Origin of the sequence: Neisseria sp. (assembly GCF_030523955.1) — a bacterium.
Lineage (GTDB): Bacteria > Pseudomonadota > Gammaproteobacteria > Burkholderiales > Neisseriaceae > Neisseria.
In genome coordinates this window covers 1-43,867 of record NZ_JAUNHL010000021.1, presented here as the reverse complement: position 1 = coordinate 43,867, position 43,867 = coordinate 1, and the positions used below count along the sequence as shown (strand labels likewise).

The following is a 43,867-nucleotide window of genomic DNA, read 5'->3' as shown; positions in this document are numbered from 1 at the left end:
GGCGTAGTCGGCTCTTCCGATGTAGTCGGTTCATCAGGCGTAGTCGGCTGAGGAGTATTGGGTGCTGTGAGGGCATTTGGCTCCGTTTCTGTTTCGTCTACCGCTGTATTTGCAGTATCAGTCACCCTGCCCTCATTGCCTTTCGAACCAGAATTGGTCATAGCAAGCCCTAATCCGCCCAGTACCAAAGCACCTATCCCTAATGCCTTTTTGCCGGCGTTATGATACTTATCTGACCCATCGCCGTTTAACTCACCAGCCTCAACATAATCCATTACAGCCGCATCGGAGGCTATAGCACCGCTGCCAAACGAATCTGTATATTCGGCATACATCCGACTATAATCTTGCGGAGTCATTATAATAGAAGAAAAATGATCGTTGGCCTCGGCCCATTCCTCAGTCAAGTCCGAATGAATTTCTTCCCAAGCCTGATCCCACTGCTCCTTCCAACTGCCTGCATCATTTTGCAACCAATTTTCCGTATCATTTCGTAAACCTAATTTTGTTTTTGTTAAACCCAAAGCCTCTTCACTATTTCTCATAACCATACACCTAACTCAATATTAATTTAAATCACTCAATAAAATCATATATAAGACATCATTCATCTTACATAAACATCATGAACAATTATGATGAAAATGGCCTTAAAAAGTTCTGATAGCGATTTATTTCAACCTAATTAACAATCCACAGTGTAATATTTCCAATAATAAAGCAATCCATATAAAAACCGTTTAGAATATTTTCACCACCATTTGTATGCTTACCTATTCATTCATCCTTCATAAAAACAAAAAAAATTAATATTTAACAAACAATAAATAATAAAAATTTACAAAATCAAATAAAGATTGCATCCAAATATCAATAGAAATCCAAATGCTTGAAACCTAGGTGCTGTTGACCATCAACCGGCGAAGTGTTTTTTGAGGCAAAAAGATGCCCGGGTCAATCCCGGGCATAGCGCAGAAATTTTGAAATGGTGCCAACTGGATTCTCACCAAGTCCTCTGTTTATTGGCATAACAACATGTAAAAAAACCTGTCTTTCCAACACCTTCAGGTATTCTTCTGAATAAACTCAATCTTATAACCATCCGGATCTTCCACAAACGCAATCACGGTGGTGCCGTGCTTCATCGGGCCGGCTTCGCGGGTAACCTTGCCGCCCTTGGCTTTTACCGCCTCGCAAGCGGCATAAGCGTCATCAACTTCCAGCGCAATGTGGCCGAACGCATTGCCCAAATCATAACGTTCGGTATCCCAGTTGTGGGTGAGTTCCAAAACGGTGTGGTCAGACTCATCACCATAGCCGACAAAAGCCAAGGTAAAACGACCTTCCGGATAATCGTTTTTACGCAGCAATTTCATACCCAAAACTTCTTGATAAAAAGCTAATGATTTATCAAGATTGCCAACACGCAGCATCGTATGCAAGATTCGCATCATGGTTCCTTTCGTTGAAAATATTATATTTTTTGCTATTTTAGCATATCGGTTTTTTTCAGGCAGGTACTGTTGCATATCAAACAAACCGTTAATAAAAAGCTTCGTTGAGGTTGTCTTCGCTGCCAAAATTCGTTATAAACATAATCCTAAATTAGCATTTTTAAAGCCAGATACAACAAATAACATCCGTTTCACGTCCCATTAAATTCACCTTCATAAACAAAAGGAATCAAGAGATGAAAATTGGTATACCAATGGAATCCTTGCCCGGCGAAACCCGCGTCGCCGCTACGCCTGCTACCGTTAGCCAGTTGCAAAAACTGGGGTTCGAAGTAGCAGTGGAAAGCGGCGCAGGCATCGCAGCAGGATTACTGGATACGGCCTATGAAGCAGCCGGCGCCGCTATTGCCACCCGCGATGAAATCTGGGCCTGCCCGTTGATTTACAAAGTAAACGCTCCTTCCGACCTGGAAGTAGCCGCCTTAAAAGCCGGCCAAACGCTGGTGAGCTTTTTGTGGCCGGCGCAAAACCCCGAGCTCGTGCAAAAACTTGCCGATAAAAAAGTGAATGTGTTGGCGATGGATATGGTGCCGCGCATTTCGCGTGCGCAGGCTTTGGATGCGCTCTCTTCTATGGCCAACATCAGCGGCTACCGCGCCGTGATTGAAGCGGCCAACGCGTTCGGCCGTTTCTTTACCGGCCAGATTACCGCCGCGGGCAAAGTGCCGCCCGCACAAGTGCTGATTATCGGCGCGGGTGTGGCCGGTTTGGCGGCCATCGGCACGGCAAACTCTTTGGGCGCCGTTGTAAAAGCGTTCGATACGCGCTTGGAAGTGGCCGAGCAGATCGAATCGATGGGCGGTCAGTTCTTAAAACTCGATTTCCCGCAGGAAGCGGGCGGCAGCGGCGACGGCTACGCCAAAGTGATGAGCGAAGAATTCATCGCCGCCGAAATGAAGCTGTTTGCCGAGCAGGCCAAAGAGGTGGACATTATCATCACCACTGCCGCCATTCCCGGCAAACCCGCGCCCAAGCTGATTACCAAAGAAATGGTGGAAAGCATGAAGGCCGGCAGCGTGATTGTGGATTTGGCCGCAGCCACCGGCGGCAACTGCGAGCTGACCCGCCCGGGCGAATTGTTCATCACTGACAACGGCGTGAAAATCATTGGTTACACCGATATGGCCAACCGCCTGGCGGGGCAGTCTTCCCAGCTTTACGCCACCAATCTGGTCAATTTAACCAAGCTGTTAAGCCCCAATAAAGACGGTGAAATCGCGCTGGATTTCGAAGACGTGATTATCCGCAACATGACCGTTACCCGCGAGGGCGAAATCACGTTCCCGCCGCCCGCCATCCAGGTTTCCGCCGCACCGCAGCAAACGCCGTCTGAAAAAGCCGCACCCGCAGCCAAACCCGAGCCGAAACCCGTTCCCGCTTGGAAAAAACTGGCGCCTGCCGTAATCGGCGCAGTGTTGGTTTTATGGGTCGGCGCGGTGGCACCGGCCGCCTTTCTGAACCACTTTATCGTGTTCGTGCTCGCCTGCGTGATTGGCTATTACGTGGTGTGGAACGTGAGCCACTCGCTGCATACGCCGCTGATGTCGGTAACCAATGCGATTTCGGGCATCATCGTGGTCGGCGCGCTTTTGCAAATCGGCCAGGGCAACGGTTTTGTGTCGCTTCTCGCCTTTATCGCGGTGCTGATTGCCAGCGTGAATATCTTCGGCGGTTTTTATGTTACCCGCCGTATGTTGAATATGTTTAGAAAGGGGTAATGTGATGTCTCAAGGATTGGTAACCGCGGCATACATCGTTGCCGCCATTCTGTTTATTTTCTCGCTGGCGGGGCTTTCCAAACAGGAAACCGCCAAAAACGGCTGCTATTACGGCATCGTCGGTATGGTGATTGCGCTGTTCGCCACGATTTTCAGCGAAAGCACCTCCGGCTTGGGTTGGATTATCATCGCTATGGTTATCGGTGCGGCTGCGGGTATTTATAAAGCGCAAAAAGTCGAAATGACCGAAATGCCGGAGCTGATTGCGCTGTTGCACAGTTTCGTCGGCCTGGCCGCCGTGCTGGTGGGCTTCAACAGCTTTATCGAAGCGGGCAACGTTGATCCGGAAATGCACACCATCCACTTGATTGAAGTGTTTTTAGGCGTATTTATCGGCGCGGTAACGTTTACCGGCTCGATTGTGGCCTTCGGAAAACTCAACGGCAAAATCAGCAGCAAACCGCTGCAACTGCCGCACAAACACAAGCTGAACCTGGCGGCTTTGGTAGTATCATTTTTGCTGCTACTTGGCTTTGTCGGCGCAGACGGCAGCTGGTTCGCCCTGATTCTGATGACCCTAATCGCGCTGGCATTCGGCTGGCATTTGGTGGCTTCTATCGGCGGCGCCGATATGCCGGTGGTGGTGTCCATGCTCAACTCTTATTCGGGTTGGGCGGCCGCTGCGGCGGGCTTTATGCTCGGCAACGATTTGCTGATTGTTACTGGTGCACTGGTTGGTTCGAGCGGCGCGATTTTGTCGTATATTATGTGTAAGGCCATGAACCGCTCGTTTATTTCGGTGATTGCTGGCGGCTTCGGCACCGACGGCACCTCCGCCGCCGCAGGCAGCGAAGAAGTGGGCGAATACCGCGAAGCCAAGCCCGCCGAAGTGGCCGAAATGCTGAAAAACGCCCACAGCGTCATCATCACCCCGGGTTACGGCATGGCGGTGGCGCAGGCGCAATATCCGGTGGCCGAAATCACCGAGCTTTTGCGTAAAAACGGCACCGAGGTGCGCTTCGGCATCCACCCCGTCGCCGGCCGCCTGCCCGGCCATATGAACGTGTTGCTGGCCGAGGCCAAAGTGCCTTACGACATCGTATTGGAGATGGACGAAATCAACGACGATTTCCCCGAAACCGACGTGGTGCTGGTAATCGGCGCCAACGATACGGTCAACCCCGCCGCACAAACCGACCCCAACTCGCCGATTGCCGGCATGCCGGTGTTGGAAGTGTGGAAAGCCAAAGAAGTGGTGGTGTTCAAACGCTCGATGAACACCGGCTACGCAGGCGTGCAAAACCCGCTCTTTTTCAACGAAAACAGCGTGATGTGCTTCGGCGATGCCAAAGCCACGGTAGATGAGATTCTGGCCGAATTGAAGAAATAAAGGCCGTCTGCAAAGCAGCAATGCCTGTCTGAAAAATATTTCAGACAGGCATTTTTGTAGTTAACCGGTGCAAAACAATATAGCGGATTCACACATTTTCGACTATGGCTTGCCGTCTTAATGACAAAAATAAGTTTCCGCCCAAGTTAACTCCTGATGAAAAATGCCTGTCTGGAACGTTTCAGACAGGCATTTATGTTTCTAAACCACACCCATCAAAGGCAACAAAATAGGAACCAATATTGCGGTAAGAATACCGTTGAAAATCAAGCCCAAGCTCGCATAGGCGGCGAATTTCCGCCCTTTTTCCAAAGAAGCGGCGATGCCCATTGCATGAGATGCTGTGCCCATCGATATACCTTGCGACATCGGCCGGTTAACCGTACTGGCGCGCATCATGCGGTAACCCGCCATTTGTCCACTCATACCGGCGATGATCACAGTAGCGGCGGTAATCGCCGGAATACCGCCCATGCTGTTGGTAATCTCAATGGCTATCGGATTGGTTACCGACTTGGAAGCCAGGCTCAGCAAGACTTCGCGCTCCGCTCCCATCAGTTTGGCGATATACACCCCGCTAACGATACCGGCCACGCTTCCGGCACCTTGTGAAACAAGAATCGGCAACCATTGTTTGCGTATTTTTTCCCAGTTCAGATACAACGGCAACGCCAATCCGACCACAGCCGGTTTCAACCAGAAATCAATAAACTGGCCTGCTTCGTGATAGCGCTCGTAAGAAATACCGAATATTTTCAGATAGGCAATCAGGCTGGCGGTGCTTAGCAACACCGGATTGAACCACACGCTGCCGGTGCGGGCGCGCAAAGTGTTGGCCAGCCAATACACGCTAACGGTCAACCACAACAAAACCATAGGATGTTGCAACATTTCCATCAGCGCCTCCTCATCCACTCATGGCTTTTACCGGTCACAAACAACACGATAAACGTACTGATTAAAGTGGAAAGCATAATCGACCAAAAATCACGCGCGATTAAATCCAAATAACTCATCACCGCCACACAAGGCGGCACCAGCAGCAATGATAAATTGGCCATCATCACATCCACCACTTTTTGCAGCTGCGCCGGCTTCACCCAGCCGGCCTTAAGCGCGATAAACAAACAAGCCATGCCGATTACGCTGCCGGGCAGTTTGATGCCGCTGAAATGAACCACCGCCTCGCCCACCGCCAGGCAGCCAAAAATGATGCTCAAAGCCAAAATCATGGTTTACCCGTTTCTTTAATGAAACCGAACAATAATGCCTGTCTGAAAAACCGCCGAAGGTTTTCAGACAGGCATAGTATGCTGTTTTCTGCCGATAATATGCAAGATAAAACGCTTGGTGACTCCGACAGTACAACTGTCACAGCCGTTGCCAAGCCGGATTACTTGCGGTAAGGATTCTCCAAACCCTCGATTAATTTGACCAGATAATCACGCAATTGTGCTTCGCCGCAACCCATCAGCAGCGCATCTTCAAAAGCATCCTGCGCCACACTGTACAGCTCGTTCATGTTTTCGCTCATCACTTTGACTTTTTCGGTGCAGGAGATAATCGAACCGTCATCCGCATACCACTTCGGAATATCGGGCATACTCATTTTTCATTCCCTCAATTTAAAAACTGCGAAGGATCGTTTTTCTTCACCCGTCGCGCAGTAATATAACGGCGGCTCCAGTATTTATTGCTCAAACTCGTGATTTCGATATTTTTACCGGTACGCGGTGCATGGATAAAACGGTCGTTGCCGATATAAAGCCCAACGTGCGAGATACGGCGGCCGGAAGTATTGAAAAACACCATATCGCCCGCCTGCAAAGCGCTGCGGCTAACCTGCACACCCATCTGCGCCTGTTCCGCCGCCGTTCTCGGCAGGCTGACCTGCATGGTACGGCGGAAAATATATTGCATAAAGCCGCTACAATCCATACCGGTAGTAGGCGAAGTACCACCGAAGCGGTAAGCCACACCCAATAAACTCATGGCACTGCCGATTAGCTGGTCAGCCTCGCGCTGGTTGAGCTGGCGGCCGGTCGGCATCGGTTCGTAGATCTCGCCAGCGTTCAAACGGATAAACTGCTCCAAATCATCGGCGCGCACTTGCTGTACATGAAACAAAAACACCACCAACAAAGCCGGTAGCCATATCCCTATTTTTTTCCAATACTTCATTCCAACATTCCATCCCATTTCTCCCGACCACAGATAAAACCGATTACGCAACGTTGCCGGTACCAGCAAAATGCGTATACTTTTTTCTACCCCATCTTAACCAGTATTTGCACTTTTTTTCAGCAGCAAAGACAAACCGCCACCGCTGTTGCAGCCGGTTTTTCCATGTCTATTGTAGCGTTTCCTGCAGCTTGATTTGTGTAAAGCCGAGAGAGGTGCGGGCAGAGTCATCAGCCCGCTGTATTTCGAATTCCAGATAATTCTCTGTAAATATAGACTTTTTCTGACAACACAACAAAAAAGCATTTTTCTCAAAACGCTTTATGCTATGCTATGTTCGCTGCCAGAATCCGTAAGATACCGCAAATCCTATGATGATACCAACTTTACTTGCCATGCGTGATTTTTCCCGTCTGCGGGAAATTATGGCTATCTTAACCAAATACGGCTTAGGAGAGTTTGTTCAGCGCATCAAGTTATCCGGCCAAACATTAAACGAAATCGAAGCCAAACCGGAAAGCCGCTACATGAGCACGCCCCGCCGTTTCAGGCTGGCTTTCGAAGAACTCGGCCCTACTTTTGTGAAACTGGGCCAAATTCTCTCCACCCGCGTCGACATCTTTAACGCCGAATGGATAGAAGAATTCGAGCAACTGCAAAGCGATGTCGCACCCATTCCGGTTACCGATATCCAAGCCTTGGTAGCATCTAGCTTGGGTCAGCCTTTCCATAATTTTTTCAGCAGCATCGACCCCAAACCCATCGGCAGCGCTTCGATTGCCCAAGTGCACAAAGCGGTTTTGCTAAGCGGCGAAGTGGTGGCGGTGAAAATCAAACGGCCGGATATTGAAAAAGTCGTCAACGCCGATTTACGCATCCTCACCCATCTGGCCCAGCTGATTGAGTCGGAAATTCCCGAAGCGCGCCGCTACCAACCGGTACAAATGGTGCAGTATTTTGCCCGCAGCCTGGCCAAAGAAACCGATTTATCAGTAGAGCTGCGCTACATGCAGCGTTTCGGCCAAACCTTTAATGGTCACGGCTACATTCACATTCCCAAGGTATACAGCGATTATTCCAACCGGCAGATTCTGGTGCAGGAATATATCGGCGACACCCTTTTGCGCAATCTGCCGCTTGATACCCTTACGCAGGAAATCCGCAGCCAACTGGCCCACCGTATCACTGAAGCGCTGTTTACCATGATTTTAAAACAGGGCTTTTTCCACGCCGACCCTCATCCGGGCAACATCTTCATCAACGATCAGGGCACCATTACCCTGATCGATTTCGGCTTGGTCGGCCATCTTTCCACAACCCGCCGCCGAGAAATCATCGACCTGATTAACGCACTGACCCGGCGCGACCAGTTCACCATGCAATATGTATTGAGCAACTGGGCACAAGGCGAATTGCCCGATGAAAATCTGTTGGGCGCAGACGTACTGGAAATGCTGCTCAACTACGAACACACCGCCATGCGCGACTTGCGCATCAGCCAGGTTATCAACGACATTACCCAGATTATGCGCCAGCACGGCCTTACCCTGCCCGGCGATTTGGTGATGTTGTTTAAAACCCTGATTACGCTGGAAGGTGTGGTCAAACAGCTCGACGGCAGCGCCGAAATGCTGGATAAAGCCAAGCCGATTGTCGAAGAAGTCATCAAAGAGCGCTTTTCCAGCGACCATATCGTGCAGAAAAGCAAAATGCACAGCCTCACCTTGTTGCAAGCCTTGGACGAACTGCCGCAAAACATCATCCGCCTGTCACGCCGCATTCAAAAAGGCCAGCTTAACCTGAATTTGGATGTCAAACGTCTTGAGCAGTTAAGCCACCAGCTCGACCGCGCCACCAACCGCCTGACCATGGGCATCGTTACCGGCGCATTGATTGTTGGCTCCTCCATTGTAATGAGCATCGAAACCGGTCCGAAATTCATCGGTTTTCTCGGCTACTTACTGGCCTTTGCCAACAGCATTTGGTTGATTTGGTCGATTTGGCGTTCAGGCAAACATTAACGGTATTTCCGAAAAGCCAGGCGCTCGTCTTTTCGCCTGCCAGTTTCAAAACACCATGAAAAAAAACGCCCTCCGCTTCTGGCTGGCCGCCGCCCGCCTGCGTACCCTGCCCTTAGCCGCCGCTTCGATACTGTGCGGCGGTTATGTTGCACAGGTACAAGACGGCTTACGCCCGCTTATTCTGCTGTTATGTCTGGCTACCGCACTTACCCTGCAAATTTTCAGCAATTTGGCCAACGACTACGGCGACGCACAAAACGGCGCCGACCACAGCGGTCGACAAGGCCCGGCACGCATGGTCGCATCCGGACGCTTGTCTGCCGCCGCCATGCAGCGTGCACTCATCGGTATGACCATACTTTGCTGCCTGCTCGGTATTCTGTTACTCAGCGTCGCACTGAACACTGCTACCGCCGGCGGCTGGCTGTTCTGGCTGGCTGCCGGTACTGCCTGTATCACAGCTGCCTACCGCTATACGGCCGGCAGCCGCCCTTACGGTTACGCCGGCTGGGGTGACGCGGCAGTCTGCTTATTTTTCGGCTGGGCCGGTGTATTGGGCTCGGCCTATCTGCAAACCGGCAACTTCGAAGCAGCCGCACTGCTGCCCGCCACCGCCTTAGGTTTATGGTGCAGCATGGTGCTCAACCTCAATAATATGCGCGACATCCGCAGCGATCTGGCCGCGGGCAAACTCACCATCGCCGCCCGTCTGGGCTTGCCGTTGGCCAAACATTATCATCACTTCTTGGCATTAACAGCCGCCCTACTGTGGAGCATCTGGCTTTTGGTTTTACCGGATACGCCGGTTTGGCTGCTACTGGTTTTGTGCTTGTTTACCGGCTCTCACCTAGCTGCAGTAGGCCGTGTAACCGGTTATGCTTTCGACCCACTTCTGCCCCGTTGGAGCCTGACGGTTTTGCTATGGACTATTTTGCTTTGGCTATCGGTTTGAACCGCTTATCCGAAACAGTAGCCATCTGCAAAAAATTTTATCGAAAACACTTGAATTTCATTGAAAAGTTCCAATTTGCTGTTACAATCAAACGCTACCCAATACCCTATATAACATCAATCGAAACACAAAAAAGGAAACACCATGCAAAATGAGATCTACGACGGCTATTCCGCTTCCGGTGCCGTATCGCAAAACACCGTATTGCGCAAAACCTATACCCTGCTCGGCATTTCGTTTATCCCCGCAGTTATCGGCGCGGTTGCCAGCACTCAAATGGGTTTCAACATTTTCGCGCTGTTCGGCAGCCCTTGGGTTGCCCTGCTCGTATTCTTCGCGTTTATGTACGGCATGATTTTCATGATTGAGAAAAACCGCTACAACAACACCGGTGTGGCCTTGCTGATGGTGTTCACCTTCGGCGTCGGCATCCTGATTTCACCGCTGCTGCAACGCACGCTGGGCTACAGCAACGGCGGCGAATTAATCGGTATCGCTGCTGCCATGACTGCCGGCGTATTCCTCACCATGTCTACCCTGGCGCGCAAAGCCAACATCAACACCAGCAAACTGGCCGGCTTCCTCACCGTCGGCGCCGTAGTATTGATTATCGGCATGATCGCCAGCTGGTTCCTCGCCATTCCGGCATTAACCTTAACCGTTTCCGCCGGCTTTGCGATTTTCAGCTCACTGGTTATTATGTGGCAAGTACGTACCATTATCGAAGGCGGCGAAACCAGCCACATCAGCGCCGCGCTGACCATCTTTATTTCCATCTACAACATCTTCAGCAGCCTGCTGCAACTGTTGGGTATTTTCAACGGCGAAGACTAAGCCGCAAGCCAATCAAATGCCTGTCTGAAAACTTTTTCAGACAGGCATTTGTTTTGACATTTGCAAGCAAATTGTCTATGCTGCTTTTTCTTTAAATTGTTATCAACCCACTGCGCCATGACCCAAGCCCTACGCCGCGCCGTTTACGCCGGCAGCTTCGACCCGCCGACCAACGGCCATCTCTGGATGATTTGCGAAGCGCAAAAAATGTTTGATGAAGTGTTTGTCGCCATCGGCGTGAATGCCGATAAAAAAAGCACCTATTCAATACCCGAGCGCCAAGCCATGCTCGAAGCGATTACCAGCGAGTTTCCGAATGTACGGATCAGCTCTTTCGAGAAACAGTTTCTGGTCAATTACGCCCATAGTGTCGATGCCAAATTCATTATCCGCGGCATCCGCACCCCATCCGATTATGAATACGAGCGTTCCATTCGCTACATCAATGCCGATCTACACCCGGAAATCACCACCGTTTTCCTGATGCCGCCGCGCGAATACGCCGAAGTTTCCTCCACCATGGTCAAAGGCATGGTCGGCCCGCAAGGCTGGCGGCAGATGATACGCCGCTATGTTCCCGATGCGGTGTACGACAAAATTTTAAAAGACCACGAAAATCAGGCCTAAACGCTCTCGGTCAGTACAACAATGCCTGTCTGAAACAGTTTCAGACAGGCATTTTTTCTGCCACACGGCAGCAAACTATAGTGGCTTAAATTCAGAGTAGGACAAGGCGCCGAGCCGAAGACAGTACAGATAGTACGGCAAGGCGAGGCAACGCCGTACTATTCTGAATTTAAGTCACTATAATTAAAACTGCTCGCCCACTTTCACACCGCCGGCCACGTCTTTCGGCGTCGCCAATTCTGCGGTTAGCTGCTGCGCCTCACGAAAATCCCCACGCTGCATCATTTCGCTTGCCTCCTGCGCGCTCAAAGTATTGGCCATATATTGCCAGCGCGCCGCCAGCGCCGGATTTTCCGGCATCTCAAAATCTGCGCGCAATTCGTCTACCAAATCCGGCCGGTTGCATACCAGCACAATATCGCAACCGGCGGCAAACGCCAGCCGCGCACGCTCGCGGATACCGCCGGCGCTTACCGCCCCCTCCATGGTTAAATCATCGGAAAAAATCACGCCGTCAAAACCGATGTCTTGGCGCAGAACCTGCTTCAACCATTTGGCGGAAAAGCCTGCCGGCAAGCCGTCGACTTGCGGATACACCACATGCGCCGGCATCACCGCCGCCATACCAGCGGCGCTTAATTGCTCAAACGGCAAAATATCCGCCGCCTGCAATTGGGCAAGCGTACGGTCGTCTTGCGGCAGCGTGTGGTGGCTGTCACCCTCTACAAAACCGTGGCCGGGGAAGTGTTTGCCGCAGGATTTCATGCCGCCCTTGTTCAAACCGCGCTGCAATGCCAAGGCCAATTCGGTTACCACCGCGGCATCGCAATGAAAACTGCGGTTGCCGATGACCGCGCACTGCCCCCAATTTAAATCCAGCACCGGCGTAAACGACAAATCCACACCGCAGGCGCTCAACTCGGCGGCCAACACCCAGCCTACCTGTTCGGCACGCTGTTTGGCCGCTTGCGCTCCCTGCTCATCCCAAATTTCGCCCAACACCGCCATCGCCGGCAGACGGGTAAATCCTTCGATAAAACGCTGCACACGGCCGCCTTCATGATCGACCGCCACCAATAGTTCGGGCGTACGCAAGGCCTTGATATCGGCTACCAATGCTTTAAGCTGCGCCACATTTTCGAAATTGCGACGGAATAAAATCACCCCGCCGACGGCCGGGTCGCACAAGCGCTGTTTTTCTTCTTCAGTCAATACAAAAGCATTCACATCGGCCATTACCGGGCCGCGCGGTATTGCAATTGCAGTCATTTATTTAATCTTTCCTTCATAAGTTTCAGACAGGCATATGCCTGTCTGAAAGATAACAGCATCCGTGTATCCCGACACTTGGATTACTGGATACTGATCGCCAAAAACAACGTACTGCCCTGGCGTTCAACCAACAGCGGGATATTCTTACCGGCGGCTTCCAGCGCTGCACGCAGGCTGGCTTCGTCGGTAATGCTTGCTTGGCCGACTGACAAAATACGGTCGCCCACACGCAAGCCGGCATTATGCGCCGGGCCGTTTACCGCGGCTACCACCAACTCTTTCTGCCCTTGCTTATCTATCTCACGCATGGTCAGGCCCAGATTCTCAATGGCAAACTGTTTGCTCTCGGTACTTTGCGGCTCAACCGCACCAAGCTCCACTTCATTGCCTTTCTGGCCGTCACTAGCCGAACCCAGAATAACTTTCTGCTCAATCTGCTGGCCTTTTCGCCAAATACCCAGGGTGACTTCTTTGCCTGGCACCAAATTACCCACCATCACCGGCAATTCGGTAGACGTACGCACTTCCTCGCCGTTCACGCTGCGCACAATATCACCTACCTGCAAACCGGCTTTAGCAGCCGGACCATCCGGCAATACTTTGGCAATCAGCGCGCCGGTAGGTTTATCAAGTCCGAACGATTTGGCCAAGCCGTACGATACTTCTTGAATGATCACGCCCAGCTGGCCACGCTGTACCTTGCCGCTATTTTTCAGTTGCTCGGCCACATTCATCGCCACATCAATCGGAATGGCGAAGGAAATACCCATAAAGCCGCCGCTGCGGCTGTAAATCTGCGAATTGATGCCGACTACCTGTCCTTTCAGGTTAAACAGCGGGCCGCCCGAGTTACCCGGGTTAATCGCCACGTCGGTTTGGATAAACGGCGTGTAATTCTCGCCCGGCAAACTGCGTCCTTTGGCCGATACGATGCCGGCGGTAACGCTGTTGTCAAAACCGAACGGCGCACCGATGGCGGCTACCCATTCGCCGGGTTTCAAATCTTTGGCATTGCCGATTTTTACGGCCGGTAAATCGCTGGCATCAATTTTCAACAGCGCGATATCGGTTTGCGGATCGGAGCCGATTAACTTGGCCTGAAACTCGCGTTTGTCGTTCAGGGTTACTTTGATACCGTCCAAGCCGCCGACCACGTGGGTATTGGTGAGGATATAGCCGTCCGGGCTGATTAAAAAACCGGAACCAAAGTTTTGATCTTCCTCATCTTCCTGCTGCGGCACTTCAGGCGTGCTGGGCACCAGACGTTTGAAAAAATCATAGAAGGGGTCGTTGTCCGGCAGTTGGTTCAAATCCATGCCGCCGTTATCGGGCTTGCTGCCGGCCGAAGTATTTTTGTAGGCTTGGATATTGACCACGGTAGCGCCCTCCTGCTCCACCAGTTTGGCAAAATCGGGCACCAGCATATTGATTTCGTCTTTGGTCTGAACTTTTTGCGTTTCTTCCACCGGTTTTTTATTATCGTTCTGTGCGCTCTCTTTACAACCGTTTAAAGCAAAAACAGCTGCTACCAGCAAGGCCAGATATTTGTGTGTTGTTTTCACTACGTTTCCTTCTCTGATTGTTTGGGAAAAACCGTGTTGAATTGTAAACAAAAACAGCCTGTCTGAACAGGCTTAAGCTTTGTTAAATCGGGATTTTTACGCTATATCACTCGCCTTATCGGGTACTCACCGTTTTGGCAGGATACTCGCACAAATCCAGAATAACGCAACGTTCGCATTGCGGTTTTTGCGCTTTGCAAGTATAGCGGCCGAGCAGAATCAGCCAGTGGTGCGCATCCAGTAAAAATTCTTTAGGAATGAAACGCATCAGCTTATCTTCCACCTCGCGGACATTCTTGCCCGGTGCGATGCGGGTACGGTTGCTGACGCGGAAAATATGAGTGTCCACCGCCATCGTCGGTTGGCCGAACGCCGTATTGAGTACCACGTTGGCGGTTTTCCGCCCCACTCCGGGCAAGGCTTCCAATTCCTCGCGGGTTTGCGGCACTTCGCCGTTGTGTTTTTCCAGCAGTAGGCGGCAGGTTTCCATAATGTGTTTGGACTTGGTTTGATAAAGGCCGATGGTACGCGTGTATTCCATCACCTGCTCCAAGCCCAAATCCAGCATCGCTTGCGGCGTATTGGCGGCAGCAAACAGTTTGGCAGTGGCTTTGTTTACGCCCGCATCGGTGGCTTGCGCCGACAATAACACGGCAATCAGAAGCTCGAACGGGCTGGAATAATTCAATTCGGTAGTCGGATGCGGATTGTCCGCGCGCAACCGCTCGAAAATTTCGCGGCGTTTTTGTTGGTTCATTAAAGCACTCGTAAGGTTGCAAATTGTTTTCAGACAGGCATTCTATAATAAAAAGCGGTTTAAATTTAAACACCCGAAAAAGTCTTTTCCGTCCAGACAGCAAAATGCCTGTCTGAAAAATTTTACGCTTTCAGACAGGCATTCGCACTATTCATCCGAAGCCGCTTCTTGTCGGCTCTGCTTGCGGAACTCCCAAGGCGCCTGCACCTGATAGGCACGCCACAAACCGCTGCGGTTTTGTTTCGCCTGCCGTTGCGCCGCCGCATAAGCGGCATAATCATCCGCGGTTTGCCGGCGTTTGGCATAACTTTCATAATGCCAAGCATGTCCCTGCTGTAACTGCTGCAAACTGATGTCGCGCCCGTTCAGGCTCACTTTTGCCAACTCGCGCCGATAGCGGTCATGCCCGAATACGCTTACTTCCACTTTCTTACCCAAAAGATGCTGCAACGCTTGCCGGCTGGCCTCGCCGTGTGCCTGCTGCAATTCCGGCGCATCAATATAAGCGAGTCGCAATTTGTGTTTCAGGCCGTTCCGGTCGAGCACATGCAGCGTATCCCCGTCGCTGATGCGGCTGACCGTAGCCGGATAAAGCTCGGCCTGCTTGTGTTGCGCTTGCACGCTTTTGCCGCGCACATCTTGCTGCGACTCTATCGGCACAAAAAAACAGCCGCCCAATAATAAAACAGCCGGCAACCAAGCCCACGCGGGAGATGTTTTCATATCATTCGCCATTCAGAACAGTCATACACAAAACAAGGCCGGTTTCACCGTTACCGCTTTACGGCAAAACCGCCCTGTCATCTACATTTTATGAGGTCGCCGCCTTTATTGCACCAAGGCGTATTTCCTTTAACCTACCGTGAAGACTTCCACGCCTTTTTGCGTACCCAACACCAACACATCTGCCGGATGGCGGGCAAACAAGCCGTTTTCCACCACGCCCGGAATCTTGTTCAGTTCCTCTTCCATGGTTAAAGGTTTGGACAAATCCAGATTGCGCACGTCTACGATTTGGTGGCCGGAAGCAGTGGTGCAGTTCAAACGCAACTCGGGATCACCGCCCAACGCCACCAAGCGCCGCGACACCAGCGAACGCGACAAAGGAATCACTTCAATCGGCAGCGGGAATTTACCCAGGCGGGAAACATATTTACTCTCGTCCGCCACGCAAACAAAGCGGTCGGCAGCACTGGCTACGATTTTTTCCGCCAACAGCGCCGCGCCGCCGCCTTTAATCATCTGCAAAGTGTGGTTGATTTCATCGGCACCGTCTACATACACCGCCAGCTTCGATACCTCGCTCAATTGCACTTCGGGAATGCCGAATTGCGCCATCAATTCCGAGGTTTTCTTCGAAGTAGCCACCGCACCCTTGATCTTCTTACCGCTTTTGCCCAAAGCTTCCACAAAAAGATTAACGGTGGTGCCGGTACCGATGCCGATATATTCGTTTTCCGGCACAAATTCAACGGCTTTTTCAGCCGCCATACGCTTCAATTCTTCTTGCGATAACATAAAACGATTCCTTTCTGGATAACGAAGCCCCAAGGCTTCCGGTGGGTAATAACTTTATCTTTTAATCATAGCCGAATCGGCAACCGTTTAAAAGCTTGTCGGTTCGTATACATTGCTTGGTCAGAAATCCGAAAACAACCGGTTTTCCTGATAGTCGCTTAAATTCAGAATAGGACAAGTCGAGACTCAGCACGATAACACCGTTCCGACCACCGATGCGTTTACTCCGACAACACCACCACTGCCTGTGCCTCTATCGCCTCGCAACGGCCGAGATAACCCAATTTTTCGTTGGTTTTGCCTTTAATGTTGACCGCCGACTCTTCAATGTTCAAATCCTCCGCCAACACTTTGCGCATCGCCGGAATATGCGGCGCAAGTTTGGGCTGTTGCGCGATAATGGTGGTATCGAGGTTCACCACCTGCCAACCGCGCTCTTGTACCGCCGCATAAGCACGACGCAGCAATTTCCGGCTGTCGGCATCTTTAAATTCATCGGAAGTATCGGGGAAATGGCTGCCGATATCACCCAAACCGGCCGCACCGAGCAATGCATCGGTTACCGCATGCAGCAACGCATCGGCATCGGAATGACCGAGCAAGCCTTTATCAAACGGAATGCTTACCCCGCCCAAGATTAATGGTCGCCCCTCGACCAACTGATGCACGTCATAACCTTGCCCGACTCGAAAATTCATCTCTCATCCTTCCTTCAATCCATACGGTTTCAGACAGGCCTGTCTGAAAAACCCTGCCAATCTAATTTAACATTACCAAAAAGCAACGAGCCGCCGAAAATACAAGTAGTATAACAAAGCGAACCAACGCAAAATTAGGTTCGCTGATCAGCCGTTAAGCCTTTCCTCGGCTCTCCAGCAACAAGCGCACAATGATTTCGTCCTGCGGCAGCGTCAGCTTCAAATTACTGCTTTCGCCCTCCACCAATAAAGGCTTGATGCCCAGCGCTTCCACCGCCGAAGCCTCATCGGTTACCCGGCTCAAATCCTGTTCCGACAAAGCCCGCAACAGCAAAGCCGCACGAAACAGCTGCGGCGTTTGCGCCTGCCACAAACCGGCGCGCTCGACCGTATGGCCAATATGGCTGCCGTCACCGGCACGTTTCAAAGTATCGGCCACCGGAACCGCCAAAATACCGCCCTCCGGCCGCTCGCCGGCTTGTTCTATTAACCGTTCCAGAGCCGGCGTACTCAAACAACAACGCGCCGCATCATGTACCAAAATATTGTCGTCATCTTGCGCCCAGCCTTGTTGCAATAATTCCCGCACGCCATTGCGCACACTCTCTGCGCGCGTTTCGCCACCCACCCGCAATACCAGCAGCTTATCCTGATTGATGCCTGTCTGAAAAACCGCATCATCGGGCGAGAGCACCAGCGCCACCTTATCAATTGACGCATGGCTTAAAAACACATCCAAGGTATGCTGCAATACCGTTTTGCCGGCAATTTCCACATATTGCTTAGGCTTGCCGGCTCCAAAGCGCAAGCCCACGCCCGCAGCCGGAATCAAGGCAATATGGCGCCGCATCACAAATGCTCCGACGATGGTATTTCACGCCACACGCAGCTGCCGCCCACCGCCTTATCCAAGCCGTCAAGATAAGCCTCGTGTTCCGCGGCCTCTTCCGTACTGGCCAACAATACTTTCAATTGCGCCGGACGCTGCGAAACAATGTTTACCGCCTCTTTTACCGTTTCACCACCCTCTTCGCCCATCAGGCTGAACTGGCCGCGCGTCATCGCCAGATAAACTTCCGCCAACAGCTCGCAATCGATCAGCGCACCGTGATACACACGCTTGCTGCGATCCACGTCAAAGCGCGAACACAAAGCATCCAAACTTGCCTTCTGCCCGGGGAACATTTCGCGCGCCATCGCCAGCGTATCGGTTACCTCGCAGTCCAACTCCTCAATCGAAGGCAAGCCCATGCGGGCAAACTCCATATTAAGGAAACCCACATCGAAACGCGCATTATGGATAATCAATTCAGCGCCGCGCAGAAAATCCGCAATTTGCCGCCCTACCGCCGCAAATTTTTGCGCATTTTCCTCTTCCAACCGCTCCTGCGTAATACCGTGAACCGCAATCGCCTCTTCCGGAATATCACGCTCCGGATCAACATAAAGATGCAGATAATTGCCGTTTAACTGGCGTTTTTGCATTTCGATTCCGGCAAACTCCAGCAAACGGTCCCCTTTATCGGGATAAAAACCAGTGGTTTCGGTATCCAGAATAATCTGGCGTTCTCTACTCATCATCCGCACTCTTGCCATAAAATTAATCAGCGCGCCCGCTCACCGGGCAAACGGTATCATTCTAACCGAAATCTGCACTTTTCCCTATTGGTAAAGACTCGCTTACCAACCTACTCACATTTTTCATCCATCTTATTTTTATATCCATTATTCATAAAAACTCCAGTTTCAGCTTTTCCAATAAACATCCAATAAAAAATTCTTTTTTTAAAACATAATCTTATAAATTTAAATACAAATAATAAGTATTATCATTTGCAAATATAATAATTTTCAATTAATATTCGACTTAACCCGCTGGCTACCAGATGCAAGCAGCAGCCAAACAATAATCAGAAAAACGCCGGGAGGACACCATGCCGGAATTTATCCTACACCAGCTCGTTCCTCATATAGCCCAACTACACCAACGCCCTGCCCGTTGCTGGTTGGCTACCGAAAACAGCGTTTGCCAAGCTGTATGTATACATGATAACGGTTGCTACTATGCCTGCCCGCTCAACGGCAAACCTGATGAATCCAGTCATACGGCCGGCATTCTGATGATCGAATCCGAAAACGGAGACAGCCGGATCAGCTGGGTTGCAGAACTGGAAAATTATGCCGCAGAGCATCCCGCTCCGCATATCGGTTGCCGACTGGCTGCGCTGCTGCATACCCACCCCGAACAATTACCCGATATTTGGCAGATAAGGCCAGCGCAAGGCTGCCTGTGCACGCCTCAACATGTACACCACGCCGTTTCGCCGGAAGATTTACGCAAAGCCCTAGCCGTCGCCGCTTGCAATAGCTAAGCCTTTTCAGACAGGCATGGAGTCTATACAGGGAGAGAATAAAGCAATAGATTTAAAATTTCAGTTTCAGATAGCAACGCAGCAAAACAGCAAGCAAACAATTTTTTTACCCTATTCAGCATAGCGGCTTCCTCCTCATCAAAAGCCAGCTGTACCGATTTACTAGTGGTTTGTGTTCCTTTTACGCTCCTATATAATGTAGGAGCTTTTTTTTGCCCATTTCCACAATCTGTCTCAGTTTTTCAGACAGGATCCTTTTATATATAGAATACCCATGCAATTGCTCAAATACCTGCAAGCACAAGGCATAGGCAGCCGTAGAAGCTGCCAATGGCTGATTGAAAACGATTGCGTCGCCATCAATGGCCAAACCGTCAATTTCCCCAAACAAGAAATCCAACCTGAAGATGTGCACACTCTCTCGATAGACGGAGAGCCGAAAATCGTTGTTCCGTTACCCTATTTCTATATTCTGTTAAACAAACCGGCAGGCTACGAAACTTCGCACAAACCGCGCGACTATCCCAGTATTTTCAGCCTATTGCCTGACCAATTACGCGAACTCGACCTACAAGCCGTCGGCCGCCTCGATGCAGACACCACCGGCGTCATCTTGATTACCAACGACGGCCAATTCAACCACCGCATGACTTCGCCCAAGCACAAAGTCGATAAACTCTATCAGGCCTGTCTGAAACATCCCGCCGATGACCATTTCTGCCAAACCCTGCTAAACGGCGTACTTTTACACGACGACAACGAAACCGTCGCCGCCAGCGCAGCCGAGTTATCCAGCCCCACAACCCTGCTGCTCACCATAAGCGAAGGAAAATATCACCAAGTAAAACGTATGGTAGCTGCCGCCGGCAACCGCGTGGAACAACTTCACCGCTTACGTTTCGGCAACTGGGATGAAGACGGTTTGACACCCGGCGAATGGAAGTTCATCAGAGCAGATGAAAAGATTGAAAACGAAAAATAAAAATACATTTAAAATCATGAATTTATATAGATATTTTGTTGTTTACATTAATTAACATATTATTTTTGAACTATTTTGAAACAAGTCAGTCTGATAAACACTTACTTTCCCAAAGTAAGTAAGTGAGTAAGACGTTTTCCCCGTAATGTGTTTGGCCATCTATACTTTCCCCTTGGTATAGATGGTTTTTTTTATCTGAAATTCATGCCTTATATTTACAGCAAAAACCACTACCCTAATCATGATGATGTATGAGTTATAGCGGATTAACTTAACTTTTGCTACAGCGCTGCTGCACCTTAGAGCGTGTAGTCATAATGCTTATGAAACTGTTTTTTGAGGGAAAATCCACAAACTCAAGGCAAAAAGTACAGCAAGATTGAACATCTTGCGAGCATTTTAGCTTCCCAAATCCGGTACGCTAGCTAACGGAGCAGATGCGGATTTTAACCCAACGTGCCGCCGCAACGCAGTCGACAACACTCCCTAAAACAAACAAAGTTCTCCAAAATAATATCCTTAAATAAAATTATAATCAGAAAAAATAATTACAAAATTTATTAATATACAATAGCTTATCGTTGTTAAAAAACACACTTGAAACTACCGCTTATCGAAAAGCAGATACGTTTATAGAAAAAAAAATATCTAATCCGGGGAACTACCCTATTATCCACCTGTCTGACAAGTACTTGCTCAACAGCAAGTAAGTGAGTAAGACGTTTTCCCCGTAATGTGTTTGGCCATCTATATCTTCCCCTTGGTATAGATGGCGTTTTTTTATCCATTTTCAGCTTCAAAAGATGATTTAAAATTAACGGCAGCTAATAATATTAACTTCCGCCCCCCCATTGCTGCATCAAAGCTAAAAAGAGCGATCTTGTAAGCGGCTAAAGAAGCAATAAAATCTGTTTCCACTACTTTGTAACATCCGCTGCTTCCTGCTTTAATATCATATCAAAAACATATTAATTCACTATCTTTCACTATATCAAGATCAAACACCCCTCGACTCCAACATAAAATCAGTATATTTATCAATAAAATGTTCCTAATCTGCTACTACAAGAGCCATCACTTAAAATATTTATCTCGATATACATAAAAGCATGTATTTCACTCTGATCTATTCTTGCTCAATGTAATTGATTGTTGCAAAATAACCACCTCAAAAAATACAACATTCTGTGTCTTTTTATAATATAGCAATGATTTATATGTAATTTTAAAACAAAAATTTTACTAAAACGAATTGTTCGTCGTTAATTTCAACTACTTTTGACTACATTTCTGATATAATGCCCCTCGTTATCCGGGTAGTTAAGACTTTCTACTCCTACCCGCTTACCTTAAGTTTCATTTTAACAAGAACCAGGAACTCCCTTCTCTTACTTCATAAAAGGATTGATAAAATGGGCATTAAAGTTGCCATCAATGGTTACGGCCGCATCGGCCGTCAAGTTTTGCGCGCTATTTACGATTATGGGTTGGAAGACCAACTGGAAATCGTTGCCATCAACGCCAGCGGCTCTCTGGAAACCAATGCCCATCTTACCAAGTACGATACGATTCACGGCCGTTTCAGCGCTGATATTTCTCATGACCCGCAACACCTTATTATTAACGGCCGCCCGATTCCATTTTTCTCTACCCGCAATCCGGCCGAATTACCATGGGGCGAATTAGGCGTTGATCTTGTTATGGAATGTACCGGATCATTTACCAGCAAATCCAAGGCTCAAGTGCATCTGGAATCCGGTGCCAAAAAAGTGTTGATTTCTGCTCCGGGTGATTCTGATGTCGATGCCACCATAGTTTATGGTGTCAACCACGATATCATTACCCCGGAGATGACCGTTATCTCCAATGCCTCCTGCACCACCAATTGCCTCGCCCCGGTAGCCAAAGTGTTGAACGATGAAATAGGCATCATCAAAGGCTTGATGACCACCATCCACGCCATGACCAACGATCAAACCGTTACCGATGTGCGCCATAAAGATTTGCGCCGTGCCCGCAGCGCAGTAGAAAACCTGATCCCCACCAAAACCGGAGCGGCCAAGGCTGTCGGTTTGGTATTACCGGAATTAAACGGCAAGCTCGACGGTTTGGCCATCCGCGTACCGACCACCAATGTCTCTTTGGTGGATTTAAGCTTCGAAGCGGCGCGTGATACCAGCGTGAAAGAAATCAACGCCATCATGAAAGAAGCTGCGGACAACAACATGAAAGGCGTGTTGGCATACAATAGCCTGCCGTTGGTATCTATGGATTTTAACCACACCACGCAAGCCAGTACTTTTGATGCCAATCTCACCAAAGTGAGCAACGGCAATATGGTTAAAGTATTCGCTTGGTACGACAACGAATGGGGCTTCAGCTGCCAAATGCTCAATACCGCCCGCACCATGTTCGGCTTGGAAGTACGCCCTTATCCGAAATCATAAACAATAAAACGATGAAAGCGGAACCCTTTCCAGTTCCGCTTTTTTGATTCTCAATCTACAAAAATATGCTCTAAAACAGTGCCTCAAAGCGCAACAATGCACCGGGATGATGGCTACGGTTGGCGCGACGATCGTTATAATAATTGACTTCCGTTTGTACAAACAGCCAATCACGCAAAAAAGGCTGGCGATAACCGATAAACGGCCCATAACCGTTCAAGCTGACTTTTTTATTTTCGATATAGCCACCACCGTATAGACCGTAATTCAGCCATTTACCCGGAGCGAAATCATGTTGCCGGTATAAGCTGTTGCCCCAACTCCATTCTTCTTCCTCATAATCATTTTCGTATTGGAAGTGCAGATGGTTGGCGATAAACGGCTTGGCCGGTACCGCATGACGTACTTCCAGATTGGTACGCGCATAATGTTTGCTGTCTATGCCATAACGGTAAATTTGTTCGGCAAACGTGTGAATATTATTGTCTAACTGCCAACCTTTATTCACTTTAACGCGTGCAAAAATATCATCGCCCGAGCGCAAACCAAGATCAAAATCGCTATCTACACCGGCATAGCGGTCGATATCCGACCATCGTAAAGCCAATGAAGCATTATCATCGCGCACACGCCGGCTGTTATAAGTGCTGTCTGGTTCGTTTTGCTGACGGCCATCTTCTCCCAAATGAGCCGAATTACTCAACTGGTTATCCAGCGTATCGTCACCAAATACCACGCTTAAATGCTCTTCGAGCTTGGGTAATTTTAAGCGTCCTCTTATACGCGGTTTTACGGAAAACTGGTCATGTTTATTCCATTCCGTATCTAAAATCACCCGCAAGCCAGCATCGGCCGGGCGGTTGGGGTCCGGCGTACCGAACCAGCTATCCAAACGGTGGGCAATTCTATCGATTCCCGAGCTGGCAGAACCGTGCTGGCGGTCTATCCAAGTTCCCTGCTTTTCCGGCGTCGGAGCAGCTTCCGCAGCAGGTGCCTGCGTTGTACTACTGCCTACAGGCACCCATTCATCCGCCGCCACAGCTTGCGGTATCCATGCAGCCAATAAAAAGCATACACCTGCTTTGCTGATATTCACTCTCATACCCGCCTCCTTTTTTTTAGAATCAGATATTTATTATATTGTCTCAAGTCATATAGTGGATTTAATTACTTCGATACAAGGAGCAAGCCGCAGCAACACTTTCTGTCTACACTCCCTAATCCACTATAGCAAAACAAAATAATCAAACTCATCATGTAGCGGAAAAATCTGTACTCTTAAAACCGCCGCACACCCATACTGCGCAGAAATTTATAGCGCTTATTGAGAATAAAAAAATTTCACTATTGTTAATTTAACGTTAAATCAATCAGCACACAAGACAAAAAATACCTGTCTGAAAATATATTTTCAGACAGGCATTTTTTGATTCATTCACTTACCTATAATACGATATCAAGCAGCCGATGCAATACGTATTAAATCCTGTACCACCGAAGGGACGCCGGCAGCTGCATTTTTCGGAATAATTTCCATATTCTGCCAAGCCGCCTGCGGGTTTGGATCTATCACAAAAATCTCGGCTTGCGGCGATACATAAGAAAGCAAAGAGGCCGCCGGATACACTTTCAACGAAGTACCGACTACCAGTACCACATCCGCTTCGCGGATTTCATGTACCGCATCACCGAACAGCGGCACACTCTCGCCGAACCACACAATATGCGGCCGCATCGGATAACCGTTGTGGTCTACCGTTTCCAAACTTTGATCGCCCTGCCAATCGATAACATAATTTTCATCCAAGCAACTGCGCAATTTGTTCAGCTGCCCGTGCAGATGCAAAACACGACGGCTACCGGCCCGTTCGTGTAAATCATCTACATTCTGGGTAATGATACTTACATCATAATAATCAGCCAATTCAGCCAAAGCATAGTGTGCGGCATTCGGCAAAGCTTCCGCTGCCTGCCGGCGACGCTGGTTATAAAAATCCAACACCAGTTGAGGATTTTTCGCGTATGCCTGCGGTGTACACACATCTTCTACCCGGTGGCCTTCCCACAGCCCGCTGGCATCACGAAACGTTTTCAGACCGCTGTCGGCGCTAATCCCCGCGCCGCTGAGTATCACGCATTTTCTCATGATCTGTTTTACCTTATTGTTATAAATGGAAAGATCATAGTATCGATTTCTTTCAACAACCGCTGATTCCTGTGCTTGGCGGAATCATCGCCTGATATACGGTTGCCACCTTGTTTATCATGCCTGTCTGAAAATATTTTTTACGTTAAAAATGTTATAATCAAAGACTTATTTTACGCTTTACTTCAATCATCATGAGCCGACATACACACGACAACGACACCATCCGCATCCGGGGCGCCCGCACCCACAACTTGAAAAACATCGACCTCGACATCCCCCGCCACAAACTCGTGGTGGTAACCGGCCTGTCGGGCAGCGGCAAATCGAGCCTGGCCTTCGACACGCTTTATGCCGAAGGCCAGCGCCGCTATGTGGAAAGCCTTTCGGCCTATGCGCGCCAGTTTTTGCAGATGATGGACAAACCCGACGTCGATCTTATCGAAGGCCTCTCGCCCGCCATTTCCATCGAACAGAAATCCACCAGCCACAACCCGCGCTCCACCGTCGGCACGGTAACCGAAATCCACGATTATTTGCGCCTCTTGTATGCCCGCGTCGGCACGCCTTATTGCCCCGAACATAACCTGCCTTTGGCAAGCCAAACCGTGTCACAGATGGTGGATGCCGTGCTGAAGCTGCCGGAAGACAGCCGCGTGATGATTCTCGCCCCCGCCGTGCGCGAGCGCAAGGGCGAATTCGTTGAATTTTTCGCCGACTTGCAGGCGCAGGGCTTTGCCCGCGTGCGCGTGGACGGCGAAGTCTATCAGCTCGACGAAGTGCCGAAGCTGGAAAAAAACATCAAACACAATATCGACGTGGTGATCGATCGCGTTAAGGTAAAAGCCGACATCAAACAGCGCTTGGCCGAAAGCTTCGAAACCGCCCTGCGCCACGGCGGCGAGCGCGCGCTGGCCTTGGAAATGGACAGCGGCGAAGAACACTGGTTTTCCGCCCAATTCGCCTGCCCCGTCTGCTCATACAGCCTGCCCGAGCTGGAGCCGCGCCTGTTTTCCTTCAACAACCCCGTCGGCGCCTGCCCCACTTGCGACGGCTTGGGCAATATGAATTTTTTCGACCCCGAACGCGTGGTGCTGCACCCCGAATTGTCGCTGGCCGCAGGCGCGATCAAAGGCTGGGACAAGCGTAACCAGTTTTATTTCCAAATGATTCAGTCGCTGGCCGCCCATTACGGCTTCGACGTGGATACGCCGTTTGAAAGCCTGCCTGAAAAAGTGAAAAAAGTGGTGCTGCACGGCTCCGGCAAAGAAGTGATCGACTTCCGCTACCTTTCCGAAAAAGGCACCACCTTCAACCGCAGCCACGCCTTCGAAGGCATCATCCCCAACCTCGAACGCCGTTTCCGCGAAACCGATTCCGCCACCGTGCGCGAAGAGCTGCTGCAATACCAAAGCCACAAAGCCTGCCCGAGCTGCGGCGGCGCACGCCTGCGCAAAGAAGCGCGCTATGTGTATGTAGGCAAACAGCCGCTGCACGAGCTTTCCGCCTGGCCGCTCACCAAAACCCATGAATTCTTTGAAAAACTCGATTTGGAAGGCAACAAAAAACAGATTGCCGAAAAAATCCTCAAAGAAATCACCGAGCGCTTGGGCTTTCTGATTAACGTCGGCCTCGACTACCTCAACCTCGCCCGCTCCGCCGAAACCCTCTCCGGCGGCGAAGCCCAGCGCATCCGGCTCGCCAGCCAAATCGGCAGCGGTTTAACCGGCGTGATGTATGTGCTCGACGAACCCTCCATCGGCCTGCACCAGCGCGACAACGACCGCCTGCTGGCCACCCTCAAACGCCTGCGCGACTTGGGCAACAGCGTGATTGTGGTCGAACACGACGAAGACGCCATCCGCGAAGCCGATTTCGTGATCGACATGGGCCCCGGCGCCGGCGAACACGGCGGCACCGTGCTGGTTGCCGACACCCCCGCCAAAGTCGCCTCCTGCAAAGAATCCGTTACCGGCCAATATTTAAGCGGCAAAAAGAAAATCGAAGTGCCCTCTGTTAGGACACCCGTCAACCCCGAAAGAATGCTGGTGTTAAAAGGCGCGCGCGGCAACAACCTCAAAAACGTTACCCTCGAACTGCCGCTGGGCTTGATTACCTGCATCACCGGCGTATCCGGCAGCGGCAAATCCACCCTGATTAACGACACGCTCGCCAAAATCACCGCCCGCGAGCTTAACCGCGCCCACGAAGAACCCGCACCCTACGACGACATTACCGGCCTCGACCACCTCGACAAAGTGATCAACGTCGACCAATCCCCCATCGGCCGCACCCCGCGCTCCAACCCCGCCACCTACACCGGCCTGTTCACCCCCATCCGCGACCTGTTCGCCAGCGTGCCCCTTTCGCGCGAACGCGGCTACAACGTCGGCCGCTTCTCATTCAACGTCAAAGGCGGCCGCTGCGAAGCCTGCCAGGGCGACGGCGTAATCAAAGTCGAAATGCACTTTTTGCCCGACGTGTATGTGCCCTGCGAAGTGTGCCACGGCAAACGCTACAACCGCGAAACCCTCGAAGTACAATACAAAGGCAAAAACATCAGCCAAGTGCTGGATATGACCGTAGAAGAAGCCCGGGAATTCTTCGACGCCGTGCCCACCGTATCGCGCAAACTGCAAACCCTGATGGACGTCGGCTTAGGCTACATCCGCCTCGGCCAATCCGCCACCACTCTCTCCGGCGGCGAAGCCCAGCGCGTCAAACTCGCGCTCGAACTCTCCAAACGCGACACCGGCCGCACTCTCTATATCCTCGACGAACCGACTACCGGTCTACACTTTGCCGACATCGCCCTACTGCTCGAAGTCATAGGCCGTCTGAAAGGCAAAGGCAACTCGATTGTGATTATCGAGCATAATCTGGACGTGATTAAAACCGCGGATTATATTGTCGACTTGGGGCCGGAAGGCGGCGATGGCGGCGGGCGGATTATTGCTTCAGGTAGCCCTGAGGAAGTGGCAAAGGTTAAGGAGAGTTATACGGGAAAGTATTTGCAAGATGTCTTGTAAAAAATAAGTTTTTTGTTGATTTTAATTTGATTAGGATATTGAAATGAAAGTATTTTTGAGCTGATCAGGGGAAAGAAGTAAACAGGTTGCTCTTCTTTTAAATAATTGGCTTTGCTGTGTAATTCAAGCTGCTCGGCCATGGATTTCTTCTAAAGATATTGATCGTGGCTCATTATGGTTTAGTGAAATAAATGATCAACTAAAAGATACATCTGTTGGCATAATTTGCTTAACCCAAGAAAATAAAAATCGACCTTGGATATTGTTTGAAGCCGGTGCTTTAGCCAAAGGACTTTCTACAGCGAGAGTATGCACTCTTTTGATTGATCTTGAACCAAAAGATATTGAAGATCCATTAGCTCAGTTTAATCATACTTTTCCCAAAAAAGAAAATATGATTGAACTTGTAAGGACTCTCAACAACAGTCTTGGTAGTAATGGGCTAGACCCTCGTGTATTGGACCAAGTATTTGATACATATTGGCCACAATTCGAGGAGGGATTTACTTCAATTATAGAAAGTACTCAGCCTCAAGATAAAACCCAATCGAAGCCTCGACCACAGGGAGATATGCTAGCAGAAATTTTAGAAAACACCCGGACGTTAAGCCAAAAAATGAGAGGGTTAGAAAGAGAAGTTGAGGTTATGAAAGAGAGAGAGCGTGCACGACTCCCTTTGCCTTTACTTAAATCAAAAGTTGCAGATATGGTAAAGCATGGCATATCTCCTGAACAAATTATGGATTATTTTAGTGGTGAAGTACCTCGTACTGTGGTTCGTCGATTAATTCATGAAAATATGAGAAGTACGACTTCTAATCTAGATCTAGATGAACTATAAAACTCCAAAAACAAGCAAGCCGTAGCAAGCGTAGCCTGCATAACCCACACCACCGCGTGCGTGGCTGCGCCACACACCCTACCGCCAATTCAACGCTTGCCGATTTCAGGCGTAGTAAGCGTAGCCTGTATGCCTCACCTACCGCGTGCGTGGCTTACGCCACACACCCTACCGCCGGTTCAACGCTTGCCGATTTCAGACGTAGGGTGTGTGCCCTAAGGCACGCACGCGTTGTTTGAGTGGGGCAATCCATACACAAGGCCTGTCTGAACAATTTATTTCAGACGGCCTTTTTCTCTATGTTTTTATAAAACCCGTTGAGACAAAAAGAAAATAACCCGAATCCCCGCATAACCCCACCACCGCGTGCGTGGCTGCGCCACACACCCTACCGCCGATTCAACGCTTGCCGATTTCAGACGTAGGGTGTGTGCCCTAAGGCACGCACGCGTTGTTTGAGTGGGGCAATCCATACACAAGGCCTGTCTGAACAATTTATTTCAGACGGCCTTTTTCTCTATGTTTTTATAAAACCCGTTGAGACAAAAAGAAAATAACCCGAATCCCCGCATAACCCCACCACCGCGTGCGTGGCTGCGCCACACACCCTACCGCCGATTCAACGCTTGCCGATTTCAGGCGTAGGGTGTGTGCCTTAGGGCACACACACGTTGTTTGGAATAAGCAGCCATACTTTAAGGCCGTCTGAAACCGATACATTTCAGGCGGCCTTTTGCTTTCTCACTGCCTTTGTTATGATGGCGCAAGTCGAAATAATAACAAGGGAAATAAATGTCTCACTATCGCCGCAACTACATCGAAGGCGGTACGTTTTTCTTTACCGTTAAACTTGCCGACCCGAAATCGCGTTTACTAGTCGAACATATCAATCTGCTTCGCGAAGTCTACACCTCGGTGCAAAAACGCTATCCGTTTGAAACGGTGGCCATTTGCGTCATGCCCAACCATCTTCATGCGGTTTGGACTTTGCCCGATGGCGATAGCGATTATCCGCTGCGTTGGCGTTTAATCAAAACCGGTTTTTCCAATCATTTTTCCGCATCAAATACTTTATCCGCCAGCAAACGGCGACGGCATGAAAAAGGGATTTGGCAGCGCCGTTTTTACGAACATACCGTGCGTGATGATGTGGATTTATGGCGTGTGGTGGATTATGTGCATTTCAATCCGGTGAAACATGGTTTGACGGCTAATGTAAAAGATTGGCCGTTTTCTTCATTCCACCGCTTCGTGCGCGACGGTTTGCTGCCGCTGGATTGGGGCGGAACGGCCGAAACTTGGGCGACGCATTTTGGTGAGTAATGAAAGTTTGGGGATAAGAAAGCAAACAGCCATATGCGTGTTTGTGCTCCTTGCAATTGTCAATAGGCCTGTCTGAAAAATATCCGTATCTTTTTTTCAGACAGGCATTTTGTTTTCTATGGCATTTCTGCGGATGATTATTCCGTTTATCCGCCGTAAAATATCTTATTTTTAATTTCGACAGGAAACGGTATGTCTATCCGCCATCTCTCCCCTGCCCCCGTTTGGCAATGGTTTGCAGATATCTGCTCTATCCCCCACCCTACTTACCGGGAAGCTGCGCTGGCGGCCTATATTATGCGGCACACCCGGGATCGTGGCTTAGAGGCGCGTTCGGATGACAAGGGCAATGTTTATCTTTATAAGCCGGCGGCCGGGGCGGGTATGGCGGAAAAAGCCGGGGTGATTTTGCAGGCGCATATCGATATGGTGGCGCAGAAAACGCCTGATTCGCCGCATGATTTCGATTGTGATCCGATCCGAGCGCGTATCAAAGGGGATTGGGTGTATGCCGATAACACGACGCTGGGTGCCGATAACGGTATGGGGGCAGCGATGGCGTTGGCGGTGTTGTTTGCCGAGGATATCGAACATCCGCCGCTGGAAGTTTTGCTGACCGTTGAAGAAGAAATCGGTATGGGCGGCGTGCGGGCGGTTCGCAGCGATTATCTGCAAGGCCGTTATCTGTTGAATTTGGATACCGAGGAACACGGCAGTATTTATTTGGGTTGCGCCGGCGGCCGTGATGCTGAATTCAATTTAGCCATGAAAAGTGAATGCGCCGAGGGCGAACGCTGGAAAATTACCGTGGAAGGTTTAATCGGCGGGCATTCGGGTATTGATATCCACCGCGGCCGCGGCAATGCCATTAAATTACTGGCCGATGTGTTGAACCGTGTTTCAGACAGGCATACGCTTCGGCTGGCCGCTTTCCACGGCGGGCTGTTGCGCAATGTGATTCCACGCGAGGCCTATGCGGAAATCGTGTTACCGGCCGGCCAAGGCGATGGTTTAGCGGCTCTGCTGGCCGAAGCGGAGCAACAGGTACGCGCCGAATGGGGTGTGCACGCCGAGAAGCTGCGTATCGCGGCCGACCGGGTGGCAACGCATAGCGGCCAGGCCTTCTGCGAGGCCGACAGCCGCCGCGCCATCGATTTGCTCTGCGCCCTGCCCGACGGCGTATTACGCACCAGCGACGACTTCCCCGGTGTTACCGAAACGTCGATTTGCTTGAGCGTTGCCCATACCGATGAACAATCCGTTCATATCTGCCTGCTGATGCGCTCGCTGTTGGAAACGCCGAAAGATGAAGTGAGCCGCCGCCTCGCCGCCCTCGCCCGCTTAAGTGGCGCTGCGTTGCGACTAGACGGCGATTATCCGGGTTGGACACCCGATGCGTCATCCGAGCTGTTTGCCGCCGCCCGCCAAGTGTTCCGCGATTATCTGGGGCGCGAGCCGCGCATCAAGGTGATTCCCGCCGGCCTTGAATGCGGCCTGATGCAGCAGCGCTTGCCCGAAGTGGAAATGATATCGTTCGGCCCCACCATCGAGGGCGCGCACACGCCGCGCGAACGGGTGGAAATCGCAACCGTGGCCGAATGCTGGGAATTATTGCTGCGGGTGTTGAAACATACGCCGGCTTAGACCGTGCTTGGGCGCTTGGATAGGAAATGCCTGTCTGAAAACTTCTTTCAGACAGGCATTTTTTAAACCGGAAAACTTACGATTCTTGTTGGTTGCCCAATTGCGGCAATACCGAACCTTCACCCAGCGAGAGCAAGCCGGTTTGCGCATACAAACCCAATTTACCGCGCGTATCGACGATGTCGAGATTGCGCATGGTCAGCTGGCCGATGCGGTCGGCCGGTGTGAAGGCAGCGTTTTCCACTTTCTCCATGCTCAAGCGCTCGGGTTGGTAGGTGAGGTTGGGCGATTCGGTGTTCAGAATCGAATAGTCGTTGCCGCGACGCAGTTCTAAAGTTATTTCGCCGGTGATGGCTTTGGCCACCCAACGTTGTGCGGTTTCGCGCAGCATCAATGCCTGCGGATCAAACCAGCGGCCTTGATACAGCAAGCGGCCGAGGCGCAAGCCGTTGATGCGGTATTGTTCGATGGTGTCTTCGTTGTGGATGCCGGTAACCAAGCGCTCGTAGGCGATGTGGAGCAAAGCCATGCCAGGGGCTTCGTAAATACCGCGCGATTTGGCTTCGATGATGCGGTTTTCGATTTGGTCGCTCATGCCTAAGCCGTGACGGCCACCGATTTTGTTGGCCTCAAGGAATAATTCCACCGGATCGGCGAACTCTTGGCCGTTGAGCGCTACCGGTACGCCCTCTTCAAAGCGTACGCGTACTTCTTCGGGCTTCACGACTACATTTTCATCCCAGAAGGCCACGCCCATAATCGGTTTGACGATTTTGATGCCGCTGTTCAAGAATTCCAAATCTTTGGCTTCGTGGGTGGCGCCGAGCATATTGGAATCGGTGGAATAGGCTTTTTCTACCGACATTTTGTAATCGAAACCGTTGGCGATTAAAAACTCGCTCATTTCCTGACGGCCGCCCAGTTCGTCAATAAAGGTTTGGTCTAGCCAGGGTTTGTAGATGCGCAGGCTCGGGTTGGTTAACAGGCCGTAGCGGTAGAAGCGCTCGATGTCGTTGCCTTTGTAGGTACTGCCGTCGCCCCAGATGTTTACATCGTCTTCTTTCATCGCGGAAACCAGCATGGTGCCGGTAACGGCGCGGCCCAACGGGGTGGTGTTGAAATAGGTAATGCCGCCGGTGGAAACATGGAATGCGCCGCATTGGATGGCGGCGATCCCCTCGTGCGCCAATTGGCTGCGGCAATCAATCAGCCTCGCCTGCTCGGCGCCGTATTCTTTGGCTTTTTTCGGGATGGCGTTGTAATCCTCTTCATCGGGCTGGCCGAGATTGGCGGTGTAGGCATAAGGCAGCGCGCCTTTGAGTTTCATCCACAACAGCGCGGCGGAAGTGTCGAGGCCGCCGGAAAACGCGATGCCGACCTTCTGGCCGGCCGGCAGGTTTTGCAAGATAGTATGATTGCTCATCGGGGGAATTCCTATAAGATAAGGTGTTGAAGCACGCAAGAAGCGGAAATTTGTTTATTATTGTACGATTTGGCGCCAACGTCCAGCCTCTGTTAATGATTTCGGCCGCCGCTTGGCTGCACGATATGCTTTCAGACAGGCATGGTGCCCTTAATTATATTGATTTGGCGGTATGCCTGTCTGAAAAACCATTACTTTATGAACGAACTGAATTACTCCGTCGCCGGCCGGCCGATTCGCATACTGCTCAAACGCAGCGCGCGCAAAAATATTATTTTGCGCGCGCTCTCGCACGATTCGATCAGCATCAATATCCCGCCGCGCTTGAGCCGCCGCCAACTGGTAAACTGGCTGGCCAACAACCAAACCGTGCTGCTTGATGTACTCGCCCGTGCACCGGAAAATACCGCCGGCCAGCGACCCGGCCACATCTGGTACCTCGGTATGCCGCATCAATTAGGCGAACACGATGCGGCGCACATTGCCGTCGATACGCCCAAGCTATTGTTGCCGCCGCAAGCCTGGCCGCAGCAGCAGGCGCAGTTGCGCCGTTTTTTGCAGCAGCGCGCCCGCGAACGGCTGTTGCCGCGTTTGGCCGAACACAGCGAGCGCCTCGCGCTTTTTCCGGCGGCAATGGATTTGTCCAATGCCAGAGGGTTCTGGGGCGTTTGCCGCGCACGCACCGGCATCCGTTTGAACTGGCGTTTAATCGGCGCGCCGGATTTTGTGTTGGACTATATCTGCGTGCACGAATTGTGCCACCTGCCCCACCCCGACCACAGCTCGCGATTTTGGGCACTGGTCAACCGCCACACGCCGCATACCGATTCGGCCAAACGCTGGCTAAAACAATACGGCAGCGAGTTGTTTTGGCTGGATGCGCCGCGCTAAACCCGAGCATATCAATCCCCGCTATCGGGCATTAAAGTCAGGTTAGGCAGATTCCAATTGCGGTAAACCGCCAGCATGCGGAAAGCAAAAATAAACAGCAGTGTCAATACATCGCGCAGCCACAACGAAAAATCCAAGGTATACATCAGCCAATACAATAAGCCGCCGCTGAGCGAGGCGGTCAGATAGATTTCCCGTTGCAACAGCAAAGGCAGCTGCCGGCACACCACATCGCGCATAATCCCGCCCACCGAAGCGGTCATTACCCCCATGGTCAATACGATCGGCCAAGCCATTTGTTTTTCCAGCGCCGCCTCGATACCGATAACGGTAAACGCGGCCAAGCCCAGCGCATCAAACCAGCGCATCGCCCTGTCCAAGCGTTCGAATTGGTAGTAAAACACCTGTACCAACAGAGAAGTGGCGACAATCAGGTAAAAATAATTCAGGTCATAAAGCCAGAATATCGGCGTTCGGTCGAGCAGCAAATCGCGCAGCGTTCCGCCGCCCACCGCGCCGACAAAAGACACCAGCATCGCGCCGAAAATATCAAACTTCAAACGCTTGGCCAGCACGGTGGCCGCCACCGCGCAGGCGAAAATGCCGACCATATCCAGCGTATAAACAATCAGGGATTCCGAAGGTAATTCCATAACACTCTGTTTTTAATCTTATTCGTGATTTCACTATATTTGATAATCAATCGATATGCCTGTCTGAAAACAAATATCCGTTATTTTTTCAGACAGGCATATCGAATCTTGATGATTTAATCCGTTACAAACGGCTCGCCCATTACTTCTAATAAAACCGATACATGCGAACGTTGCGGATGTTTTACCGCCGTCAACAAACATACTTCGCCCACTTGCTGCCAACTGCGTAATTGTGCCATCGCCGCCTGCTGCACCTCGCCCTGCAATTCCTCGCGATAACGCGTGGCGAATTCATCAAAGCGCTGTTGCGGCGCAGCATGATACCAACGGCGCAATCCGGCAGAAGGCGCGATGTCTTTCAACCAATGCACACCGGCCATCTGCTCTTTACTGATGCCGCGCGGATACAGACGGTCGACAAAAACCAAAGTTTCGCCGTCCGCCGCTTGGAAACCGTAAATCCTGCTCACCTTCATATCCGTCTCCCGCCTTATTTAAGATGTTTTCTTCCATTCCAGCGCCAAATCATACAAGGCTTTTTTGTTGGCGCCGCTGATTTTCGCCGCCAGCTCGGCTGCCTGTTTGGTCGGCAGCTCGGCCGCCAAAATCTTCATCACCTGCTGCGCCTCGGGCGGCAGACCGCCCGCTTCGCGCTGCGCCGCCGGATGCAGCACCAACACCATTTCACCGCGGCTCTGGTTGCTGTCGGCCTGCAAACAAGCAGCCAATTCGTCTGCCGTACCGCTTAAAAAAGTTTCGAATGTTTTGGAAATCTCGCGCCCCAACATCAGCCGCCGCCCGGGAAACAGCGTTTGCATATCCGAGAGCGTCGCCGCGATACGGTGCGGCGTTTCGAACATTACCACCGGAAAATCCGCCTCTTGCCACTGTGCCAAACGTTTCTGCCGCTCCCCCGCCTTGGCCGGTAAGAAACCGGCGAAATAAAAAGTGGAATCAGCAATACCGGCCACACTTAAGGCCGCCATCACCGCGCTGGCCCCCATCACCGGCACCACCGCACAGCCCGCCTCGCGCACACTCTCCACCAGCCGCGCACCTGGATCGCACACCGCCGGCGTACCCGCATCGGATACCTGCGCCACGATTTTGCCCTCCGCCAGCGCCGCGATGACTTTCTCCGCCATCTGCCGCTCGTTGTGCTCGCGCACGCTCAACAAGCGCGCCTGTATGCCGTATGCCCCCAACAGCTGCGCCGTTACCCGCGTATCCTCCGCACACACCACATCCGCTTTGCTCAATACCGCCAGCGCGCGCAAAGTAATATCAGCCAGATTGCCTATCGGCGTGGCCACCACATATAATGTTTGCGGCAATAAGCTGTCGCAGGCTTTTTGATAGAATTTCTGAAACATAAATGCCTGTCTGAAAAATAGGAAACCAATAAAAACCACATTATAAAGGGGAACGGCAAAATGCGCCTGAACCATAAACAAGGATGCGCCGGCGAAGATGCCGCACTTGCCTTTCTCCAAGCGCAAGGCTGCAAACTCATCGCCCGCAACTGGCACTGCCCGTTCGGCGAGATTGATTTAATCGTCAAACACGGTAAGATACTGGTGTTCGTAGAAGTACGCTACCGCCGCAGCCAAGCCTTCGGCGGTGCGATTGCCAGCATTACCCCGGCCAAACTGGCCAAACTGAACCGCACGATTGATTATTACCTGCAAACCCAACAACCCGGCAACATTCCTTGCAGGCTGGATGCAGTATTGATAGAAGGCGGCAGTACCCCGGTTTGGCTCACCAACATCACAGGTTAACAAAAGATGAGTAATTTACAATCGCGCATCACCGCGCATTTTGAAGAGAGCATCGCAGCCAAACAACAAGCCGTTGAAGTATTGGCCGCCCCCACCGCCGAAGCTGCACAGATGATGATTAACTGCCTGATGAACGACGGCAAGATTCTGGTTTGCGGCAACGGCGGTTCCGCAGCCGATGCGCAGCATTTCGCCGCCGAAATGACCGGCCGCTTTGAAAAAGAACGCATGGAATTGGCCGCCATCGCGCTGACCACCGATACCTCCGCCCTCACCGCCATCGGCAACGACTACGGCTTCGACCATATCTTCAGCAAACAGGTGCGTGCTCTGGGCCGTCCCGGCGATATCCTGATGGGCATTTCCACCTCTGGCAACTCCGCCAACATCATCGAAGCCATCCACGCCGCCCACGAACGCGACATGCAAGTCATCGCCTTTACCGGGCGTGACGGCGGCAAAATCGCCGGCCTGTTGAAAGACGATGACGTTTTGCTCAACGTGCCCCATCCCCGTACCGCCCGCATCCAGGAAAACCACATCGTACTGATACACGCCCTGTGCGACTGCATCGACAGCGCACTGTTCGGCGAATAACAGAACACCGAAAAAAGCCGAAAAACGTGCCAAAACGGCGACAAACCGTTAAAATACCCCGCAATCCGGCAGGCACGCCGCCTGTTTTGTTTGCGCAAGAAAGGAAAAACGCATGAACACTACCGTTAAATCCCTGCTGCTTTCTCTCACCCTGGCCGCTTCGCTTAGCGGTTGCGCCGCCGCTTTAGTGGGCGGGGCTGCCGTTGCCGGTGATTCCGCCCTAGACCGCCGTAGCACCGGCGCACAGGCTGACGACAACATCATGGAAGTGCGCATCCGAAAAACCGCAATCGATTACCTGAAACAAAACAGCCAAGCCTCCGGCATCCAACCCAAGCTCTCGGTTGTCAGCTACAACCGTCATATCTTGTTGCTGGGCCAAGTTGCCACCGAAGAAGAGAAACAATTTGTCGAACGCGTCGCCCGTGCCGAACAATCCGCCCAAGCAGTATACAACTACATCGAAGTAAGCCCGCAAGCCCGCACCTTCGGCAATGTCAGCGCCGATACCTGGAGCACCACCAAAGTACGCACCACCTTGCTGGGCATACAAGGCGTCTATCCCGGCCGCGTGAAAATCGTTACCTATGGGGGCGTTACCTATGTAATGGGCATCCTTACCCCGGAAGAGCAAGCCGCGGTTACCCAACGGGTCAGCACCACGTCCGGCGTACAAAAAGTCGTTACCCTCTATCAAGATTATTACAAACCGACTGCCGGTGCCGCTTCACAATAAAGCACCGCGAATCTGATACGGGCACCGCTCAAACCGGCGGAGCCCGTTTTCTGATAAGGCCGTAGGAAAATTTTTACTTTCCCCATTCAAATACAAACGCTCCTACAAACACACATCGGAACTAATATATGAGCAAATTCCAACTGACTCCGCGCAAACTGCTGTTCGGCGCACTGGTCATCATCGCCTTAGTGGTTGTCGGCCTCGTATTCAGTGTCTTTACCACCATGTCGAAAAAAGAAAATATCCGAATTCAGAATAACCAAGCCGCTTCTGATAGCTCTACCGTCGAAATCCTTACCCCCGGCGGCAATAAAATTGTCACCACCCAAACTGTTTCCGCCAGCCAGCAAGCAGCGAATCAACCTGATGCCGCATCAGATAGTACCGCCAGCGATCCTCCGCAAAACGAAGCTGCTTCGGAAACCGAACAACAAGCGGCCACTACCCGACAAAACCAGCGTCGCCAACGAAACCAAGCCGCTACCGAAAACGACGATAGCGGGAACGCAACAACAACGCCTTCACGCAGTAACCGTCCAGCTACCACGGCAGAAACACCGGTCGAACCGATAAACAGACAACCTGCCCGTGCACCTGCGCCGCCGGCCGAACGACCGGCACAACAACCTACCGCACCGGCAAAAAAAGAAGTGATGGATAATTTGTTCTAAACTTCTTCAGATAAAAAAGACCTTTAAGGATCTATCACCTTAAAGGTCTTTTTTGTGGCTGCTGTTTCTATCAGCCATCAGCCCGTTACATCTTTGCAAAACTTCGCAACTTGCCGGAAAATATTACAAAACAATCTTGCCATATTGGTTCAAATTCATCCAAGAATCGCTTAAACCATTAGAAACAAAAGAAATATTAAATGCCATACTCATCCATAAGCCGGTAAAGAATTTGGTTTCAGACAGGCATTTCCGTCGGATCAGCCGCCCCAAGCTAAACTATTCACTCGGCGCAGCTATTGAAATCACCCGATTACCCTCCACTTTGCTTTCTGTACAAATAAGCACATTGTTTGTTGTTTCGCCTTTGCCGTTTTGACTCATAAGGAAACTAGATTGATGGAACAAAAATCACCCGAGGATTTTATCCCCTCTTTTCGCCGCCGCAAGTTAGACGAGCCGGGTTTCTTAAAAAAAGTGGCACGTTTTGCCGCACGCTTAGGCGCACCTGCGGTCAGACAATTGTATGCGCTATATTATCTTTACAAATCACCTGCCACACCGAAACGGGCTAAGATGATTATTCTTGGTGCATTGGTTTATTTCTTCAGCCCGCTCGACAGCTTACCCGATTTGCTGGGCCCGCTCGGCTTTACCGACGACATCGCGGTTATCGCATTGGTTTACGCGCAAATGAAAGCTTATCTGACAGAAGACATAAAAGTACGCGCGCGCGAAGCAACAGAAAAACTGTTGAAATAAAAGGTTTAAAAAATCCGACCGCGATAAGCCGTCGGATTTTTATTTACCTATTTCTGCCACACCGTGCAAGAAGCACTCCGCCAAATTTAACGTCTGGCCGTTTAAGGTAAATACCGACCGGCGTGCAAGCAGGGCCTGACCATCGAAACCGGGTAAAGAACAATCTCCTACTATCGCATATTCAACCGGGCTTCGTGTGACCGCCAACGAAGCGTCAAACAACTGTTCACCCAACGGACGGGTACCGCAATCGAGAATCCGGCGCCACTCCCAAGCTTCAGACAGGCATAAACTGCGTGCCCATACCACCGGGATTCCGTTATAAGAGAGCAAAACATCGCGTATACAACAGTCTCCTGCCTGCTGCAGCCACCCCGTATCATTCTTACCTTTACCTAAATAAAGTAAGTTCACAGTAAATTCCCCGCCCAACGATTTGAAGGCACGTGTCAACGAAGGCTGCTGTATGAGTTCTAAAACTTCTTCCGATAACGGAACGGTTAAAGGGGGTAATTGCGGTAACCAAACCGGAACCGTATTTATGCTGTGCATCATAAAAGATTCGAGTATCAGTGAAACAGATGTTACAGCGGCTTATAACCGCCACCATCAACAAATGCCTGTCTGAAAGTCATCACCGTATCACGGAAAATTCTTTTCAGACAGGCATTTAATTCAAAAAATATGGCTATTACAAACCAATCAATTTAATCCGCTGGCCCGGCGTAATCACGGAGGTATTGCCGTTCCAACGACGGATATCATTAACGCTGAGGTTAAAGCGGTTGGCAATATTGGTCAGCGTATCACCTTTGCGTACGGTATAAGAAACCTGCTGCGTACCTCCGCTGTTACGAGATTTGGCTGCGACAACATTCAACACTTGGCCTTTACGGATATTGTTGCCTTGAATCTGATTCTGGGCCACCAAATCAGCCACACTCACGCCATAGCGCTGCGAAATGTTATACAGAGTATCGCCATCGGTTACACGGTGTGTCGAAGCAGCAAGATTTTGCCGTTGCGCATTGGCGCGAGCCAAACGCTCTTCAGTGCGTTGTTGCTGCTTGGCACGGGCGGCCGCCGCTTTGGCAGCACGCGCTTCTTCCATATCGGCACGAGCCAGCGCTTCACGAACCGCTGTAGCAGCACTGCTGCGCATATTATTGTTTTCCACCAGATTTTGCAGATCATCAGCCCCTTGGTTGGCAGCCAACTGATTAACACCGGTAATCGGCTGTTCGATTGCAACCGGCAAGGTTGCAGGTGCCTCAGCTTGAGCCATAGCCAAAGGAGCGGCAGCAGATTGGGCAGTTGACAGTGCTGCAGTTTGCGCCACAACAGCGGGCTCAGGTTGCGCTTCGGCTACACTGATTGGCGCTTCTGCTGTAGTAGGCGCGGCAGTTGAAACTTGCGCCACAGCCACATTAGCGGGGGACGTGCTGGCAACTTCCGGCTTAGCTTCAGCTGTTGCCACAGTAACCGGTGTGGCAGCAGGAGCAGTTTGAGCAACCGTAGTCACCGGCTCGGCCGGTTTCTGATATGGTTGGGTTGGCAGCGGCAACGGTTGGTTAATGGCCATTACTGCCGGTTTATTATCCGCTTTGATGGCAACCGCTTCAGCAGGAGCACGGTTAGCAACCTGCACAAAATCAGATGCTTGAGGAGCAGGTGCCACGGTAGCAACACGGGTTTGCGGCGGTACGATTTGCGGCGCAGCGGCATAAGAACGCGCCGCAGCATTGTTGACAGCCAATACAGGCATGGGCTCCACTGTCTGCAAACGGTTGTGTTGGGGATTCGGATCACGATCCAAGCTTGCCAAATCGCTTTGCACGCTGCCCGAGGCCGGTGAAGTAACGGTATTACTGCGGTTCCAAGTTAACAAGGTAGTCGGATCAGCCTTACGATAATTTTGTTCGAAAGTATTAACCGCCGCCACCGGCAACAGCATTTTACGGCTGCTGTTGGGAATGAATACCGATTGTTTAAACGCAGGGTTCAATGCACGGAATTCGTCTTCACTGATGCCGGCCAAGCTGACGGCGGCGGAAATATCAATCGGCTGATCAAGATTAACTGCCTTGAAATAAGGTTTATTATCGATTTCATCCAGATTCATGCCGAAATATTGCGGGTTGCTGACGATATTGCGCACTGCCATCAATTTCGGTACATAGTTGCGTGTTTCCGCCGGCATTCTCAGGTTTTCATATACCGGGTCCAAACCTTGCGCACGAGCGCGGTTGACTGCCCGGGAGACATTGCCTTCACCCCAGTTGTAAGCAGCCAGAGCCAATGACCAGTCACCAAACAAACCGTGCAGATATTGCAGATAATTAAGCGCCGCATCGGTTGAGGCGGCGACATCATGACGGCCGTCGTACATCGGGGTTTGTTCCAAACCGTAATGACGGCCGGTAGCAGGCATGAATTGCCACAAGCCGGATGCGCCAACGTGTGATTTTGCCTTAACTACATAAGCACTTTCGATAAACGGCAACAGCGCGATTTCAGCAGGCATGTTGCGTTTTTCAACTTCTTTGAAAATATGATACATATACGGTTTGCTTCGGCTAACCGTACGATTGAAATAAGCGGAGTTGGCTGCAAATTTCGCTTCATGGCGGCGAACCAGCTCGGGATTGACTTCATCCATACGAAAATCTTTGCGGATTTTCGCCCAAATACTGCCTGAGGCGACAGTGGATTTACCGTGATCCAGCGATGCGGCATTCAAGCGCATCATCGCCATACCAATTTGACTGGGCGAATAATTCTGGCTGTAAACAGTTGCTGAAGCAGTCAGACCGGCTACCGCCAGTGTAAGGGTTTTCAATGATGCCATGATATTATTTCAAATAATCTGATGTTTAACCTTATAGATAGTACTTTAGCTTGCCTGTTACCGTCAAGATTCCAACAAAGTAAAGTTTTTCAATATATTATCATTTCTCGGTGTTATCCGACATTCGGTTATACTGTGACAAAAGAATAATTTCGGCAACCGACATTTATCAGACGCACACAGGAAGAAATTGAATTATTTAAAACTAAATCAATGGTTTGAACAATCAAACCTAGGACTTTATCTGGCACGTCAGGAAAAAGATTTTTTCGGCACGCTCACCGAACGCTACGGCCTTTTGGGGGCGTCGGTACAGTTCGGTATGCCGGATTGGCATCTGTTGCCTGTATGCAGCATGATGCAAGTTCCCGATGATGTGCGCATGACACCCGAAGCAATGGCTTGGGCAGACGCCAGCTTGGATTTATTGATCCTGCCGCATATCCTCGAATGCAGCGGCGCACCTTATCAGATATTGGCCGAAAGCTGGCGCTGCTTGAAACCCGGCGGTCGTGTATTGTTAAGCGGGTTTAATCCGCACTCTCTCTGGCGGCTGGGTAGGTGTTTCGACGGCAAACAACTGCCCCACGCACGCAAATGTCTGCCCCTGCCCTTATTGAAACGCTATGCGACAGATATTGGCTTTACCATCGAAAGCGGGCGTTTTATGGCCTATGTACCGGCCGTTCACAGCGAGCGGGCACTGCGCCGCTGGCGTTTTATGGAAGCCGCCGGCAACCGTTGGTGGCCGCACGCATCAGCGGCTTACGGCGTAGTATTATTGAAGCGTCAGGCCGGCATGACCATTCTGCCGGAATTACAGGAAAAACTGGCGGAAAAAGAGGATGCGGTGGTGCTGACGCCTGCTAAAGTGAGGGCCGACTGAACTTCAATATTTTGATGAACACAACAAAGCGGCAGAACGGTTTTTTCCGTTCTGCCGCTTTTTTTCTGCAAATCAAACTTAAAACAGGCTCACGATGCCCATTACCGCCAACGTCATCACAATCGCCAGTGCGCAACCGACCTTTGCGACCACACCCAAGATAAAGCCGATAAAGGTACTCAGCCCGACTTTGCCGGCTTTCAACAAATCCCGGCGTACCCACCATTCGCCGATGGCCGCGCCAATCAAGGGGCCGAGCAACAGGCCCGGAATGGAGAAGAAGGCACCGACAATACCGCCGATCAACGCGCCCCATACCGCTTGTTTGCTGGCGCCGCTGAATTTGGCACCCAACATGCCTGCTACATAATCCATTGCGGTGCCGACTACAGCAAATATCGCCAGCGCAATCAGCGTGCCGGTTCCGATAATCTGGTAATCGCCGGCATATGCCAACAACCAGGAACCGGCAAACATCAATCCCAAGCCGGGAATAGCCGGGTAAACGGTACCGAGCAAGCCGATCAGCAAGCAAATCAGGCCGCCGATAATCAATAAGGTAGTCATTGCTACTCTACTCCGTAAAAAGTTTTCAGACAGGCATTCTAGGATCTATTGACAATTAACGCAACGGCGTTGTTTTTGGTCAAAAATCCCCGTCTGCGGCGTTGAAAATGCTCGCAAGATGCCCAACCTTGCTGTGCTTTTTGCCTTGCATACGCGGTTTTTGCCCCTTGAATTGACAATCTAAGTGCAACAAATGCGAAGAGGTGCCCATAAAGCAG

44 protein-coding genes are annotated in these 43,867 nt (G+C 50.9%); 20 read left to right on the top strand and 24 right to left on the bottom strand.

Going from position 1 to position 43,867, the window contains the following annotated elements:
- Together Q4C79_RS06200 and gloA are read right to left on the bottom strand one after the other, a co-directional pair.
- Window positions 1-545: hypothetical protein (locus Q4C79_RS06200; protein ID WP_303090152.1), on the bottom strand; the 545-nt coding region annotated here is incomplete at its 3' end.
- Window positions 546-1,064: 519 nt separating this feature from the next.
- Complete coding sequence (gene gloA, locus Q4C79_RS06195) at window positions 1,065-1,451, bottom strand: lactoylglutathione lyase (RefSeq protein ID WP_303090155.1); 387 nt, start codon at window positions 1,449-1,451, stop codon at window positions 1,065-1,067.
- Window positions 1,452-1,690: 239 nt separating this feature from the next.
- Between gloA and Q4C79_RS06190 the strand changes: the two genes are divergently transcribed.
- Together Q4C79_RS06190 and pntB are read left to right on the top strand one after the other, a co-directional pair.
- Window positions 1,691-3,232 (top strand): Re/Si-specific NAD(P)(+) transhydrogenase subunit alpha, encoded by a 1,542-nt coding sequence (locus Q4C79_RS06190; protein ID WP_303090151.1) that lies wholly within the window; start codon window positions 1,691-1,693, stop codon window positions 3,230-3,232.
- 4 nt (window positions 3,233-3,236) lie between these two features.
- Entirely contained in the window at window positions 3,237-4,622 is a 1,386-nt protein-coding gene (gene pntB / locus Q4C79_RS06185) for a Re/Si-specific NAD(P)(+) transhydrogenase subunit beta (protein ID WP_303090150.1), read from the top strand.
- A 201-nt stretch (window positions 4,623-4,823) separates the two neighbouring features.
- Here the strand turns inward: pntB and Q4C79_RS06180 are convergent, their stop codons facing one another.
- From Q4C79_RS06180 to Q4C79_RS06165, 4 genes are all read right to left on the bottom strand, one after another.
- Entirely contained in the window at window positions 4,824-5,522 is a 699-nt protein-coding gene (locus Q4C79_RS06180; RefSeq protein ID WP_303090154.1) for an LrgB family protein, read from the bottom strand.
- Complete coding sequence (locus Q4C79_RS06175; RefSeq protein ID WP_303090149.1) at window positions 5,519-5,854, bottom strand: CidA/LrgA family protein; 336 nt, start codon at window positions 5,852-5,854, stop codon at window positions 5,519-5,521. Before Q4C79_RS06175 ends, Q4C79_RS06180 begins: the two co-directional genes overlap by 4 nt.
- A gap of 161 nt (window positions 5,855-6,015) precedes the next feature.
- Window positions 6,016-6,231 carry a hypothetical protein gene (locus Q4C79_RS06170; protein ID WP_303090148.1) on the bottom strand — a complete coding sequence of 72 codons (216 nt, stop codon included), beginning with the start codon at window positions 6,229-6,231 and terminating at the stop codon, window positions 6,016-6,018.
- Between the two features lie 11 nt (window positions 6,232-6,242).
- On the bottom strand, window positions 6,243-6,803 hold the full coding sequence (locus Q4C79_RS06165; protein ID WP_303090147.1) for a C40 family peptidase: 561 nt from the start codon (window positions 6,801-6,803) through the stop codon (window positions 6,243-6,245).
- 371 nt (window positions 6,804-7,174) lie between these two features.
- Here Q4C79_RS06165 and Q4C79_RS06160 point away from each other — a divergent pair, with 371 nt between their 5' ends.
- The 4 genes from Q4C79_RS06160 (at window position 7,175) to coaD (ending at window position 11,237) form a co-directional block, all read left to right on the top strand.
- Window positions 7,175-8,824, top strand: a complete 1,650-nt coding sequence (locus Q4C79_RS06160) for an AarF/ABC1/UbiB kinase family protein (protein ID WP_303090146.1) — start codon at window positions 7,175-7,177, stop codon at window positions 8,822-8,824.
- A gap of 55 nt (window positions 8,825-8,879) precedes the next feature.
- Window positions 8,880-9,776 (top strand): 1,4-dihydroxy-2-naphthoate octaprenyltransferase, encoded by an 897-nt coding sequence (gene menA, locus Q4C79_RS06155; RefSeq protein WP_303090145.1) that lies wholly within the window; start codon window positions 8,880-8,882, stop codon window positions 9,774-9,776.
- Window positions 9,777-9,920: 144 nt separating this feature from the next.
- Complete coding sequence (locus Q4C79_RS06150) at window positions 9,921-10,610, top strand: Bax inhibitor-1 family protein (RefSeq protein WP_303090144.1); 690 nt, start codon at window positions 9,921-9,923, stop codon at window positions 10,608-10,610.
- A 117-nt stretch (window positions 10,611-10,727) separates the two neighbouring features.
- Window positions 10,728-11,237, top strand: a complete 510-nt coding sequence (coaD, locus tag Q4C79_RS06145) for a pantetheine-phosphate adenylyltransferase (RefSeq protein WP_303090143.1) — start codon at window positions 10,728-10,730, stop codon at window positions 11,235-11,237.
- Window positions 11,238-11,420: 183 nt separating this feature from the next.
- Here coaD and nagZ read toward each other — a convergent pair whose 3' ends face one another.
- The 8 genes from nagZ to dnaQ form a co-directional block, all read right to left on the bottom strand.
- On the bottom strand, window positions 11,421-12,506 hold the full coding sequence (gene nagZ, locus Q4C79_RS06140) for a beta-N-acetylhexosaminidase (protein ID WP_303090142.1): 1,086 nt from the start codon (window positions 12,504-12,506) through the stop codon (window positions 11,421-11,423).
- A gap of 83 nt (window positions 12,507-12,589) precedes the next feature.
- Window positions 12,590-14,071, bottom strand: a complete 1,482-nt coding sequence (locus tag Q4C79_RS06135; RefSeq protein ID WP_303090141.1) for a DegQ family serine endoprotease — start codon at window positions 14,069-14,071, stop codon at window positions 12,590-12,592.
- A 115-nt stretch (window positions 14,072-14,186) separates the two neighbouring features.
- Entirely contained in the window at window positions 14,187-14,828 is a 642-nt protein-coding gene (gene nth, locus Q4C79_RS06130) for an endonuclease III (RefSeq protein WP_303090140.1), read from the bottom strand.
- 147 nt (window positions 14,829-14,975) lie between these two features.
- Entirely contained in the window at window positions 14,976-15,551 is a 576-nt protein-coding gene (locus Q4C79_RS06125) for a thermonuclease family protein (protein WP_303090139.1), read from the bottom strand.
- A 129-nt stretch (window positions 15,552-15,680) separates the two neighbouring features.
- Entirely contained in the window at window positions 15,681-16,346 is a 666-nt protein-coding gene (gene rpiA, locus Q4C79_RS06120; RefSeq protein ID WP_303090138.1) for a ribose-5-phosphate isomerase RpiA, read from the bottom strand.
- A gap of 221 nt (window positions 16,347-16,567) precedes the next feature.
- Complete coding sequence (gene ispF, locus Q4C79_RS06115) at window positions 16,568-17,044, bottom strand: 2-C-methyl-D-erythritol 2,4-cyclodiphosphate synthase (RefSeq protein WP_303090137.1); 477 nt, start codon at window positions 17,042-17,044, stop codon at window positions 16,568-16,570.
- 154 nt (window positions 17,045-17,198) lie between these two features.
- On the bottom strand, window positions 17,199-17,897 hold the full coding sequence (gene ispD, locus Q4C79_RS06110) for a 2-C-methyl-D-erythritol 4-phosphate cytidylyltransferase (RefSeq protein ID WP_303090136.1): 699 nt from the start codon (window positions 17,895-17,897) through the stop codon (window positions 17,199-17,201).
- Window positions 17,894-18,622: a DNA polymerase III subunit epsilon gene (gene dnaQ / locus Q4C79_RS06105; RefSeq protein ID WP_303090153.1), complete on the bottom strand. Its 729-nt coding sequence runs from the start codon at window positions 18,620-18,622 to the stop codon at window positions 17,894-17,896. The genes ispD and dnaQ overlap by 4 nt, the downstream gene beginning before the upstream one ends.
- 356 nt (window positions 18,623-18,978) lie before the next feature.
- Here dnaQ and Q4C79_RS06100 point away from each other — a divergent pair, with 356 nt between their 5' ends.
- Both Q4C79_RS06100 and Q4C79_RS06095 read left to right on the top strand, forming a co-directional pair.
- Window positions 18,979-19,416, top strand: coding sequence for a hypothetical protein (locus tag Q4C79_RS06100; RefSeq protein ID WP_303090135.1), 438 nt, complete (start codon window positions 18,979-18,981; stop codon window positions 19,414-19,416).
- A gap of 274 nt (window positions 19,417-19,690) precedes the next feature.
- On the top strand, window positions 19,691-20,398 hold the full coding sequence (locus Q4C79_RS06095) for a pseudouridine synthase (protein ID WP_303090134.1): 708 nt from the start codon (window positions 19,691-19,693) through the stop codon (window positions 20,396-20,398).
- A gap of 780 nt (window positions 20,399-21,178) precedes the next feature.
- On the opposite strand, the gene Q4C79_RS06090 is transcribed toward Q4C79_RS06095, so the two are convergent.
- Window positions 21,179-21,316, bottom strand: coding sequence for a hypothetical protein (locus Q4C79_RS06090; RefSeq protein WP_303090133.1), 138 nt, complete (start codon window positions 21,314-21,316; stop codon window positions 21,179-21,181).
- A 494-nt stretch (window positions 21,317-21,810) separates the two neighbouring features.
- On the opposite strand from Q4C79_RS06090, the gene gap reads away from it, so the two are divergent.
- Complete coding sequence (gene gap, locus Q4C79_RS06085) at window positions 21,811-22,845, top strand: type I glyceraldehyde-3-phosphate dehydrogenase (protein WP_303090132.1); 1,035 nt, start codon at window positions 21,811-21,813, stop codon at window positions 22,843-22,845.
- Between the two features lie 70 nt (window positions 22,846-22,915).
- On the opposite strand, the gene Q4C79_RS06080 is transcribed toward gap, so the two are convergent.
- The gene (locus Q4C79_RS06080) at window positions 22,916-23,947 is read right to left on the bottom strand and encodes a hypothetical protein (RefSeq protein ID WP_303090131.1); all 1,032 of its coding nucleotides are present in this window, start codon (window positions 23,945-23,947) and stop codon (window positions 22,916-22,918) included.
- A 354-nt stretch (window positions 23,948-24,301) separates the two neighbouring features.
- The gene (locus Q4C79_RS06075) at window positions 24,302-24,991 is read right to left on the bottom strand and encodes a Sir2 family NAD-dependent protein deacetylase (RefSeq protein ID WP_303090130.1); all 690 of its coding nucleotides are present in this window, start codon (window positions 24,989-24,991) and stop codon (window positions 24,302-24,304) included.
- 194 nt (window positions 24,992-25,185) lie between these two features.
- On the opposite strand from Q4C79_RS06075, the gene uvrA reads away from it, so the two are divergent.
- The 4 genes from uvrA (at window position 25,186) to Q4C79_RS06055 (ending at window position 31,828) form a co-directional block, all read left to right on the top strand.
- Window positions 25,186-28,020 (top strand): excinuclease ABC subunit UvrA, encoded by a 2,835-nt coding sequence (uvrA, locus tag Q4C79_RS06070; protein ID WP_303090129.1) that lies wholly within the window; start codon window positions 25,186-25,188, stop codon window positions 28,018-28,020.
- Between the two features lie 262 nt (window positions 28,021-28,282).
- Window positions 28,283-28,861 carry a hypothetical protein gene (locus tag Q4C79_RS06065; protein WP_303090128.1) on the top strand — a complete coding sequence of 193 codons (579 nt, stop codon included), beginning with the start codon at window positions 28,283-28,285 and terminating at the stop codon, window positions 28,859-28,861.
- Between the two features lie 792 nt (window positions 28,862-29,653).
- The gene (locus Q4C79_RS06060; protein ID WP_303090127.1) at window positions 29,654-30,184 is read left to right on the top strand and encodes a transposase; all 531 of its coding nucleotides are present in this window, start codon (window positions 29,654-29,656) and stop codon (window positions 30,182-30,184) included.
- A gap of 192 nt (window positions 30,185-30,376) precedes the next feature.
- A complete protein-coding gene (locus tag Q4C79_RS06055) occupies window positions 30,377-31,828 on the top strand; it encodes an aminoacyl-histidine dipeptidase (protein ID WP_303090126.1) in 1,452 nt (483 codons plus the stop codon).
- 76 nt (window positions 31,829-31,904) lie between these two features.
- Here Q4C79_RS06055 and argG read toward each other — a convergent pair whose 3' ends face one another.
- Entirely contained in the window at window positions 31,905-33,251 is a 1,347-nt protein-coding gene (gene argG / locus Q4C79_RS06050) for an argininosuccinate synthase (protein ID WP_303090125.1), read from the bottom strand.
- Window positions 33,252-33,449: 198 nt separating this feature from the next.
- Here argG and Q4C79_RS06045 point away from each other — a divergent pair, with 198 nt between their 5' ends.
- On the top strand, window positions 33,450-34,142 hold the full coding sequence (locus tag Q4C79_RS06045; protein ID WP_303090124.1) for a M48 family metallopeptidase: 693 nt from the start codon (window positions 33,450-33,452) through the stop codon (window positions 34,140-34,142).
- 11 nt (window positions 34,143-34,153) lie between these two features.
- On the opposite strand, the gene Q4C79_RS06040 is transcribed toward Q4C79_RS06045, so the two are convergent.
- The 3 genes from Q4C79_RS06040 to rsmI form a co-directional block, all read right to left on the bottom strand.
- Window positions 34,154-34,795 (bottom strand): trimeric intracellular cation channel family protein, encoded by a 642-nt coding sequence (locus Q4C79_RS06040; protein WP_303090123.1) that lies wholly within the window; start codon window positions 34,793-34,795, stop codon window positions 34,154-34,156.
- Between the two features lie 116 nt (window positions 34,796-34,911).
- On the bottom strand, window positions 34,912-35,268 hold the full coding sequence (locus Q4C79_RS06035) for a DUF488 domain-containing protein (RefSeq protein WP_303090122.1): 357 nt from the start codon (window positions 35,266-35,268) through the stop codon (window positions 34,912-34,914).
- Between the two features lie 24 nt (window positions 35,269-35,292).
- Entirely contained in the window at window positions 35,293-36,171 is an 879-nt protein-coding gene (rsmI, locus tag Q4C79_RS06030) for a 16S rRNA (cytidine(1402)-2'-O)-methyltransferase (RefSeq protein WP_303090121.1), read from the bottom strand.
- A gap of 60 nt (window positions 36,172-36,231) precedes the next feature.
- Between rsmI and Q4C79_RS06025 the strand changes: the two genes are divergently transcribed.
- From Q4C79_RS06025 to Q4C79_RS06005, 5 genes are all read left to right on the top strand, one after another.
- Complete coding sequence (locus Q4C79_RS06025) at window positions 36,232-36,579, top strand: YraN family protein (RefSeq protein WP_303090120.1); 348 nt, start codon at window positions 36,232-36,234, stop codon at window positions 36,577-36,579.
- Between the two features lie 6 nt (window positions 36,580-36,585).
- Window positions 36,586-37,176 (top strand): phosphoheptose isomerase, encoded by a 591-nt coding sequence (locus Q4C79_RS06020; RefSeq protein WP_303090119.1) that lies wholly within the window; start codon window positions 36,586-36,588, stop codon window positions 37,174-37,176.
- 112 nt (window positions 37,177-37,288) lie between these two features.
- Window positions 37,289-37,912 carry a BON domain-containing protein gene (locus Q4C79_RS06015; RefSeq protein ID WP_303090118.1) on the top strand — a complete coding sequence of 208 codons (624 nt, stop codon included), beginning with the start codon at window positions 37,289-37,291 and terminating at the stop codon, window positions 37,910-37,912.
- A gap of 128 nt (window positions 37,913-38,040) precedes the next feature.
- Entirely contained in the window at window positions 38,041-38,586 is a 546-nt protein-coding gene (locus tag Q4C79_RS06010) for a hypothetical protein (protein ID WP_303090117.1), read from the top strand.
- A 399-nt stretch (window positions 38,587-38,985) separates the two neighbouring features.
- Window positions 38,986-39,348, top strand: coding sequence for a YkvA family protein (locus Q4C79_RS06005; RefSeq protein ID WP_303090116.1), 363 nt, complete (start codon window positions 38,986-38,988; stop codon window positions 39,346-39,348).
- Between the two features lie 39 nt (window positions 39,349-39,387).
- Here the strand turns inward: Q4C79_RS06005 and Q4C79_RS06000 are convergent, their stop codons facing one another.
- Together Q4C79_RS06000 and Q4C79_RS05995 are read right to left on the bottom strand one after the other, a co-directional pair.
- Entirely contained in the window at window positions 39,388-39,903 is a 516-nt protein-coding gene (locus Q4C79_RS06000; RefSeq protein WP_303090115.1) for a chorismate lyase, read from the bottom strand.
- A 136-nt stretch (window positions 39,904-40,039) separates the two neighbouring features.
- Window positions 40,040-42,196, bottom strand: coding sequence for a LysM peptidoglycan-binding domain-containing protein (locus tag Q4C79_RS05995; RefSeq protein WP_303090114.1), 2,157 nt, complete (start codon window positions 42,194-42,196; stop codon window positions 40,040-40,042).
- 190 nt (window positions 42,197-42,386) lie between these two features.
- Between Q4C79_RS05995 and Q4C79_RS05990 the strand changes: the two genes are divergently transcribed.
- Entirely contained in the window at window positions 42,387-43,082 is a 696-nt protein-coding gene (locus Q4C79_RS05990) for a class I SAM-dependent methyltransferase (RefSeq protein ID WP_303090113.1), read from the top strand.
- A gap of 78 nt (window positions 43,083-43,160) precedes the next feature.
- Here the strand turns inward: Q4C79_RS05990 and Q4C79_RS05985 are convergent, their stop codons facing one another.
- Complete coding sequence (locus tag Q4C79_RS05985; protein WP_303090112.1) at window positions 43,161-43,649, bottom strand: DUF456 domain-containing protein; 489 nt, start codon at window positions 43,647-43,649, stop codon at window positions 43,161-43,163.
- Window positions 43,650-43,867 lie beyond the last annotated feature (218 nt).

Coding starts and splice junctions, on each gene's coding strand:
- gloA (WP_303090155.1), bottom strand. CDS start 1,451: ATGCGAATCTTGCATACGATGCTGCGTGTTGGCAATCTTGATAAATCA.
- Q4C79_RS06190 (WP_303090151.1), top strand. CDS start 1,691: ATGAAAATTGGTATACCAATGGAATCCTTGCCCGGCGAAACCCGCGTC.
- pntB (WP_303090150.1), top strand. CDS start 3,237: ATGTCTCAAGGATTGGTAACCGCGGCATACATCGTTGCCGCCATTCTG.
- Q4C79_RS06175 (WP_303090149.1), bottom strand. CDS start 5,854: ATGATTTTGGCTTTGAGCATCATTTTTGGCTGCCTGGCGGTGGGCGAG.
- Q4C79_RS06170 (WP_303090148.1), bottom strand. CDS start 6,231: ATGAGTATGCCCGATATTCCGAAGTGGTATGCGGATGACGGTTCGATT.
- Q4C79_RS06165 (WP_303090147.1), bottom strand. CDS start 6,803: ATGAAGTATTGGAAAAAAATAGGGATATGGCTACCGGCTTTGTTGGTG.
- Q4C79_RS06160 (WP_303090146.1), top strand. CDS start 7,175: ATGATGATACCAACTTTACTTGCCATGCGTGATTTTTCCCGTCTGCGG.
- menA (WP_303090145.1), top strand. CDS start 8,880: ATGAAAAAAAACGCCCTCCGCTTCTGGCTGGCCGCCGCCCGCCTGCGT.
- Q4C79_RS06150 (WP_303090144.1), top strand. CDS start 9,921: ATGCAAAATGAGATCTACGACGGCTATTCCGCTTCCGGTGCCGTATCG.
- coaD (WP_303090143.1), top strand. CDS start 10,728: ATGACCCAAGCCCTACGCCGCGCCGTTTACGCCGGCAGCTTCGACCCG.
- nagZ (WP_303090142.1), bottom strand. CDS start 12,506: ATGACTGCAATTGCAATACCGCGCGGCCCGGTAATGGCCGATGTGAAT.
- nth (WP_303090140.1), bottom strand. CDS start 14,828: ATGAACCAACAAAAACGCCGCGAAATTTTCGAGCGGTTGCGCGCGGAC.
- Q4C79_RS06125 (WP_303090139.1), bottom strand. CDS start 15,551: ATGAAAACATCTCCCGCGTGGGCTTGGTTGCCGGCTGTTTTATTATTG.
- rpiA (WP_303090138.1), bottom strand. CDS start 16,346: ATGTTATCGCAAGAAGAATTGAAGCGTATGGCGGCTGAAAAAGCCGTT.
- ispF (WP_303090137.1), bottom strand. CDS start 17,044: ATGAATTTTCGAGTCGGGCAAGGTTATGACGTGCATCAGTTGGTCGAG.
- dnaQ (WP_303090153.1), bottom strand. CDS start 18,622: ATGAGTAGAGAACGCCAGATTATTCTGGATACCGAAACCACTGGTTTT.
- Q4C79_RS06100 (WP_303090135.1), top strand. CDS start 18,979: ATGCCGGAATTTATCCTACACCAGCTCGTTCCTCATATAGCCCAACTA.
- Q4C79_RS06095 (WP_303090134.1), top strand. CDS start 19,691: ATGCAATTGCTCAAATACCTGCAAGCACAAGGCATAGGCAGCCGTAGA.
- gap (WP_303090132.1), top strand. CDS start 21,811: ATGGGCATTAAAGTTGCCATCAATGGTTACGGCCGCATCGGCCGTCAA.
- Q4C79_RS06080 (WP_303090131.1), bottom strand. CDS start 23,947: ATGAGAGTGAATATCAGCAAAGCAGGTGTATGCTTTTTATTGGCTGCA.
- Q4C79_RS06075 (WP_303090130.1), bottom strand. CDS start 24,991: ATGAGAAAATGCGTGATACTCAGCGGCGCGGGGATTAGCGCCGACAGC.
- uvrA (WP_303090129.1), top strand. CDS start 25,186: ATGAGCCGACATACACACGACAACGACACCATCCGCATCCGGGGCGCC.
- Q4C79_RS06060 (WP_303090127.1), top strand. CDS start 29,654: ATGTCTCACTATCGCCGCAACTACATCGAAGGCGGTACGTTTTTCTTT.
- Q4C79_RS06055 (WP_303090126.1), top strand. CDS start 30,377: ATGTCTATCCGCCATCTCTCCCCTGCCCCCGTTTGGCAATGGTTTGCA.
- argG (WP_303090125.1), bottom strand. CDS start 33,251: ATGAGCAATCATACTATCTTGCAAAACCTGCCGGCCGGCCAGAAGGTC.
- Q4C79_RS06045 (WP_303090124.1), top strand. CDS start 33,450: ATGAACGAACTGAATTACTCCGTCGCCGGCCGGCCGATTCGCATACTG.
- Q4C79_RS06040 (WP_303090123.1), bottom strand. CDS start 34,795: ATGGAATTACCTTCGGAATCCCTGATTGTTTATACGCTGGATATGGTC.
- rsmI (WP_303090121.1), bottom strand. CDS start 36,171: ATGTTTCAGAAATTCTATCAAAAAGCCTGCGACAGCTTATTGCCGCAA.
- Q4C79_RS06025 (WP_303090120.1), top strand. CDS start 36,232: ATGCGCCTGAACCATAAACAAGGATGCGCCGGCGAAGATGCCGCACTT.
- Q4C79_RS06020 (WP_303090119.1), top strand. CDS start 36,586: ATGAGTAATTTACAATCGCGCATCACCGCGCATTTTGAAGAGAGCATC.
- Q4C79_RS06015 (WP_303090118.1), top strand. CDS start 37,289: ATGAACACTACCGTTAAATCCCTGCTGCTTTCTCTCACCCTGGCCGCT.
- Q4C79_RS06010 (WP_303090117.1), top strand. CDS start 38,041: ATGAGCAAATTCCAACTGACTCCGCGCAAACTGCTGTTCGGCGCACTG.
- Q4C79_RS06005 (WP_303090116.1), top strand. CDS start 38,986: ATGGAACAAAAATCACCCGAGGATTTTATCCCCTCTTTTCGCCGCCGC.
- Q4C79_RS06000 (WP_303090115.1), bottom strand. CDS start 39,903: ATGATGCACAGCATAAATACGGTTCCGGTTTGGTTACCGCAATTACCC.
- Q4C79_RS05995 (WP_303090114.1), bottom strand. CDS start 42,196: ATGGCATCATTGAAAACCCTTACACTGGCGGTAGCCGGTCTGACTGCT.
- Q4C79_RS05985 (WP_303090112.1), bottom strand. CDS start 43,649: ATGACTACCTTATTGATTATCGGCGGCCTGATTTGCTTGCTGATCGGC.